Origin of the sequence: Pseudomonas sp. RIT-PI-a (assembly GCF_001187875.1) — a bacterium.
Taxonomy (GTDB): Bacteria; Pseudomonadota; Gammaproteobacteria; order Pseudomonadales; family Pseudomonadaceae; genus Aquipseudomonas; species Aquipseudomonas coleopterorum.
The window spans coordinates 1-47,495 of the sequence record NZ_LGIR01000035.1 but is presented as its reverse complement, the minus strand read 5'-3'; the positions used below and the strand labels follow the sequence as shown (position 1 = coordinate 47,495).

44 protein-coding genes and 1 tRNA gene are annotated in these 47,495 nt (G+C 62.9%); 24 read left to right on the top strand and 21 right to left on the bottom strand.

The genetic code is table 11. The features are described 5' to 3' along the window. Window positions 1-647 precede the first annotated feature (647 nt). Window positions 648-1,016, bottom strand: coding sequence for a c-type cytochrome (locus AC788_RS21085; protein WP_049862506.1), 369 nt, complete (start codon window positions 1,014-1,016; stop codon window positions 648-650). Window positions 1,017-1,141: 125 nt separating this feature from the next. On the opposite strand from AC788_RS21085, the gene ampC reads away from it, so the two are divergent. Beyond that, window positions 1,142-2,290, top strand: coding sequence for a class C beta-lactamase (gene ampC / locus AC788_RS21080; protein WP_049862505.1), 1,149 nt, complete (start codon window positions 1,142-1,144; stop codon window positions 2,288-2,290). A gap of 71 nt (window positions 2,291-2,361) precedes the next feature. Next, entirely contained in the window at window positions 2,362-2,922 is a 561-nt protein-coding gene (locus AC788_RS21075) for a hypothetical protein (RefSeq protein WP_049862504.1), read from the top strand. Window positions 2,923-3,165: 243 nt separating this feature from the next. Here AC788_RS21075 and AC788_RS21070 read toward each other — a convergent pair whose 3' ends face one another. The 8 genes from AC788_RS21070 to AC788_RS21035 all read right to left on the bottom strand — a co-directional run bounded on the left by AC788_RS21070 (window position 3,166) and on the right by AC788_RS21035 (window position 11,905). Continuing rightward, window positions 3,166-4,458 carry a sensor histidine kinase gene (locus tag AC788_RS21070; RefSeq protein WP_049862511.1) on the bottom strand — a complete coding sequence of 431 codons (1,293 nt, stop codon included), beginning with the start codon at window positions 4,456-4,458 and terminating at the stop codon, window positions 3,166-3,168. Between the two features lie 144 nt (window positions 4,459-4,602). Continuing rightward, window positions 4,603-4,679, bottom strand: a tRNA-Val gene (locus AC788_RS21065). A 104-nt stretch (window positions 4,680-4,783) separates the two neighbouring features. Continuing rightward, a complete protein-coding gene (locus AC788_RS21060; RefSeq protein WP_049862503.1) occupies window positions 4,784-5,452 on the bottom strand; it encodes a UPF0149 family protein in 669 nt (222 codons plus the stop codon). A gap of 79 nt (window positions 5,453-5,531) precedes the next feature. Then, on the bottom strand, window positions 5,532-6,518 hold the full coding sequence (locus tag AC788_RS21055) for an asparaginase (protein ID WP_049862502.1): 987 nt from the start codon (window positions 6,516-6,518) through the stop codon (window positions 5,532-5,534). Between the two features lie 13 nt (window positions 6,519-6,531). Continuing rightward, window positions 6,532-7,722 (bottom strand): hypothetical protein, encoded by a 1,191-nt coding sequence (locus tag AC788_RS21050; protein ID WP_049862501.1) that lies wholly within the window; start codon window positions 7,720-7,722, stop codon window positions 6,532-6,534. Window positions 7,723-7,734: 12 nt separating this feature from the next. Further along, the gene (locus tag AC788_RS21045) at window positions 7,735-8,628 is read right to left on the bottom strand and encodes a nitrilase family protein (RefSeq protein ID WP_049862500.1); all 894 of its coding nucleotides are present in this window, start codon (window positions 8,626-8,628) and stop codon (window positions 7,735-7,737) included. Window positions 8,629-8,774: 146 nt separating this feature from the next. Beyond that, on the bottom strand, window positions 8,775-10,715 hold the full coding sequence (locus AC788_RS21040; protein ID WP_049862499.1) for a flavin monoamine oxidase family protein: 1,941 nt from the start codon (window positions 10,713-10,715) through the stop codon (window positions 8,775-8,777). 206 nt (window positions 10,716-10,921) lie between these two features. Beyond that, entirely contained in the window at window positions 10,922-11,905 is a 984-nt protein-coding gene (locus AC788_RS21035; RefSeq protein ID WP_049862498.1) for a 2-hydroxyacid dehydrogenase, read from the bottom strand. Window positions 11,906-12,103: 198 nt separating this feature from the next. Between AC788_RS21035 and AC788_RS21030 the strand changes: the two genes are divergently transcribed. Both AC788_RS21030 and AC788_RS21025 read left to right on the top strand, forming a co-directional pair. Then, the gene (locus tag AC788_RS21030) at window positions 12,104-12,985 is read left to right on the top strand and encodes an alpha/beta hydrolase (protein ID WP_049862497.1); all 882 of its coding nucleotides are present in this window, start codon (window positions 12,104-12,106) and stop codon (window positions 12,983-12,985) included. A 104-nt stretch (window positions 12,986-13,089) separates the two neighbouring features. Continuing rightward, window positions 13,090-14,001 (top strand): formate/nitrite transporter family protein, encoded by a 912-nt coding sequence (locus tag AC788_RS21025; RefSeq protein ID WP_049862496.1) that lies wholly within the window; start codon window positions 13,090-13,092, stop codon window positions 13,999-14,001. A gap of 12 nt (window positions 14,002-14,013) precedes the next feature. Here the strand turns inward: AC788_RS21025 and AC788_RS21020 are convergent, their stop codons facing one another. Next, a complete protein-coding gene (locus AC788_RS21020) occupies window positions 14,014-15,093 on the bottom strand; it encodes an MBL fold metallo-hydrolase (protein WP_049862495.1) in 1,080 nt (359 codons plus the stop codon). Window positions 15,094-15,280: 187 nt separating this feature from the next. Between AC788_RS21020 and AC788_RS21015 the strand changes: the two genes are divergently transcribed. From AC788_RS21015 to AC788_RS21000, 4 genes are all read left to right on the top strand, one after another. Beyond that, window positions 15,281-17,410 (top strand): putative bifunctional diguanylate cyclase/phosphodiesterase, encoded by a 2,130-nt coding sequence (locus AC788_RS21015; RefSeq protein WP_049862494.1) that lies wholly within the window; start codon window positions 15,281-15,283, stop codon window positions 17,408-17,410. A gap of 112 nt (window positions 17,411-17,522) precedes the next feature. Continuing rightward, window positions 17,523-18,710, top strand: a complete 1,188-nt coding sequence (locus AC788_RS21010; protein WP_049862493.1) for a GAF domain-containing sensor histidine kinase — start codon at window positions 17,523-17,525, stop codon at window positions 18,708-18,710. Window positions 18,711-18,808: 98 nt separating this feature from the next. Further along, window positions 18,809-19,210: a YidH family protein gene (locus tag AC788_RS21005; RefSeq protein ID WP_049862492.1), complete on the top strand. Its 402-nt coding sequence runs from the start codon at window positions 18,809-18,811 to the stop codon at window positions 19,208-19,210. Further along, complete coding sequence (locus tag AC788_RS21000) at window positions 19,207-19,536, top strand: DUF202 domain-containing protein (protein WP_049862491.1); 330 nt, start codon at window positions 19,207-19,209, stop codon at window positions 19,534-19,536. The genes AC788_RS21005 and AC788_RS21000 overlap by 4 nt, the downstream gene beginning before the upstream one ends. A gap of 20 nt (window positions 19,537-19,556) precedes the next feature. Here the strand turns inward: AC788_RS21000 and AC788_RS20995 are convergent, their stop codons facing one another. Then, complete coding sequence (locus AC788_RS20995; protein WP_082223741.1) at window positions 19,557-20,192, bottom strand: DUF998 domain-containing protein; 636 nt, start codon at window positions 20,190-20,192, stop codon at window positions 19,557-19,559. A gap of 119 nt (window positions 20,193-20,311) precedes the next feature. Here AC788_RS20995 and AC788_RS20990 point away from each other — a divergent pair, with 119 nt between their 5' ends. Beyond that, entirely contained in the window at window positions 20,312-20,725 is a 414-nt protein-coding gene (locus tag AC788_RS20990) for a GNAT family N-acetyltransferase (RefSeq protein ID WP_152965782.1), read from the top strand. A gap of 10 nt (window positions 20,726-20,735) precedes the next feature. Here the strand turns inward: AC788_RS20990 and AC788_RS20985 are convergent, their stop codons facing one another. Further along, on the bottom strand, window positions 20,736-21,713 hold the full coding sequence (locus AC788_RS20985) for a YihY/virulence factor BrkB family protein (RefSeq protein WP_049862490.1): 978 nt from the start codon (window positions 21,711-21,713) through the stop codon (window positions 20,736-20,738). 237 nt (window positions 21,714-21,950) lie between these two features. Continuing rightward, window positions 21,951-22,142 carry a CsbD family protein gene (locus AC788_RS20980; protein ID WP_049862489.1) on the bottom strand — a complete coding sequence of 64 codons (192 nt, stop codon included), beginning with the start codon at window positions 22,140-22,142 and terminating at the stop codon, window positions 21,951-21,953. Window positions 22,143-22,357: 215 nt separating this feature from the next. On the opposite strand from AC788_RS20980, the gene AC788_RS20975 reads away from it, so the two are divergent. After that, complete coding sequence (locus AC788_RS20975) at window positions 22,358-22,738, top strand: hypothetical protein (protein ID WP_049862488.1); 381 nt, start codon at window positions 22,358-22,360, stop codon at window positions 22,736-22,738. A gap of 21 nt (window positions 22,739-22,759) precedes the next feature. On the opposite strand, the gene AC788_RS20970 is transcribed toward AC788_RS20975, so the two are convergent. Next, window positions 22,760-23,596 (bottom strand): CvfB family protein, encoded by an 837-nt coding sequence (locus AC788_RS20970; RefSeq protein ID WP_049862487.1) that lies wholly within the window; start codon window positions 23,594-23,596, stop codon window positions 22,760-22,762. Between the two features lie 220 nt (window positions 23,597-23,816). Here AC788_RS20970 and AC788_RS20965 point away from each other — a divergent pair, with 220 nt between their 5' ends. The 3 genes from AC788_RS20965 to AC788_RS20955 all read left to right on the top strand — a co-directional run bounded on the left by AC788_RS20965 (window position 23,817) and on the right by AC788_RS20955 (window position 25,839). Then, window positions 23,817-24,005 (top strand): hypothetical protein, encoded by a 189-nt coding sequence (locus AC788_RS20965; RefSeq protein WP_177327984.1) that lies wholly within the window; start codon window positions 23,817-23,819, stop codon window positions 24,003-24,005. A 160-nt stretch (window positions 24,006-24,165) separates the two neighbouring features. Then, window positions 24,166-24,885, top strand: a complete 720-nt coding sequence (locus AC788_RS20960; protein WP_049862486.1) for a TorF family putative porin — start codon at window positions 24,166-24,168, stop codon at window positions 24,883-24,885. 84 nt (window positions 24,886-24,969) lie between these two features. Further along, the gene (locus tag AC788_RS20955; protein WP_049862485.1) at window positions 24,970-25,839 is read left to right on the top strand and encodes a DUF6279 family lipoprotein; all 870 of its coding nucleotides are present in this window, start codon (window positions 24,970-24,972) and stop codon (window positions 25,837-25,839) included. Window positions 25,840-25,848: 9 nt separating this feature from the next. On the opposite strand, the gene glcC is transcribed toward AC788_RS20955, so the two are convergent. After that, window positions 25,849-26,601, bottom strand: coding sequence for a transcriptional regulator GlcC (glcC, locus tag AC788_RS20950; protein ID WP_049862484.1), 753 nt, complete (start codon window positions 26,599-26,601; stop codon window positions 25,849-25,851). 198 nt (window positions 26,602-26,799) lie between these two features. Here glcC and glcD point away from each other — a divergent pair, with 198 nt between their 5' ends. The 7 genes from glcD (at window position 26,800) to AC788_RS20915 (ending at window position 35,472) form a co-directional block, all read left to right on the top strand. Further along, window positions 26,800-28,299, top strand: a complete 1,500-nt coding sequence (gene glcD, locus AC788_RS20945; RefSeq protein WP_049862483.1) for a glycolate oxidase subunit GlcD — start codon at window positions 26,800-26,802, stop codon at window positions 28,297-28,299. Further along, the gene (gene glcE, locus AC788_RS20940) at window positions 28,299-29,360 is read left to right on the top strand and encodes a glycolate oxidase subunit GlcE (RefSeq protein ID WP_049862482.1); all 1,062 of its coding nucleotides are present in this window, start codon (window positions 28,299-28,301) and stop codon (window positions 29,358-29,360) included. Before glcD ends, glcE begins: the two co-directional genes overlap by 1 nt. Before the next feature lie 17 nt (window positions 29,361-29,377). After that, window positions 29,378-30,598, top strand: a complete 1,221-nt coding sequence (gene glcF, locus AC788_RS20935) for a glycolate oxidase subunit GlcF (RefSeq protein ID WP_049862481.1) — start codon at window positions 29,378-29,380, stop codon at window positions 30,596-30,598. A 57-nt stretch (window positions 30,599-30,655) separates the two neighbouring features. Continuing rightward, window positions 30,656-31,057: a heme-binding protein gene (locus AC788_RS20930; RefSeq protein WP_049862480.1), complete on the top strand. Its 402-nt coding sequence runs from the start codon at window positions 30,656-30,658 to the stop codon at window positions 31,055-31,057. Between the two features lie 29 nt (window positions 31,058-31,086). Then, entirely contained in the window at window positions 31,087-33,267 is a 2,181-nt protein-coding gene (locus AC788_RS20925) for a malate synthase G (protein WP_049862479.1), read from the top strand. A gap of 112 nt (window positions 33,268-33,379) precedes the next feature. Beyond that, window positions 33,380-34,114, top strand: a complete 735-nt coding sequence (locus AC788_RS20920) for a response regulator transcription factor (protein ID WP_049862478.1) — start codon at window positions 33,380-33,382, stop codon at window positions 34,112-34,114. A gap of 29 nt (window positions 34,115-34,143) precedes the next feature. Further along, window positions 34,144-35,472 (top strand): ATP-binding protein, encoded by a 1,329-nt coding sequence (locus AC788_RS20915; RefSeq protein WP_049862477.1) that lies wholly within the window; start codon window positions 34,144-34,146, stop codon window positions 35,470-35,472. 24 nt (window positions 35,473-35,496) lie between these two features. Here AC788_RS20915 and AC788_RS20910 read toward each other — a convergent pair whose 3' ends face one another. The 3 genes from AC788_RS20910 to cysK form a co-directional block, all read right to left on the bottom strand. Continuing rightward, window positions 35,497-37,449: a TonB-dependent receptor domain-containing protein gene (locus AC788_RS20910; RefSeq protein ID WP_049862476.1), complete on the bottom strand. Its 1,953-nt coding sequence runs from the start codon at window positions 37,447-37,449 to the stop codon at window positions 35,497-35,499. A 153-nt stretch (window positions 37,450-37,602) separates the two neighbouring features. After that, window positions 37,603-38,541 carry an aspartyl/asparaginyl beta-hydroxylase domain-containing protein gene (locus tag AC788_RS20905; protein ID WP_049862475.1) on the bottom strand — a complete coding sequence of 313 codons (939 nt, stop codon included), beginning with the start codon at window positions 38,539-38,541 and terminating at the stop codon, window positions 37,603-37,605. A gap of 209 nt (window positions 38,542-38,750) precedes the next feature. Beyond that, window positions 38,751-39,725, bottom strand: a complete 975-nt coding sequence (gene cysK / locus AC788_RS20900; protein ID WP_049862474.1) for a cysteine synthase A — start codon at window positions 39,723-39,725, stop codon at window positions 38,751-38,753. 123 nt (window positions 39,726-39,848) lie between these two features. Between cysK and AC788_RS20895 the strand changes: the two genes are divergently transcribed. From AC788_RS20895 to AC788_RS20885, 3 genes are all read left to right on the top strand, one after another. Continuing rightward, a complete protein-coding gene (locus AC788_RS20895; protein WP_049862473.1) occupies window positions 39,849-40,925 on the top strand; it encodes a DUF748 domain-containing protein in 1,077 nt (358 codons plus the stop codon). 262 nt (window positions 40,926-41,187) lie between these two features. Then, entirely contained in the window at window positions 41,188-42,033 is an 846-nt protein-coding gene (locus AC788_RS20890) for an AAA family ATPase (protein ID WP_049862472.1), read from the top strand. 31 nt (window positions 42,034-42,064) lie between these two features. After that, entirely contained in the window at window positions 42,065-43,243 is a 1,179-nt protein-coding gene (locus AC788_RS20885) for a vWA domain-containing protein (RefSeq protein ID WP_049862471.1), read from the top strand. Window positions 43,244-43,268: 25 nt separating this feature from the next. Here AC788_RS20885 and AC788_RS20880 read toward each other — a convergent pair whose 3' ends face one another. From AC788_RS20880 to AC788_RS20870, 3 genes are all read right to left on the bottom strand, one after another. Next, window positions 43,269-43,808 (bottom strand): DUF2937 family protein, encoded by a 540-nt coding sequence (locus AC788_RS20880; protein ID WP_049862508.1) that lies wholly within the window; start codon window positions 43,806-43,808, stop codon window positions 43,269-43,271. 70 nt (window positions 43,809-43,878) lie between these two features. Next, window positions 43,879-44,661: a class II glutamine amidotransferase gene (locus tag AC788_RS20875; protein ID WP_049862470.1), complete on the bottom strand. Its 783-nt coding sequence runs from the start codon at window positions 44,659-44,661 to the stop codon at window positions 43,879-43,881. A 29-nt stretch (window positions 44,662-44,690) separates the two neighbouring features. Continuing rightward, the gene (locus AC788_RS20870; protein WP_049862507.1) at window positions 44,691-45,182 is read right to left on the bottom strand and encodes a hypothetical protein; all 492 of its coding nucleotides are present in this window, start codon (window positions 45,180-45,182) and stop codon (window positions 44,691-44,693) included. Window positions 45,183-45,301: 119 nt separating this feature from the next. On the opposite strand from AC788_RS20870, the gene AC788_RS20865 reads away from it, so the two are divergent. Further along, window positions 45,302-47,356, top strand: coding sequence for a S9 family peptidase (locus AC788_RS20865; protein ID WP_049862469.1), 2,055 nt, complete (start codon window positions 45,302-45,304; stop codon window positions 47,354-47,356). Window positions 47,357-47,495 lie beyond the last annotated feature (139 nt).

Genomic DNA, 47,495 nt, shown 5'->3' with positions numbered 1-47,495 from the left:
GCTGATAATCTTGTTGACTAACAGTCTTAACTCACAAGCACCCACACGAATTGCTTGATTCAATTGTTAAAGAGCGGTGGGTTGATTCTTTCGTCTCAACCGAGGCGCGCATTCTACGCTGGCCTCATATTCTGTCAAGCGTTTATTTTGAAGTTTTTTGAGAATCTCGAACAACTTCAACCGCTTGCGCTTTCGATTGCTCGTCAGCGGGAGGCGCATATTACAAGATTTTGCAGAGGAGTCAACAACACGCGGGAAGTTTTTTACGGCTGTGGATCAATTGACCATTTGGCGCCTTACGGTCCTGGTGGAACCAGCTCGCACTCAGGTCGACTCGACTCCAACTGGCACAGGTGCTGCCGCCTTGGGTCGCCCATGGGCAGTTCACGGTACGCGGCCGGCCCCTTGCGCCAGGGATCCGGCGTATTCATTCCATTGTGCGGGTACTGCCCGCTCGGTGCACAGGCCACAAGACACAACGTTGCCACCCCGATCAATACTGTCACCTTCGCCATTCAGTCCTCCGTGATGGAAGCGCTCAATGATACGAAGACGGGCCAGACTGCCAAGGGTGGGGTTTCATACTCAACTGTAGGATGCCGCCTAAATGTCAGTCCCCTGCCCAATCCCACCGCGTGGTACCTGTCCTACGGATTACTCTTGAGGTACTCGAGCAGGTCAGCCATTTTTTGGTCGTTGCCGAACCACCACAGGCGCATCTTGGTGCCGGGCACTACATCGCTGGGTGCCTCGACGAAGGCTGCGATCTTCTCGGGAGTCCAGACAATGCCCGAGTTCTTCATTTCGGCTGAATAGCTGTAGTCGTTCGTGCTTCCCGCGGGACGGCCGATCACTCCGTTGAGTTGCGGGCCGAAGGCGGCCTGGGCTCCCCGGCCAACCTTGTGGCAGCCACCACAGTTCTTTTCGAATGTGGCCCGACCGGCCACAGCGTCGCCTGCGGCGTGGGCGTACAACGGAGCCAGCAGTGCCAGAAGCATGCAGGTTGTTGATTTCATGATTCCTCGCGGCGTTTTCACAGACGCCCCATCATAGCGGCTGGCACGGGAAAGCGAGATGCCGGGATAATAGAGCGTCTAGACAGAGACAATCAGTACCGATCAAAACGACAAAGGAGTCATTCATGGGTAGATCCCGCACACTCATGACCATTGGATGCCTGGTTGCATTCGCGACGGCGTGGACGGGGACAAGCGTCCAGGCTGCGCCATCCGCAGTCGAAACCCTGGTCAAGGCTCGGGCCGAGTCCCTGATGAGTCAGTACAACATCGCCGGCATGGCGATCGCGGTGACCGATGGGCGTCAACAGATGTTCTTCAACTATGGACTGGCTTCACGAGAGGCACGGACACCTGTCACTGCAGACACATTGTTCGAGCTGGGCTCGATCAGCAAGACCTTCACTGCCGCCTTGGCCGCCTATGCACAGGCCAATGGCAAGCTGTCATTGAGCGATCATCCTGGCCAATATCTGCCAGCGTTACGCGGCACACCGCTGGATCAGGTGACGCTGGCCGACCTGGGCACTCACAGTGCTGGCGGATTCCCTTTGCAACTGCCGGATGACATCCAGAACGATGCGCAACTGATGACGTACTTTCGCAACTGGCGACCCAGCTATGCGCCGGGTACCCAGCGCAGCTATGCGAACCCCAGCATCGGCCTGCTCGGACTGATCGCTGCCAAAAGCATGGATGTTTCCTTCGCCCAGGCTGTGCACGACACACTGCTTCCGGCCCTGGGCCTTGCCCATACCTATCTGGATGTACCCGCCGACCAGTTGCCGTTGTATGCGCAGGGTTACGACAAACAAGATCAGCCCGTACGGCTGAATCCTGCGGTACTGGCCGATGAGGCCTATGGTTTCAAGTCCAGTGCCCGAGACATGCTTCACTACCTGCAGGCACAGATGGGTACGGTGACGGTTCCGGCGAAACTTCGTGAAGCGCTGAAGGCCACGCAGCAGGGCTACTTCAGGGTAGGCGGCATGACGCAGGGACTGATCTGGGAACAATACGGCTATCCAGTCGCTCTCGACACCCTGGTGCAAGGCAACTCCAACGCAGTGGCCTTGACCACCCAGCCTACAAGTCCGCTGCAGCCGCTGGACGAGGTATGGATCAACAAGACGGGAGCCACCAACGGGTTTGGTGGGTATGTGGCGTTCGTACCGTCGAAGAAAATCGGCGTGGTTGTGCTGGCCAACAAGAATTACCCGAACGAAGCACGAGTCAGGTTCGCTCATGAGCTGGTGCAGGCGCTGGACAAGTAAGGTTCACACGCGTTCTCAAGCTAATGGGTCTGGAGTAGGATCCCACTCCTGACCCTATTGGAGTTTCGTCAATGCGCCGCACCTGCCTGTTTCTCGCTTTAACGCTGGGCCTGGCCAATGTGGCCTGGGCCGCCAAGCCAGCACCGAGCGCGCCGAAGACACAGACCGTCAAGACGCTTGATGGCAAATTCATGTTTACCCTGCCAGCTGGCTATACCGTCAACCCACTGCCTCCTGCGGATCCGAAAAGCGATGCGGCGGGCGCCAAGGGGATGATGTACATGAACGACAGTGAGAAACGTGTGGTGGTGACCACCGAACTACCCATTCCAAAGGGTGGGCATGCCGCCGACAACGACGATGAATTCCTGACCGGCGCCACCGCCGGCTTCATCGAACAGCAGGCAAGTGCACTGCCTGATTTCAAGAAAACGGCCGAGAAGCGCATCACCTTGCGCAAGCTGGGTGTGGAGCAGATAGACAGCACTGCGACCATGGGTGGCGGTGCAACCATGACCACCACCTTTGTGGCCGGATCAGGCCAGACCATGTCGGTCGTCCAGGTGATTTCCCGTGCCAGCGATGCGAGTGGTCACGCCGCCATGGTCAAGCGGATCGTGGCAGGCAAGTAACCTGATCTGCCATCGCGGCAGACAAGTCCTGCCGCGATGTGAGAGAAAAACTGCGCCCAACAAAAAACCCGCCGAAGCGGGTTTTTTGTCTAGCCATTCCAACATCCTGTCAGCAGCTTCCTTGCAATGGCCGGTCGTCCATGACCCTGAGTCGTATCCTTCGTCTCAGTTAGTGAGGCTAGAATACTGCTGTGGTGAAGATCGCAATAGAGGCGATTGTAGCCACCGCGTGTAAGCGATTGGCTATACCGTTTCCGTGCGACGCAGCCAGAGGGTGACTGTGGTGCCCTCGCCCGCTCGGCTTTCGATCCGTGCGATGCCATCGGCACTCAAGGCAAAGCCGTATACCTGCGACAAACCCAGCCCCGTGCCCTGCCCTGAGCCCTTGGTGGTATAGAAGGGTTCGAAAACCTGAGCCAGTACGTCTTCAGGGATGCCTGGTCCGTCGTCGGCAACGCTCAGGCAAAGGTAGTCACCATCGGTCAGCTGCGCGTCGCCGCGGACCGCTCGCAGACAGGTTGCAACTCGAATCTGTCCGGCACCGCGCAGGGCATCGCGGGCATTCACCAGCAGGTTGAGCAAGGCGGCGTCCAGTTGATGGGCGTCGCACATCACTGCCTGGGCGGGCGCCTGCAGATCCAGCAGCACCTGGATAGTGGCGCCCAGCGCGCGGCCGAACAGATCGCTGTTGTGCTCGATCCGCTCGTCGAGCTTCACCGCGTGCACGCTGGGCTCTTCGCGACGGGCAAAAGCGAGCAGGTGGTGGATCAGTTGGGCGCCCTGCCGCACGGCCTGCAAACCGATCTCGGTGAGGCGCTCGACTTCCACGGGCTTGCGTGCCTTGATACGGGTCATTTGCAGGCTGGCACTGACCGCTTGCAGCAGATTGTTGAAGTCGTGGGCGATGCCGGCGGTGAGCTGACCCAACGAGGATATGCGTTGGGCATGTCGCAAGGTCGACAAGGTTTGCTGCTGCTCACCCAGCACATTGTCCAACTGACGGGACAGGGCAAGGGTTTGTTTCTCGCGCTCTTCATTGAGCAGGCGCAGCTCCAGTTGTGCTGCGGTCTGCCTTGCCAAGGCCTGCAGGGCATTGCACTGCGACACCTCCAGCGTGCGCGGCACGGTGTCGATGACGCAGACGGTGCCCAGTGCCGAGCCCTGGCGCGTGATGATCGGCGCGCCAGCATAGAAACGAATGTAGGGCGGGCCCAAGACGAGCGGGCTCTCCTTGAAGCGCGGGTCGAGATGGGTGTCCGGCACTATCATCACGGCATCGGGCGCCAGAATGGCATGGGCGCAGAACGCCAGATCGCGGTGGGTCTGGGAAACGTCGAGCCCTACACAGGCCTTGAACCACTGACGTTCGCGGTCCACCAGCGACACCAGGCCAATGGGCGTTGCGCACAGCTGCGTTGCCAATTGGACGATATCGTCGAAACCAGGCTCCGGAGGACTGTCCAGCACACTCAGATGCTCGAGCGCAGCCAGACGTTCGGACTCGTCGATAGGCGATGGGGCCGGGCTGTGAGTCATGCAATGGGCCAAGTCGAGGAAATGATCGGAATAATGCGCGCCACAGGCCATTGGGGCAAGTGCGTGCAAGCCTATTGCGCGTAAACGAAAAAGGGCGACCCTTTCGGATCGCCCTTCTGCACCGCCCAGCAGAGCGGATTTGTTTGGTAGGCGCGATTGGACTCGAACCAACGACCCCCACCATGTCAAGGTGGTGCTCTAACCAACTGAGCTACGTGCCTGCTGTGGCGCGCAATTCTACGGATTGACGCGCCGCTGTCAACGGCAATTTGCCGCCAATGGTAAAAAAATCACCCACTTGCAATCGGTGCGCAGTGTTCGATCCTCAATGCAGGCAGCACTGCTTGAATTTCTTGCCACTGCCGCACGGGCAGGGATCGTTGCGCCCGGCTTTGGTTTCGGCGATGACCGGGGTGTTGCTCGGACGACGCTCGAACCAATACTGGTGCAGACGGATCGCGGCCATCTGGATCATTTCCATGGCTTCTTCGGCATCCAGCTCTTCGCCCGAACCGTCGCGTTTGAGCAGGTCGACGCCCTGTGTGTGCAAGGTGATCAGCGCGAGCAGGTCTTGTTCCTGGTCGGGCATATCAAGCCAGCTGCCGCCCACCACGACACCGCGCTCGTAGCCGTAGCACCAGTCCTCGACGCTGACGACTTCCTCATCGTCGAACAGATTGAAGATCGGCGCGAAGTTTTCGAAGTCTTCCTCCAGCAGCATGGCCAGTTGGTTCATGTGCTGGATGAGCAGATCGAAGAATTTCTGGAACTGCTTGTCGTCCTTGAAGACCGGCAGTTGGTCGGGACCACCCCACAGCGCTGCGTACCAGTCGTCGAAGGCGATCGCCTGTGGACCTGAAACGATGGCCGCAAAGAAACCGTCGAGCTCGGAAATGCTGCCGACCGATGTTTCGCTGGCGTATTGCCCCAGCACCTCTTCCACGTAATCCAGTTGTTCGTCGGTCAGCGCGTCGTTGCTGATGTTGTAGGCCATGGTCTGCTCGATCGGGTCATCAAAAGAATGCTCGCATTGTAGCCGCCAGCGTCGACGATGTCCCCGGATCTGCCGCGGCCTAGTCGCCCAAGTGAGCGAGGTAGGCTTGCAGGGCGCCCTGCTGGCCGCTGCCGAGCAGGGTCCAAAGCAGGATCCTGCACTTGCGTGGGCAGAGAAAGCTGCCCATGACTGCACCCTTGGCTTGCAGATCGATTTCGCCGCCGACAAAGCCGTAGCTGCCACTGGCGGTGGGACCCTGGCCGGTGCGGGTAGCGACTATCACCGGCAGGTGCTGGGCAATGGCCTGCAAGCAGGTGGCCCAGCGCTGCGAAACATGACCAGCGCCAAAGCCGGCAATGACCAGGCCTTGATACCCGACGTCGACGACCCTGTCGAGCAAGAGGGTGTCTGCATCCAACGCTGCTTCCAGAAGCAACACGCTGTGATCGGTTCGAGTGGGATACGGCACACAGTGGCGAGCCGGGGGTGGAGCGGCGTAATGCACCTGGTTTTCGACCATCAGTCCAACCGGGCCGAAGGGCGACGAGGCGAAGGCATCCATTGCCAAGGCGGCGACCTTGCGTACTCGCGATGCGGCGTGCACTTGATCGTTGATCACCACCAGCACGCCACGACCACGACTGCGTTCAGCCAGCGCCACTTGCCCTGCGGCGAGGAGGTTGGCCGGGCCGTCGGCACCGCAATGGGATGCCGCGCGCATGGCGCCGGTCAGGACCAGGGGCTCGTCCAGATCCCAGAGCAGGTCGAGAAAGAATGCGGCCTCCTCCAAGGTGTCGGTACCCTGGCTGATGACCACGCCCACCGAACCGGCGGCGATGCAGCCGCGTGCCCAATCCAGGGCATCGAGCAACGCCTGGAAGCTCAGGGAGGCGCTGGGCAACAGGTTCAGCGTGTGCACCTGAACCTCGGCCAGAGACGTGAGTTGCGGCAGCAGATCCACCATGCCCTGCCCGCTCAGGCTGGGCTGAACACCTGCACCAGTGGGCTGGGCCTGCATGCTGATGGTGCCGCCCAGGGCACCTACGGACAGTTTGGGTAGAGCCATGGGCGGTTCTCCGTCAAAGGTTGGGACTGCCGATGATCAGGCCGATCAGTGGCAGGATGAGCAAGGTGCTGATAGCCATGGACAGCACGTTACCGATGTAGCCATGCATATAGGACGGTAACCGCTGACTGATGGCGACGGCCAGTGGCGGCGCCAGCAATGCGCCCAGTGCGGCACTGAGGATGATCACCGGCAGGCTGCCACCATGGACCAGAATCGCGGCGGGGGCTACCGAGACCACGGGTATGTAGGTCGGGTACCAGCCGCGGGCTATCCATTGATGACGCCAGATGAGCACGCCCAGTGCCGAGGCAAGGGTTTGCGCCGCCAACAACTGCAACAGCCAGCCGGAACCGTAGAACGGGCTGGCCGGATTGAGCATCAGGGCCAGCAGCGCGCCCAGCACCAACCCCAGGCTGGCCCACTCGTTGCCGAAGAACGGCGCCTCGGAGAAGTCGGCAAGGATGCGCCGGAAGGTCCAGCGCACCCCGTAGTCCGGGGTCGCGGCCACCACCGGTGGCGCTGTCGAGGGCGTCGCATCGGGCTTCACCAGGGCCGGGAAGCGTTTGCACAGCAGGAAGCCGATGACGCTGCCCACTGCCATGCCCGTGACATTGCCGATCACCACCGGCAAGGCCAGCGGGGTGCACACGTACTTGACGATCAACAGGCAGGCTGGCGTGATCAGCACGGCGCCCATGACGGCTCCAGTGAGCGCCACACGCCAGCCACGGCCGAACAGCAGTACGGTGGCCGCCGGCATGGAAACGAAGGCGACGAAGGTTGGCTGCCAGGTATCGGCCGACAGCGTCCAGCCCCAGAGCAGGTTGCCCAGGCCCAGACCCAGCAGCGAACTGGTCACCACCCATGGCCACAGGCCGGTGCCGTAGCAGATTGCGAAACCCTGCCAGCGTTTGCCGGTGCGATTGGCCCACCAGCCCAGCCCGGCGCCGGCGAGCAGGCCGATGGAGGCGAACTCGTGTTTGTAGAACGCCACTTCGCTGATATCACCGACTATCCAGCGCCACCAGGCCGCCGGATGGTGGAGGTTAGCCATCATGTCGCCATAGCCGGGCCACAGCGCATCGACAGCCAGCAGCTTGCCGCTGATCACGGTCAGCGTGATCGCCAGAGACAGCACCAGCAAACCTGTCAGAGTCCCGCTGGATGCGCGCGTTGGTGTGTCGTGCAGAGAGGTATCCATGGACAGTCCTCCTCAGCGCGGCAATGCAGCATGGCGGTCATAGCCCAGCATCGAGCCGTACAGGTCGACCCGGCGGTCGCGTGGAAGATCATTGAGGCTGTTCCAGATCGGTGCGCTGCGTGCCGAGACCAGGTCGATGTCGGCAAAGAGGATAGTTTCCTCTTCGGCGCCGGCCACTTCGCTGAGCGGCCAACCGTTGGTGCCGGCTATCAACGAGCAGCCGAGGAAGCGATCGCCGCGGTCGGTGCCGATGCGGTTGGCGGCGGCGATGAAGGTGTTGTTGACGTGGGCGGCGGTGATGGTCAGGTAAGACGCCATGCATTTGCCGGTTTCATCGAACAGCGGCGGTGGCGTCCAGACCCAGTTGTTCAGGCTGCAGATGATGTCGGCTCCTTGCAGGCTGAGCAGACGTGGTACTTCCGGGAACCAGACGTCCCAGCAGATCATCAGGCCGATGCGCCCGATGGGCGTCTCGAACACTGGAAAGCCGAGGTCACCGGGACTGAACCAGAGCTTTTCCAGGTTCCACAGATGCGCCTTGCGGTACTTGCCGATGAAACCATCGGGGCCGACCAACACGGCGCAGTCGTAGAGCTTGTGACCGTCACGCTCTGCCAGGCCAGCGGCAAGGTAGACCGAGTGTTCGCGCGCAAACTCGATCCAGGCCTGAGCACTGGGTCCTTCAGGCACTGTCTCGGCCAACGCGAACGCTTCTTCGCGGTTGCGGAAGGCGTAGCCGGTGTTGGCCAATTCGGGCAGCACGATCAACTGGGCACCTTCGGCCACGGCGCGCTGGGCCAGATGCAGGCTATGGGAGAGGTTGAACGTGCGGTGGTCGACACCGCATTGCGGATCGAACTGAACGACAGCGACCCGCACGGGGCTGATAGCGGAAGCAGAGGACATGGAGGCACCTTTTTGTTGTTTTTGGATTGCCTCCGCATAGAAACGCATTCGTCTGGGTTAAAAAACAGGACGATTCCCAAGCTGGTGTAGGAGTAATCCTGCCAACCGTACAAAGTCGTTCAATACGCCTACGGACTCGATCGGATTCAGGACTCAGTGCCATACCGAGGGTAATGGGACAGATCGAATCCGCCGTTGAACGCTACACCTTGGTTGGCGCAGAGGTTGATCACCGCATCGACGGCCCCGCGCATGGCCGGCTCGGTCCAGCCGGCGTCGACCGAAAAGGACTCACCCGCCAGGTACAGCCCAGATCGAGCACTGTAGTCGCGGTTGTAGCTCATCAGGCCGACTGCATCCTGGTAGGCCCCGGCGCGGTAGAGCTTGGCGCAGCCCAGGGCATTGCGGTCCGTGACCCAGCGCTGCACGCACGCGTTGGCGGTGTCGATGAACGGAGAAATACGTGAACCGACATTACTGCAGCGCAGCAGGATGCGGTCCAGCTCGCGAATGCACTTGTCGACCAGCTCGGCATCGCTGAAAGCCGCCAGCTTGGTCGCATCGTCCTCCCAGGTGTAGCTGAGCAGGATGCAGTCGTAGGCATAGTTGTCGTTGTAGCGGTAAGCATAGACGTCGTGTACGAAACTGTCGGTGACGAGGATCTGCGGGATGTCACGATGGGCCGACAGAAAGGTTTTCTTCAGCGGGGCGTAGACTTTACAGCTGGTTTCCCAATGCGCGGTCTTGTAGGCATTGATGGTGGCCTGGGGGAGCATGGCCGAGGTGAAGCCTTCCACCTGGATTCGTGTTTCGAGGATCCAGGAGGGCACCGTGACGATGACCGAGTCGAACTGCTCCGTGATTTGCCGGCTGGCCAGTGCGTCGCTTTGATGCCAGCGGTAGCCCACTTCTATGCTGCCATCGGCCAGTCGGGTGAGGCGATTCACGGGGCTGTCGGTGATCAGGCCGGCAGGCTGCTGGCGCAATCGCTCGTAAGGCGAGCGAGCGCCCTCTTCCAGGGGCATGAACATCAGGCACTCATCCAGCGCGGCCAGACCCAGGTAGCGCGGTGTGGCGAACGCCACGCCCTTGGAGTCGGTCACGGCTTGCTCAGCTTGGAAAGGAGCTGGTAGCGGGTTGCCTTGGCCATCGACGCGGCCATGCACCAGTTGCAGGTGACTGCTGAAGCCGAAGATCGCAGTGCGCAGCGGGTACAGGCTGCAGACGTCGTAGAAGGCGCCCCAACTGCCGTCGCCTATGCCGATGGCGTAGAAAATCGAAGACTCGTCGGCCGACATGCCCAGCCCGCCGAAGTCTCCTGGGTTGCCGGGATCCCAGGCGGTGATGGCGGCAGAGCGAACCAGCTCGCGGAATGGCACATGCTGGTAGCGCGTGACGATGGCAGACCACAGGGCCGGCCATGCTTGGCTGCCAAACACGGCGGCGACCTGCGTTGCCATCCGCTCGGCGAACAGCTTCCATTTCTGGTAGACGGCCTGCAACACGGCGGTGGGCGGGGGGGTATTGCCGTCGAGGTTATTCCAGACCAGCAACCGAGGTTCGCCCTCCCCCATCAGTTGGCCTTCGTGCAGATAAATACCAGTGGAGCGCACGAAGGGCGTGCCGGGATTCGGGAAGTCCGAGGTTTTGAGGTCGTATAGCCCTGAGTAGTACGCCATCAATGAGCGGCCCTGCGCGGGTGCCTCGCCCGTGCGATTGAAAAAGGGCATGCGCATGGCGCCCATTTCGAAAGGCGTGGAGGGCGCTGTGGATTGCGGACCGTCCAGGTGCACGGTCAGATGACGTCCGCCGAGGCGGCGCGACTGCTCGATCAAGGTGATGCGTTCGAAGCCGCAGCGCAGCAGTTCGCGGGCTGCCACCAAGCCTGCGACACCCGCGCCGATGATGCAGATGCGGTGTTGTGCGTTACCGCCGCGAGCAATGCCGCCGGTTTGCTCGAGCAGACGACGGTAGTCGAAACACAGATCCGGAGGGTTGGGAAAACGAGCGGCCCAAGGCAGGCTGGCGGCGGTTTGCAAGGTGGCCGCGATGTCGGCGGGATGGTTGTGGGATGAGCCAATGGTCATAAACGACAGTCCTTGTCGGTCAGCTTGAGGAGGCGTCAGTGTGCGAAGCCGTGGTGCGTCCAGGCAGAGGGATTGGGGGGCTGCGGTGTAGGAAGGATTTGGGGCGTATGTGGGAAGCAGGTGCGGTGGTTCAGGGAGGTTGCGGTGTGGCCGGACGCGGCTCGCGCCGCTGCTACAGGGGGCCGGGTGTGTCGCCGCGTCGGGAGTTAGACGGGACGGGGGTTTGTAACGACGTTCTGGAGGGGCTGGCCTTGGTGCAGGCGGTTGATGTTGGCGGCGATGAAGGCGTAGCGGCGTTCGAAGAGGCCCTGGGTCCAGCCGGAGGCGTGGGGCGTGCAATAGGCATTGGGGAGGTCTTCGAAGCGGTGGTGAGCGGGTGCGACCGGGTCGGTATCGCCGCTGGGGTAGCGGTACCAGACATCCAGGTAGGCCTTGGCGATGAGGTGGTCGCGCAGGGCGTGGTACAACGCATCCTCATCGACCACGGCGGCGCGGGCGATGTTGATCAGTACGGCATCAGGGCGCATCGCAGCGAATTGGGCGACCGCGAAGGAACCGCGGGTACGCTCGTCCAACGGGCAGGTCAGGATGACGAAATCGGCACGGGGCAGCACCTGGTCAAGCTCAGCGGGTGTGTACGCTTCATCCATCGGGCCGTCCACTCGTCCACCTTTGGCGCGTGCGGAAATGGCGATGACGTGCAGGCCGAATGCTTGGGCTCGGCTGGCAACGGCGTGGCCGATGCGGCCAAAGCCGACGATGACCACGGTCTTGCCGAACAGCTCGCCGCGCGGTTGGCGTTTCAGGTAGGCGTGCGTCCATTGCTCGGTACTGAAGCGAGCTCGCAGGGCCGCCAGTTCGACCTGGTGTTCGAGCATGCAGGCCAAGGCGTATTCGGCCATGGGAATTTCATGCTCGAACACATTGCAGACGGTTGCGCCGGCGGGCAGCGCGGTGAAATCGATGCCATCCAGCCCGGCACCGGGCACGTGCAGCAAACGAAAGGCCGGAGCCGGGCTACGCCGCTGGAAACGCATCGAGACCACTACGTCGGCACCTTCGATCTGATCGTCCCAGGCGTCCGATTCGTGGGCCTCGCGGGGCAGCGCGACGAACTGCGTCGGGAAATCCAGGGCTGCGGAGAGCGCCTCGCGATGTGTTGCGGCCTCCCCCACCATCACGATTTTCATGTGTTGTCCTTTTTATTGAAACGCCGCCTGCGACGGCGGCGCGATCATCGGTAGTCGATGGACAGTAGAAGATCGTCCTGCCGATGGCAACCGGGTGGCTGCCTACGCCAGCGCTGACACCACTTGAAACCAATTCGCGAGGGAACAGCGTCGGGCCCGTTCAGGTCCAGTGCAGAGACCCGCTTGGAGTTTGCATGCATGGCAACACCTACCACCGCGCCCCGTCGCCGGCGCTGGCTTCCCTTTCTGCTGCTGGCGCTGGCGATCGGTGTCGGCCTGCCCTACGGTTGTTCGCAACTGGCCTACAAAGAGCGGCAGTTATTGTTCAACATCGAGCCAGGCACGGCCAGCTGGTACGCAGGCTTGCCTTCGGGCGTCACCGAATTGCAGATTCCAGTGGAGAAGGCCCTGAGCAGTACCCAGTACTTGCATGCCTGGTGGTGGCCGGCGCCGCGCGCCGATGCACCGGCGGTGCTATACCTGCACGGTACACGCTGGAACCTGACCGCACAGGTGCGCCGCATCAGCCAGCTGCGCGAGCTGGGTTTCTCGGTGCTGGCCATCGATTACCGCGGATTCGGCGAAAGCCCCGGCGATCTGCCATCCGAGCGCACCGTGTACCAGGACGCCCAGGCTGCCTGGCAGCGCCTGGTGCAGTTGCAGCCCAAAGCCGAGCGACGCTTCATCTATGGTCATTCGCTGGGCGGCGCGATCGCGGTGGATCTGGCAGAGCATCTGGCCGAGGGCAGTGAGCCGAAAGCAGCCGGACTGATCGTGGAGTCGACCTTCACCGACCTGGCTGCTGCAGCAGCGGCGGTGGCCAACACTTCGCTGCCGGTGCGCTGGATCATGTCGGAGAAATTCGATTCCATCGACAAGATCGGTGATATCAAGATTCCGGTGCTGATCGTTCATGGCCTGGACGACCGTTATGTGCCGCCGCGTTTCAGCCAGGAACTGTTCGATGCCGCGGCCGAACCCAAGCGGTTGCTGCTGGTGCCCGGCGGTACGCACAACAACAGCATGACCCTGGGCAGCCAGGCGTATGCCAAGGCGCTGCGCGAGGTATTCGGCCTGTAGCCGATGTCTGGCGGGCGGTGACGCAACTTATTCAGTGCCTTGAAGGTCTGTGCTGTGGCAGCCGTGCACCCGGCACGCGCGCCACCGCATTCGCAGGAATCTCCATGGAAAAGCACGAACCCCGCCTTGATGCCCCTGAAGAAGACGGCAAGACGCCTGGCCTGTCGGCCGACGAAAAAGAAGAGGTCCATGAGAACCAGCCGCCCCGCGCGGCGGTGTTGCATGAAACCATCCGCATACAGGGCGACCATGAACTGGAGCGTACCGTAGCCGCCCTGTTCTGGTCGGCCCTGGCCGCCGGCCTGACCATGGGCCTGTCGCTGATGGCCATGGGACTGTTCAACTCCCGTCTGCCCGCAGGCGAGGCCAGCAAGGTCATCTCCAGCCTGGGTTACTCGGCCGGCTTTCTTGCAGTGATTCTTGCACGCCAGCAACTGTTCACCGAGAACACCCTGACCGCCGTATTGCCGGTCATGAGCAAGCCGAGCCCAGGCAATTTCGGACGGCTGTTCAAACTCTGGGGCGTGGTACTGGGCGGTAACCTGATGGGGACCTTGCTGGTGTCCTACGTCATGCTGCATTTGCCGATCTTCGATACCAAGACCGACGAGGCCTTTCTCGAAATTGGGCGCAAGGTCATGGAAAACGACCTGTCGCAGATGTTTTCCAAGGGCATCATCTCCGGTTGGATGATCGCCACCATGGTCTGGATGATCCCGTCGCAGGAAAGCGCGAAGATGTGGATCATCATCCTCGTCACTTACCTGATGGCGCTGGGCGATTTCACCCACATCGTGGTGGGCTCGGCAGAGGTGTCCTACCTGGTGTGGGCTGGCGAGCTGGACTGGAAGGCCTTCTGGCTCGATTTCGCGGCACCGACCCTGGCAGGCAACATCATCGGCGGCAGCTTCATCTTCGCCCTGATCGCCCATGCGCAGATCAGAAGCGAAAGCGGTCTGCCACCCAAGGATGGCGGCAAGGGCAAGTCACGCAAGGAACCCAACGCCGACGTCTGATGCCTTGACCGGTCAAGGTGTGACTGCGGAAGCCGGGGAATCGACTTGCTCCCACCAGTGCTCGCCGAGTCGAGGCTGACGCAGATCGATGCGCTCTCCCATGCGCGGCGTGCTCAACGGCACGCCCTTGGCCTGGGCCAGCGCGCTGATGCGGTCGAAGGGTTCGTGCCAGTCATGGATCGAAAGGTCGAAGGTGCCGTTGTGCACCGGCAGCAGGGTCTTGCCGCGTACATCCAGGTGCGCCTGCAGCGTTTCTTCGGGCTGCATGTGCACGTTCGGCCAGGCGACATTGTAGGCGCCGGTTTCCATCAGGGTCAGGTCGAACGGGCCGAAACGCTCGCCGATCTGTTTGAAACCTGGGAAATAACCGGTATCGCCGCTGAAGAACAGACGAAAGCCCTGGTCGATGATCACCCACGACGCCCACAGCGTGCTGTTGCTGTCGAACAGGCTACGGCCCGAGAAATGCTGCGCGGGCGTCGCCACCAGACGCAAGCCGCCGACCTGGGTTTCTTGCCACCAGTCCAGTTGACGAACCTTGCTGGCCGGTACGCCCCACTCGAGCAATCGGTCACCTACGCCCAAGGTGGTCAGGAAATACTCGCTCTTGCCGGCCAGCGCCTTGATCGCGTGTTCGTCCAGATGGTCGTAGTGGTCGTGGGACAGGATGACCGCCTTGATCGGCGGCAGGTCGGCAATGCTGATCGGTGGTTGGTGAAAGCGTAGAGGACCGGCCCACTGTACCGGGGAGGCTCGTTCTGAAAACACCGGATCGGTCAGCAGAAACTCCCCACCCATCTTCAGCAGCACGGTGGAGTGCCCCAACCGCCAGAGGCTGTAGTCCGGCGCCGCCAGCAGTTGGTCGCGCGACAGTTGCTCCACCGGCAGCGGCGCCTGCGGGCGGGTGCCGGGTGGCTTGCTCAGCAGCAGGTACTTGATACCGATGCGCAGTTTCTTCATGAAGCCGTCCTTGGGCAGGACCACCTGATTGCGATACTGGCCGTCCTCGCGCAACGAGGCGGGCAATTCTTCGGCATTGGGCGAAAACGACGTCATAAGTGCAAGCACTCCGAAAAGCAGTGGAATTCTCATGCAGCCCTCGGGTTGAAAGGTGCGTGCTACAGCATACGCTTTCGGCCTGCCGTGCGAAGTGAGAGTTCCGGCCCGATCGGTGAGGCGGATTCCGGTGACCGGCGCCTGGTCGTTCGAGGGGAACCATGGCCCGAAGTCACACGTCCAGATGGGACCCGGAAATATCTGTTCGCAGGGACCGCTGCCCATGAATGCTGTTGATGCCGCCAATGCCTCACGCTACTCACGCCACACACGGGTTCTGGTGCTGGCGTTCGTTCTGCCCATCCTTGCCTGTGTGCTGATCATCGGCGGTGCCGTACTCGGTATTCCCACTGCGTCGGAGCCTGCCAATGGCTTATCGGCCCAGACAACTGCAACCCAGTCTGCCAGCGTGGAGCGAGACCTGGGCGAAAACAGTGGCCGGCCCGTGATCTCGCTCGACGATGCCGGCGCCGGCTTGCCCGTGCAGGCCTCGCCACCGGGTGGCGAACCCTGGTGGTCCATGTCGCTGCCGACGCTTGCTGCGCTGCTGCTGGCCGTGCTGATCTTTTCCGGTGCACTGTTGCGCAAGACCTTGCGCAGCTTGCGTGACATCGATCAGGACCATGCTCGGTTGCAGCACGAATACGAGGCCCTGCGGTGCAGCGATGAGCGACTGCGCGCGTTGGCCGACGCCTCTTCGGACTGGATATGGGAAACCGACGCGTTTTTGCGTGTCAGCTACCTTTCCGCAAGCTTCACCACCGCAACCGGTTTGGCGCGGGATGTGTGGCTGGGCCAGCCGGTCGAGCTGCTATTGCAGTGCGAAACCCTTCCGGCTGGCCAGTGGCTGCAGCAACTGGGTGACGGCTCGTCAGGTGTCGGGCATCTGCGCTGCAGCTATCGCGACAGCATCGGCCAGACCCGCCACTGCCGCATCGTCGCCTGCCCTATCGTGCATGATGGGCAGATTGCAGGCTACCGCGGCACGGTGCTCGACATCACCGATCAGGTCGGCGCCCAGGCTCAGCTCGCTCATCGCTCGACCCACGATGCGGTGACGGGGCTGGGAGACGAGCATGCCCTGACGCGGTTTCTCGATCAGACCCTGGCCGATCGTCTTCGTCCTGTGCCCTTGACCCTGTTGCTGCTGGACCTGACCGGTTTCGAGCAGCTGGGCGAAACCTTGGGGCAACCTGCGCTCGACTGCATCCTGCGTACGGTCGCCGGTCGTCTTCGCGACAGCACACGTAGCAATGATCTGGTGACCCGTCTGCGGGATGGGCAATTCATGATCGTGCTCGCCAGCATCGACGTGATGATCGAGATCGAGCGTTTCTGCCAGCGCCTGATCGATAATATACAAAGGCCCATCGTGCACGGCGTGAAGCAATTGCAGGTGGGGGTGAACATCGGCGTGGTCCATGATCATCCCAGCCGGGGAGACGCCCGCGAGTGGATCGGTTGCGCTCAGCTCGCCTTAGGCGAAGCACAGGCGCAAGGCCCCGGCTACTGGCAGCATTTCGCGCCTGCGCTGGACCGCCAGCAGCACCTTCGGCAGTTGGAAACCGATCTGCGCTCCGCCCTTCAGCATGACCAATTGCTGCTGCACTTCCAGCCACGGTACAGCGCCGACGGTGATCGGGTGATTGCCGTCGAGGCACTGCTGCGCTGGCAGCACCCGGTCGAAGGAATGCTCACCTGCGACGCGTTTCTGCCTCTGGCCGAGCGCAGCGACCTGATCGTGCCCATCGAGCGCTGGCTGCTACGCGAAGCGTGCGCGGCGGCGCGGCACTGGCCGCAGTCGATTGCGGTGTCGGTGAGCCTGGCGCCAGCGTATTTCAGCCGCAGCGACGTCGCCCGCGATGTGCGCGATGCGTTGACCGACAGCCGCCTGCCGGCCAATCGCTTGCAGTTGCAAGTTGCCGAGCAGGTCATGCTGGGTTGTGCCGACGGCGCGATGGGGGCCCTTACGGCCTTGAAGGAATCAGGGGTGGGTTTGATACTCGACGAATTCGGCAGCGGTTATTGTTCGTTGGGGTATTTGCGCATTTACCCATTCGATGCCGTGAAGATCGACCCACGCTTCGTCGCCGGTCTGGTGAGCAACCCACAGGATCGCGGACTGGTGCGAGGCATCATCGACCTAGGTCGAGCCATGGGCGCAAGGGTAATCGGTGCGGGCGTCGGCACTGACCAACAGCTGCGGGCCTTGCAGGACGACCGCTGTGCGGAAGTCCAAGGCCTTTACCTCGGTGAGGCCATGGAGCCGGCAGCATTGACACCGCTGCTTCAGCAACAGGCCCACTTGCGCAGGTCACGACAAGGGCATCAAGCAGGTTTGCACGCCCGCTGATCGACAGGCTGTCCAACATTTTTTTACAGGCCCCGAACGCCTCGTTAGAATCGGGGCATCCCCGGACACGACCGTCAATGGTCCCGGCCTGCGCAACCACAGTGGACACCTCATGGGCACGACTGCAGCAGCCGACATAGCCACCATCGCGCGCATCGACGCGGTCCCTTCCATATTGCAGGTCATCTGCGAAACCACAGGCTTGCGCTTCGCCGCCGTTGCCCGTGTGACCGAAAATGCCTGGACCACCTGCGCGGTGCTCGACAATATCGGGTTGGGCCTGGAAGTCGGCGACGGGCTGGACGTGACCACGACCTTGTGTCAAGAGATCCGCACCAGCCATCAGACCGTGATCATCGACAAGGTCAGCGAAGACGAGGTGTATTGCAACCACCCCACGCCGCGCCTCTATCGTTTCGAAAGCTACATTGCCACGCCCGTCTTCCGGGCCGACGGCAGCTTCTTCGGCACGATCTGTGCGCTCGATCCGCGGCCCACCCGCCTCAGGGGCACCAGTATCGAGCCGATGATGGCGTCGTTCGCGCGCTTGCTGTCGCTGCAGATGGAGAACGAGGAGCGGCACCAGCGCACGGCCACTGCGCTGCTGGAGGAGCGGGAAATGGCCGACCTGCGCGACCAGTTCATCGCGGTGCTGGGCCATGACCTGCGTAATCCTTTGTTCGCGATCAACGCTGGCGCCGAGCTGTTGCAGCGACGGGTCGCCGATGAGCGCAGCGTGGGCATCGTCAAGCATATCCAGACCAGTGCACGCCGTGCCTCGCAACTGATCGAGGACGTTCTGGACTTCGCTCGCGGGCGATTGGGCGCCGGTATCGTGGTCGACCTGCAACCCGATGCCGACCTGACGCGCAGCCTGGAACATGTGGTCTCGGAGCTGCAGCGCATCCACCCCGAGCGGGTCATCTCGATGGATGTCGACGATTTGCAGGGCGTGCTGTGCGACAAGGAGCGCATTGGCCAGTTGCTCTCGAACCTGGTGTCCAACGCCATCATTCACGGTGCGCCGGACAGCGATGTGCGCGTCAGCGGTCGTCTGTCCAATCAGGAGTTCACGCTGGCGGTGCATAACCAGGGGCCGGCGATCGCCGAAAACGTGCGAGCGCAACTGTTCAAGCCATTCGCTCGGCCCAGCGTGCGCAGTCCGCGCGGCGGCCTTGGGCTGGGCTTGTACATCGCCTACCAGATTGCATTGGCCCACGACGGCCGACTCGAAGTCAGCTCCAGCGATGAAGGCGGTACCGAATTCGTCTTCCACCTGCCCGTGGTCACCGCCGCCTGAGCCCGTTGCCGTTCGAGCGCCTGCGCGGATGAAAGTGCACGGCCCGACGGGCGACGGTGGTAGCATCGCCCTACTTCCACACCCTGCCTGGCAACCACATGGCGAGACCTGACCCCGGGATCCCCCCTCAGCACGGCGAGCGAAGCGCGCGACAGCTGCGCCTGCTCAAAGGCGGCAGCGAGCCCGACCCCCGCTTCACTCTGGCCAACGAACGCACCTTTCTGGCCTGGATCCGTACGGCATTGGCGCTGATGGCCGGTGGCATCGCCGTCGAGGCGTTCACCGCGGACGTCTTCGCGCCGGAGTTTCGCAAGACCCTGGCGGTCATCCTGTTGCTGCTGGGCATGCTGCTCAGTGCCAGCGCCAGCCTGCGCTGGCTGAACGTGGAGCGGGCCATGCGGCACAAGCAACCGCTGCCCATTCCGCTGCTGGTGCCGCTGCTGTCGATTGGCGGTGCCCTGGTCACGGCCGCCTTGATTGCCTTTGTGGTATTGCGATGAGCCTGCCTCAGGCAGGCCATCAGGATGAAGGCCTGCAGCCCGAACGCCCCTTGCTGGCCTGGGGACGGCCGCTGCTGGCGATGCGGGTGGCGAGCCTGTTCTTTCTGCGCGGGATGCCCCCCCACGGCCGTTTTGCCGGGGCCCTGATGGCCCTGCCGCTGATGGCGGCGCGGGCGATCTGGTTGAGCCGGCGCCGCCGTTACCGCTGCCGTGTCGAAGGGATCAGTCGTGCATGCTTTCCGGCCGACGTGACCGGGGTGCTCGGCCTGGGCAGCATGGTCACACTGATCGGCGCTGCGGCCATCTGGATCACCTTGATGACTTGAGCCATGATGACCTGAGCCGTTCAGAGCTGCCCGCTGCGGTCGTCCTTGAACAGCGCCCAGGCCAGCCCGGCGATCCACAACAGCGAGGCAAAGTAATTGACCCGCTGGAACAGCCCGAAACCACGACCCACGTCCATGGCAGCTGCCATCCACGGCAGGCAGCCCAAAGCGAACAGGCTGCACACCAGGGACAGCCAGACAAGCCCCTTGCGGCCTTCGCGGCGTGCCACGAAAATCCACAATGCACTGGCCAGCAACAAGCTCGCGGACATGATCACGCTGGCGATGGTGTGCAGGTTCTGCTGCATCGACGGGTATTCCAGCGAACAGCCGTTATCACAGGAAAAGTAGCCGGCAGCCAGGCTGGCAAGACCGTGCACAATGACCAGCGAAGCGCTCAGACGCGCCAGCCGCAGATGGGCATGACGCATGTACAGGCCAATGCCGAACGCGATCAACAACACACCCAGCGGGAAGTGAGCGAGCCAGGGCCAGAGCGCGTGGGTGGGCGCATCGATGGCGCCCAGCAAGCCCATGGCCTGATTGACATGGCTGTACCCCGGATACAGGCTGCCGGCCACGATAAGCGCGATGGCCAGCCAAAGGGGCGTGATCAGGCCGGCCAGATAGAGTGGATTGCGAATCGGCTGCTGCACAGCGCATCTCCGTCATAAAAAAGAGGCCCGGACCTTACTACAGCGTCGGTGCCGTCACGAAGCAATTTTTCCCGCGATCGGGTAAACCGGACGCTTTGGTAATAGCAGGACACATTTGCGTGGAATTCATCGAATTACTGCCCCAGGCAAGACCGCTGCTGGACAAGTTCTACAAGCTGCAACGAAGTCGCATGCGCAGTGTGGGGAATGCGCGCTGGTGGGTGGCACGCGACAGCGAGATCATCGCGGCGGCGAACTTCATGCCGATATCCGGCGGTCATTGGCTGACCGGGCTTCACGTGGCAATCGCGCATCGCAACAAGGGCTACGGCCGAGGTCTGCTCAATGGGGCTCAAGCCTCGCTGGGTGGACCGGTATGGTTGTTCTGCGCACCTGAGCTGCACGATTACTATCGACGAGCTGGCTTGGAGGAGGCTGTCACGCTGCCATCCGAGTTGGCCCAACGCCTGGAACGCTACAGGGCCAGCAAGGACTTGCTGGCCCTGGTGAGGGCCGAGGCGGCCACCGCCTGACAGCGTCGACTCAGGGTTGCGGGCGAGGAACCACTGTGGACGGTGTGGCAGGTTCCGGGCGCAAGTCCTTTTCACCACTGGGCTGGGTGGCCGTCTGGTCCACCGCCGGAGCCTGTTCATCCGGGTCCTTGGCGCCCTTGTCCTTGCCCTCGGCCGACATGTGTTCGATCACCGCATTCATCTCAGCGCCCAGCAACAGCACGGCCGAAGAGATATAGAAATACAGGAGCAACACGATGATCGCGCCGATGCTGCCGTACATGGCGTTGTAGTCAGCGAAGGTCTTCACGTAATAGGCAAAGCCCAGCGAGGCGACGATCCAGACCACCACCGCGAGCATCGAGCCTGGCGTGATGAAACGGAATTCCTGCTTCACGTCAGGCATCACGTAGTAGATCACTGCCACGGCGATCATCAGCAGGATAACGATCAGCGGCCAGCGCAGGATAGTCCACAGGGTGACGATGAAGTCTTCCATGCCGATCTGCCCGGCCAGCCACTGCATGACCTGCGGACCGGTGACCATCAGGGCCGCCACGCACAACAGCATGCCGGCCAAGCCGATGGTGTAGAAAATCGAGAGCGGAATGCGCTTCCAGGCCGGACGCTCCTCGACCACATCGTAGGCGGCGTTCATGGCGCTCATGGTCAGGCGCACACCTGCCGAGGCGGTCCACAGCGCAACCACGATACCGATGGAAAGCAAGCCGCCCTTGGACTGCTGCAACTGGTCGATGACCGGATTGACCTGTTCCAGCGCCTGGGGCGGCAGGACCAGATCGGCTTGCAGGCGCATCCAGGTGAAGAAATCGGGTAAATGCAGGAAACCGATCAGGGCGATCAGGAACAGCAGAAAGGGGAACAGGGAAAACAGCATCTGGTAAGCCAGCGCCGAAGCATAGGTCGGCATTTCGTCGTCGACGAATTCCTTGACTGTGCGAACCATGACCTTCATGAAAGGCAGGTTATGCATGTGGGGAAATAACATAGCGTCTCCTTGCGCCACTCAACCTTCGAATACGCCGCCTGGGTGGGTGCAGAACATGATTGGATCAGGCAACTGCAGCAAGGCGTGTTGCGGCCCGGCAGCTCAGAGCCGGCTTTCTACCGCAAAGCCGCAGGAAAAACGACAGTCAGAGTATGTACGTCCGTGTCTGCCCAATAGCACAACGGCCATCGATAGATGACCGTTGGTAAACCTCATTCAAGCAGAGAACACTCTACTTCAGGGTTTTTTCACAGTGTCTTTGACGGCGTTTTTCACGTCGCCTTCGACTTGCTGTGCTTCGCCTTTCTTCTCTTGAACTGCGCCTTTAACCTGCAGTTCTTCGTTACCGGTGACCTTGCCGACGCCTTGCTTGATGTTACCAACGGCTTCGTTGGCCACGCCTTTGATCTTGTCTGAAGTGCCGCTCATGATAAGTCTCCTGGTCATTTAGGAATGTCTTGTCTCGACACAAGAATTGACCGACGTCGGGTCGCCAGAGTTTCAAATTATTTTGCGCGGCAAAAGACGCCGCGGTCATCTGGCAGACACCGGCGGTTGGTCGGAGCTTTATGTTCCAGCGATTTGCCCGCAGAATGCCGGTCGGATTCGGTCAGTGCCGAAGCGTCATACCAGTAGGAATTTTCATGAAACTCGACAAACCCCAAGCCATCGCCCGTCGCAACAAGGAACTGGGTGGCGCGGTGCTCGGCGTCAACAACTGCCATTTCGCCTTGCTGGACCCAAAGCGCAACATCTGGTGGTTCGACATTCCGGTGGCCCGCCTGCAGATCGGCCAGTACGAATGGATTCACCTGCTGCTGCACACCCCTGCCAGCGATCAGCTGCTGCACGTGAAAGTGACGACCGCCTTCCTGCGCGAGCACATCGAAGGCCTGGTGGTGCGCAACGCCGGCAAGCGCAAGTCGACCGTCAGCCTGGAGCTGAGCGCCGACAAGGATTCGTTTCTCAAGGACGTACGCCCCGCTGGCAGCGGCGTCGGCTTCGCGCCGTTCCTGCAGCCCTGACAGCGGGCTGCGCAACGGGCATCAGACCAGTTCGATGCGGTCGGCGTGGATGACGATCTGGCCGTCCTTGTAGAGGGCGCCGATGGCTTTCTTGAAGTTGCCCTTGCTGACGCCGAACAGGTCGCTGATCAGTTGCGGATCGCTCTTGTCGCTGACCGGCAGCGTGCCCTGGTTGGCGCGCAGCTTGTCGAGGATCTGGGCGTTCAGGCTGCTGGCCAGCTGGGCACCGACCGGCTGCAGGCTCAGGGCGATCTTGCCGTCGCTGCGCAGTTCCTTGATGTAGCCCTTCTCCTGCTTGCCCGAGCGCAGGAACTTGAACACTTCGTTCTTGTGGATCAAGCCCCAGTGGGCGTTGTTGATGATGGCCTTGAAACCCATGTCGGTTTCTTCGACCACCAGCAGATCGACTTCCTGACCCACCTGATAGGCCGGCGGCACTTTGTCCAGATAGCGGTCCAGGCGCGCGGTGGCGGTGATGCGGCGGGTGCGCTTGTCCAGGTACACGTGCACGACGCAGTACTCGCCGGCTTTCATCTGGCGTTTTTCTTCGGAAAACGGCAGGAGCAGGTCCTTGGGCAGGCCCCAGTCGAGGAAGACCCCGATGCTGTTGATTTCAACGACCTTGAGACTGGCGAACTCGCCGACCTGCACCTTGGGCTTTTCGGTGGTGGCCAGCAGCTTGTCTTCGCTGTCCAGGTACACGAAGACGTTCAGCCAGTCTTCGTCTTCGCTGGGAATATCCTTGGGGATGTAGCGGTTGGGCAGCAGGATCTCGCCGTCCGCGCCGCCATCCAGGTACAGACCGAAGTCTGTGTGTTTAACCACTTGCAATGCGTTGTAGCGCCCGACTAAAGCCATTTCGAATATTCCTCGTCACCTGGCTGGGCATTCTACCCGAGAACCCTTCGGCTCGCTGCGCAAGGCGTCCGATGCGCCGTTGGCGCCGAGGTAGTTGGTGCGCCAGATCCTTGATTTCAAAGGGCTGCGGCGGCATCGATCGGCACCACTGGTCCGTGCGGTCAGCCGGGAATGGATAAATCATGTACAATGCCTGGCCATATTAATTTTTGACAGGTTAATGGCAGCCATGCGCGTTAAAGCATCCAACAGCAAAGTCAAGCCCGCCCCCGCCGTTGAAACCAGCGAATCGATCAACGAACAGATCGCCGCGTTTCTCAAGTCCGGTGGCGAGATCCAGCAGATTGCCAAGGGCGTGAGCGGCCAGACCTTCACCCCGTCCAAGCACATCAGCCTAGGCAAGAAGTAAGTTTGCAGCCCGGCCGCCGCGCCGGGCAAAACTTCCGCATCCTGTTTCTCCCCGCATCACCCTTGTCCCCTCGAATCGACGAATGGCAGCCTCGCATCGCCCCTGAGCGGTATGCTTGCAGCCTTCTAGATCGGGCCGTCCAGGCTTACTGGAGGTAGGCATGCTCAGACCCAGCTGGTTATTGATAGCCGGACTTGCGGTCCACCCTTCTCTCTACGCCCAGGTCATCCAGCGTGACATCGGCGATTTCAACCTCAAGCTCGGCACCACACCGTCGCGCAGCATGGCTGCGGGCCTGGTCCAGCCCAGTACCGGCAGTTCGTTCCACGGCGGACTGGATCTGACCCACGACAGTGGGGTGTATTTCGGCCAGTGGTCGCCCAACATGGGGTTGGCCTCTTCCAGCAATCTGGAAGTCGACTCCTACCTGGGCTACAAGCATCCGTTCGACAACTCCCTGGGTTATGAAGTCGGCGTGATCCAGTACAGTTATCCGGAAGTGGATGCGCCCTCCACCCATGCGCTCTATGCCGGTCTGCGGGTGCTGGACCGGCGCTTCGGTGCCGCCTTCAACAATACGCCCGACGGCCAGAACAGCACGCTGTTCGCCGACCTCGGTGGCCTGCCGCTGCTGGATGTGGGCTTTACCATGAAAGTCAGCAACCATCAGCTCTCGACTCCCTTCACCATCGGCGAAGGGCAGGAAGTGCGCGCGTTCAATGACTGGTCGCTGCAGATGTCACGGCCCATCGGCAGTTTCGATCTGGATTTCATCTACAGCGGTTCGGACCTGAGCGGGGCCAATTGCGCCGCTTACTCCGGTCAGAATGGCCAGTGCGACAGCATGTTCATGCTCAAGGCCCAGCACGCGTTTTTCTGACCTCGGGTTTTTCTACATCGTGCTGAACCGCACGCACCGGCATGGCTCTATAACCACAACAACGCCATCGCACGGACCGCCGCCATGAATCTTCTTTCTCGTCGCCTGTTGCACTGCTGGATGCTGCTGGGCCTGTGTCTGGTGTTCGGCGGCTGCACGCGGGTGGATCTGGCCTACCGCAATCTGGATGTGATCATTCCCTGGTCGATGAACGACTACCTGGACATGAATCGCGAGCAGAAGAGCTGGTTCGACGAGCGCCTCAAGGAGCACCTGCGCTGGCACTGCACCACGCAACTGGCCGACAACCTGCAGTGGCTGGACAAGGTCCAGCGCATGGTCGTCGAGCAACAGGTGACGGCGCCGGCGTTGCGCGAACGCACGGCCGAGGCGAAGCAGGCGATCTCGGCGATTGCCGTGCAGGTGACGCCGTCGGCGGTGGAACTGCTGCAGGGCCTGGATGACAATCAGGTCCGCGCGTTGCAGCAGTCGTTGAGCGACGACCTGGCCAAGCGCCGCAAGGAATACGTGGAGCCGCCGTTGCAGACGCAGATCGACGAGCGCGCCAAACGCATGAACAAGCGTCTCACCCCGTGGTTCGGCAACCTCACCGATGCGCAGCAGCAACGGGTGCAGGCCTGGTCGCAAAGCTTGGGCGCGCAGAACCGGGAATGGATCGACAACCGCGAGCATTGGCAGAACCAGTTGCTGGCCGCCCTGCAGCAACGTCAATCCGCCGAATTCCCGGCACGGATCGCGCAATTGCTGCAGCAGCGTGAAACGGTATGGACCCCGCAATATAAAGTTGCCTATGCACGCACCGAGCAGGCGGCCATCGACCTGATGGTGGGGCTGGCCGCCGACAGTACACCGGAACAGCGCACGCGCATCGAGCGCAAGCTGGGTGAGCTGCGCGAGGACTTTGCCAACCTCAAGTGCCTGAAGAACGCCTAGTTCGGCGCTTCAGGCCCACCCCTCCAGGCGCATCGTCGCCCTGACCAGACGCTGCTCCTCTCCTTCGATCTCGCGCAGATTCGCGCAAATACTTTCGATGTGCGCGACGGCTGCCTTGCGCGCCTGCTCGGGCTGACGGTTGATCACGGCGGTGTAGAGCCTGGCGTGCTGCTTGTCGATCTGTTGTTTCTGCGGCTGGCGGTGGTACAGGTTGTTCACGCAGGCGAACACCGAGTTGAGTAGCAGGTCGGTCAGCGAGCGCAGGGTCTGCACCAGCACCGGATTGTGCGAGGCATCGCAGATGGCCAAGTGAAAGGCATGGTCCAGGTGGGCGTGCCGTGTGGCGTCCAGCGGCTGGTCGTGGGCCGCCAACAGCGCCTGATAGCTGCGTTCGATCAGCACGAAATCGGCCTGGGTACCGCGCAGCGCAGCCAGCCGGGCCGACTCGCCTTCGAGCAGCGAGCGCACTTCGAACAGATCGTAAAGCGTTCGCGGCTGGGAGCTGAACAGGTGCATCAAGGGCGTGGCATCGTTGGCCGGCGACAAGGACGCTACGAACGAACCGCGGCCCTGCTCGGTGGCGATGATGCCGCGGGCGCGCAACAGCTTGAGGCCTTCGCGCAGTGCATTGCGCGACACCCCGAGCTTTTCCACCAGGCGCCGCTCCGATGGCAAAGACTGGCCAGTCTTGAGAACGCCGTCGACGATAAGCCGTTCGATGCGCTCGCACACGACATCGGCAATCTGAGGTTTGTTGTGCATGTCATGCCTGCTGGTAGGACCATTGCCCGGGATTCCCCGGGAACTGTCGGCGAGACCCTGAAAATAAGCCAGTAGAGGCACCGAGAGAAGCCCTACGGCGAAAAGAACTGGTCCTACCAGTGGTTCCGGACGTAGACAGGCATGTGGTTTGCGACCACTGTTGAGCGCATAAGAACGACAAGCCGGTGACCTACGCCCATGAACATCCTCTACGACGAACGCATCGACGGCGTCCTGCCCAAGGTGGACAAAACCGCTCTGGTGCAGGCATTGCACGCACAACTCCCCGACCTGACCGTGCTGCACCGTGCCGAAGACCTGCGCCCCTACGAGTGCGACGGCCTGAGCGCCTATCGCAGCGTACCGCTGCTGGTGGTATTGCCCGAGCGGCTCGAACAGGTGGAGGTGTTGCTCAAGCTGTGTCACGAGCGAAAGGTACCGGTGGTTGCACGCGGTGCAGGCACCGGGCTGTCCGGGGGGGCGTTGCCGCTTGAACAAGGTGTGCTGCTGGTCATGGCGCGCTTCAAGCAGATTCTCGACATCGATCCGGTCGCGCGTTCGGCACGGGTGCAGCCGGGTGTGCGCAACCTGGCGATCTCCCAGGCGGCGGCACCGTATGGTCTGTACTACGCCCCGGATCCTTCGTCACAGATCGCCTGTTCGATCGGCGGCAACGTCGCGGAAAACGCTGGCGGTGTGCACTGCCTCAAATACGGTTTGACCGTGCACAACCTGCTCAAGGTGCAGATGCTCACCATCGAGGGTGAGCGCCTGACCTTGGGCAGCGATGCGCTCGACTCGCCTGGCTTCGACCTGCTGGCCCTGTTCACCGGCTCGGAGGGCATGCTGGGCATCATCACCGAGGTTACCGTCAAGCTGTTGCCCAAGCCGCAGGTGGCCAAGGTGTTGCTGGCCAGTTTCGACTCGGTGGAAAAAGCCGGCGCGGCGGTCGCCGATATCATCGCGGCAGGGATCATTCCCGGTGGTCTGGAAATGATGGACAACCTGGCCATTCGCGCCGCCGAGGACTTCATTCATGCGGGCTACCCGGTGGACGCCGAGGCGATTCTGCTGTGCGAACTCGATGGCGTGGAAGCCGATGTGCACGACGATTGCCAGCGCGTCTACCAGGTGTTGACCGAGGCCGGTGCGACCGAGGTACGCCAGGCCCGGGACGAAGCTGAGCGCCTGCGCTTCTGGGCCGGCCGCAAGAACGCGTTCCCGGCGGTCGGTCGGCTCTCGCCCGATTACTACTGCATGGACGGCACCATACCGCGCCGCGCCCTGCCGGGCGTGCTCAAGGGCATCACCGAACTGTCCGAGCAGTACGATCTGCGCGTGGCCAACGTATTTCATGCCGGGGACGGCAACATGCATCCGCTGATCCTGTTCGATGCCAACCAGCCGGGCGAACTCGAACGCGCCGAGGCCCTGGGTGGGAAGATCCTGGAACTGTGCGTGGCGGTGGGTGGCAGTATCACCGGCGAACACGGCGTGGGCCGCGAGAAGATCAACCAGATGTGTGCGCAGTTCAACAGTGACGAGCTCACCCTGTTCCATGCCGTGAAAGCCGCGTTCGACCCCGATCGCCTGCTCAACCCCGGCAAGAACATTCCGACCCTGCAGCGCTGCGCCGAATTCGGCGCCATGCATATCCACCATGGGCAACTGCCATTCCCCGAGCTGGAGCGCTTCTGATGGCCGACCGCGATTTCGACGCCAGCGAGCAGCTGCTGGATCAGGTGCGACAGGCCCTGGCCGATGACCGTCCGCTGTGCATTCAGGGCAGTGACAGCAAGGCCTTCCTGGGCCGCATCGGTGCCGGTGAGCGGCTCGATACCCGAGTGCATTGCGGCATCGTCAGCTACGACCCCACGGAGCTGGTGATCACCGCGCGTGCCGGTACGCCTTTGCAGACCCTGCGGGCCGCCGTCGAGCAGGCGGGACAGATGCTGCCGTTCGAGCCACCGGCCTATGGCGAGCAGGCCACCCTGGGCGGCACGGTCGCCGCGGGACTGTCCGGGCCGCGACGGCCCTGGGCCGGTTCGGCCCGCGACTACGTGCTGGGCACGCGGGTGATCACCGGGCAGGGCAAGCACTTGCGTTTTGGCGGTGAGGTGATGAAGAACGTCGCCGGTTATGACCTGTCGCGACTGTTGACCGGCAGTTTCGGCACCCTGGGTGTGCTGACTGAAGTGTCGCTCAAAGTGCTGCCCAAGCCGCGCGCCTGTTTCAGCATCAAGTTGGACTGCAATGCGGAGCGCGCCTTGCTCAAGCTCGCCGAGTGGGGTCAGCAGCCGATGCCGATCAGTGCCGCGTGCCACAGCGATGAGGCGCTTTACCTGCGCCTGGAAGGCGGCGAGGGATCGGTGGCTGCTGCCCATGAACGCATCGGCGGCGAGCCCATCGACTCGGCGTTCTGGGATGACCTGAACGAGCATCGCCTGCCCTTCTTCGCCCAGCCCGAAGCGCTCTGGCGCCTGTCGTTGCCCAACAATACCGGCATCCTCGACCTGCCCGGCGAGCAATTGATCGACTGGGGCGGCGCTCAGCGCTGGCTGAAATCCAGCGCCAGCGCCGCGTCGATCCGGCAAGTGGTCGAGGCGGTCGGAGGGCATGTCACCTGCTATACCGCAGGGACCACCCCCGAACCGTTCCAGCCCCTGCCCGACTTGCTGCTGCGCTATCACCGCCAGCTCAAGACGCAGCTGGACCCGCAAGGCATCTTCAACCCCGGCCGCCTCTACGCGCAGCTGTGAAACAGGAGTCCTGAACCATGCAGACCCAACTGAGTGATCAGGCCCGTTTGCTGCCACGCGCCGAGGAAGCCGAACGCATTCTGCGCAGTTGCGTGCACTGTGGCTTCTGCAATGCAACCTGCCCCACCTATCAATTGCTGGGTGACGAGCTGGACGGGCCGCGCGGACGCATCTACCTGATCAAGCAAGTGCTCGAAGGCCACGAGGTGACGGCGCACACGCAGCAGCATCTGGATCGCTGCCTGAGCTGCCGCAACTGCGAATCCACCTGCCCCTCGGGTGTGGACTACCACAACCTGCTGGACATCGGTCGCGCAGTGGTGGACCAGGCGGTGCCGCGGCCTGTGGAACAACGCTGGCTGCGCGGCGGTCTGCGTGCACTGGCCCCCCACCCGAGCGCATTCAAGGCGTTGATCCAGCTGGGCCAGACCTTTCGCCCATTGCTACCGCAACGCCTCAAGGACAAGCTGCCGCGTCAGGTCCACGCGGCCGTGGCCCGCCCTGCCACGCAACACGCACGTCGCGTGCTGATGCTCGAAGGTTGCGTACAGCCGGGGCTGTCGCCCAATACCAATGCCGCCGCCGCGCGCGTGCTGGACCGGCTGGGCATCAGCGTCACGGCGGTTCGTCAGGCCGGCTGCTGCGGTGCGGTGGACTACCACCTGGATGATCAAGCGCGCGGCCTGCAGCGAGCGCGGCACAACATCGACGCCTGGTGGCCGGCCATCGAAGCAGGCGCCGAAGCCATCGTGCAGACTGCCAGCGGCTGCGGCGCTTTCATCAAGGATTACGGGCACCTGCTGGAACAGGATCCGGCCTACGCGACCAAGGCCCAGACAGTCAGCCGGCTGGCCAAGGACCTGGTCGAGGTGTTGCGCGACGAGCCGGTGGAGCAATTGGCCGTCCACACCGACCTGCGCATGGCCTTCCACTGCCCATGCACCTTGCAGCACGCGCAGAAGCTGGGTGGCGTGACCGAACAGCTATTGCGACGCTTGGGCTTTCATTTGACCGATGTGCCGGACGGCCACCTGTGCTGCGGTTCGGCCGGCACCTATTCGGTGACCCAGCCGGTGTTGTCGCGGCAACTACGCGACAACCGCCTGAACGCCTTGGAAAGCGGTGCGCCGCAAGTGATCGCCACCGCCAACATCGGTTGCCAGAACCATCTGGACGGTGCCGCACGCACCCCGGTGCGGCACTGGATCGAACTGGTGGAACAGGCCATGGCCGATTGACACCCACCTTTGACACATTGCTATTTGAACCCCTCGACAACAGCACTGGAGAAGCACATGCAAAGCAAAGCGATTCTTGGCCAGGAAGACGTCACCCGCATCCTCGCCGCTGCCCGCGCCGAAGCGCAGAAGAACAACTGGGCGGTGGGCATTGCCGTGGTCGACGACGGCGGTCACCTGCTGGCGTTCGAACGGCTGGACGGCGCCGCCGCCAGCACGGCCTACATCGCACCGGGCAAGGCACGCACTTCGGCGTTGGGGCGCAAGGAATCGGTGGTGTTCGAAGAGATGGTCAACAACGGGCGGACCGCGTTCCTGTCCGGTAATCTGATGACGTGTCTGGAAGGCGCCGTGCCGCTGATCCACGAAGGCCAGGTCATCGGCGCGGTCGGCGTTTCCGGGGTCAAGCCCGCTGAAGATGCCCAGATCGCCAAGGCCGGCGCTGCCGCCCTGGCCTGAATTCCTTCCCCGTATCCAAGGAGACCGCAATGAAGCACCGCATGAGAGCCCAGCGTCTGCAAGTCGACGCCACCCTGTACGATTTCATCGAGAACGAAGTGCTACCTGGCAGCGGGTTGGAATCCGAAGCGTTCTGGACCGGTTTCGACGCTCTGGTTCACGAGTTTGCACCGCAGAACCGCTTGTTGCTGGCCGAACGCGACCGCTTGCAGACCGAACTGGACAAGTGGCACCGTGCGCACCCCGGACCGATTCAGGATCCGGCCGCCTACCGCAGCTTCCTGCACACCATCGGCTACCTGGTGCCCCAGCCCGACCGCGTGGAAATCAGCACCCGCGATGTCGATGACGAAATCGCCCTGGTGGCCGGTCCGCAGTTGGTGGTGCCGTCGACCAATGCTCGCTACGCTCTGAACGCCGCCAATGCCCGCTGGGGCTCCTTGTACGACGCGCTGTATGGCACCGACGCCATTCCGGAAAGCGACGGCGCGGCCAAGGGCCAGGGCTACAATCAGGTTCGCGGCGACCGCGTGATCGCCTTCGCCCGCGACCTGCTCGACCAGAGCACTCCGCTGGCCAAGGGTTCGCACCGCGACGCCAACGGCTATCGCATCGAAGCAGGTCAGTTGCAGGTGAGCCTGGCCGATGGCAGCGTGACCGGGCTGGCCGATCCGAGCCAATTCGTCGGCTTCCAGGGCGACGCCCAGCAGCCGGTTGCCGTGTTGCTCAAACACCACGGCCTGCACATCGAGATTCAGATCGACCCCACCTCGCCCATTGGGCGTACCGATGCAGCGGGTGTGAAGGACCTGCTGCTCGAGGCGGCCCTGTCGACTATCATCGACTGCGAAGACTCGGTAGCGGCGGTGGATGCCAGTGACAAGGTGGCGATCTACCGCAACTGGCTGGGCCTGATGCGTGGCGATCTCACCGAGGAATTGGAGAAAGGCGGCCAGCGCATCACCCGCCGCCTCAATCCGGATCGCCAGTACCACACGCCAACAAGCGGCGAGTTGACCCTGCATGGCCGTTCGCTGCTGTTGATCCGCAACGTCGGCCACCTGATGACCAATCCGGCGATCCTCGACGATGAAGGCCGGGAGATCCCCGAGGGCATTCTCGACGGCGTAATCACCAGCCTGATCGGGCTGTATGACCTGGAACGTCGAAGCAACTCCCGCACGGGCAGCCTGTACATCGTCAAGCCGAAGATGCATGGCCCGGCCGAGGTGGCCTTCGCGGACAAGTTGTTCGCCGCCATCGAGGACCTGCTCAACCTTTCGCGCAATACCCTGAAGATCGGCATCATGGACGAGGAACGCCGCACTTCGGTGAACCTGGCGGCCTGTATCGGCGCTGCATCGACCCGCGTGGCGTTCATCAACACCGGCTTCCTCGACCGCACCGGCGATGAGATCCACAGCGCCATGCAGGCCGGCCCGATGATGCGCAAGGGCGACATGAAAGGCAGCGCCTGGATTGCGGCGTACGAACGCAACAACATGCTCACCGGCCTGGCCTGCGGCCTGCGCGGCAAGGCGCAGATCGGCAAGGGCATGTGGGCCATGCCCGACCTGATGGCCGACATGCTGGTGCAGAAGATCGGTCATCCCAAAGCCGGTGCCAATACTGCCTGGGTCCCCTCGCCCACCGCAGCCACTTTGCATGCGCTGCATTACCACCAGGTCAATGTCAGCGAAGTGCAGCAGACGTTGGAGCAGATCGACGCCAAGGCCGAGCACGATGCGCTGCTGGACAACCTGTTGACCATCCCGGTGGTGGCCAATGCACAGTGGAGCGCCGAGGAGATCCGTCAGGAACTGGACAACAATGCCCAGGGCTTGCTGGGCTACGTGGTGCGCTGGGTGGAACAGGGCATCGGTTGCTCCAAGGTACCGGACATTCACGACGTCGGGCTGATGGAAGACCGCGCGACCCTGCGCATCTCCAGCCAGCACATGGCCAACTGGCTGACCCACGGGGTGGTCAGCCGCGAGCAGATCGTCGAAACCCTGGAGCGCATGGCCCGCGTGGTGGATCAGCAGAATGCCGGGGATCCGTCGTACCGCCCGATGGCGGCCGACTTCCAGAACTCGGTGGCGTTCACGGCCGCCAGTGCGCTGGTCTTCCAGGGCTGTGAGCAACCCAGCGGCTACACCGAGCCGTTGCTGCACCGGTTCCGCTTGGCGTTCAAGAACGCTCAGGCGTGACACCGGCCGGACGGGGTCGGCGCCCGCCGCCCCCGTCCGGTGCTGCTGCACGGTTATCGAGCTTGCTGTAAGATCGCGTTCCGAATGAGAATCATCCGCGAACGCAGCCATCATGAATCCTTCCCCTCCTCGTCTGCTGGTGGTCGATGACCACCGCAAGATCCGTGAGCCGCTGGCCATCTACCTGCGCCGTTTCGGTTTCGACGTCCGCACCACCGAGGACGCGGCGGGCATGTGGGCGCTGCTCAAGCATGACGTGTTCGACGTGCTGATTCTCGACGTCATGCTGCCCGATGGCGATGGATTCGAGCTGTGTCGCGCGCTGGCGCACAAGTCGGCGGCCGCGGTGATTCTGCTGACCGCACGCGACGCCTGCGCCGACCGTGTCCAGGGGCTGGATGCCGGTGCCGACGACTACGTGATCAAGCCGTTCGAACCGCGCGAACTGGTGGCGCGCATCCACAGCGTACTGCGCAGGCGCGGCACGCCCGGCGAAGCCACGTCAGTGCTGCCCGCCCCCTTGCGTCGTTTCGAGTTCGCCGACCTGAGCTTTCGCAGCGGCTGCAACACGCTGACCCGTTCCGACCAGAGCCAGGTGCGTCTGAGCACCGTGGAAGGCCGCTTGCTGGAAGTGTTTCTCGAGCACCCCAATACCGTACTGGGTCGTGAGCGCTTGATCGAGCTGACCTCGCGGCCGGGCAGCGATCTGTTCGATCGCGCCATTGATCGGCAGATCAGCCGTCTGCGCCGCAAGCTGGCCGACAGCGCCTTGCAGCCGATGCTGTTGCAGACCGTGTGGGGTGGTGGCTACCGCCTGGCGGCGAACGTCGTTCAGTACCCGGCATGAAGGGGCTGCGCCGGGCCTGGCCACGGACCATGACCCGGCAATTGGGTGTGCTGTTGCTGCTGGCGCTGCTGGCGTCCAACCTCATCGCGATGCTGTTGCTGCAGCGCACCGGATCGCTGGTACACCCGCTGTCACGCACCTTGGTGGTCGAGCGTCTGGCCACGGCCTATCAAGCGGCGCGCGATCTGCCGGCGGCCGACGCCCGGCGCCTGCTCGACGCCATGGGCACTGCCGACGCGCGCTTCTGGGTCGCTTCCACGGCTGAGGTCAAGCCGTTTGCCATGCACACCGAAGAACGCAGGCTGGCTGCCGCTGTGCGCCAGCGACTGGGGTTGCCCGCTGACGTGGCGATCATCCTGCAACTGGAACGCAGCAGCGGCGGGCCGGCCCGCGAGCACCTGTTCAAACGCGCCGGTTGGCAGGCCCTGCGCCTGCGCAGCTCGATGAGCCTGCCCGACGGCACCCAGCTCAACGCCAAGCAGGCACCTGCCGGTGCCTATGAATGGGGCCGACTGCTGGCCTACAGCGTGCCGGTCAGTACCATCCCGGTGCTGCTGATCGTGATTTTTTTCATGCGCCGCGTCGTCGCGCCGGTCAAACGTCTGGCCCTGGCCACCGAGCGCGTCAGCCGGGGCGAATGGATCGCCCCGCTGCCGTTGTCGGGCCCGCGCGAGGCACAGGAACTGACCCTGGCGTTCAATGTGATGCAGGAGCGTATCGCCCGCCATGTCGAGGGCCGCACGCGCATGCTGGCCGCGCTGAGCCACGACCTCAATACGCCCATCACCGAGCTGCGTTTGCAGGTGGAGTTGCTCGAAGACCCCGAGCTGCGCCAGGACATGCTCGACAGCCTCGACGAGTTGCGCGCCATGGTCAGCGAAACCCTGGACTTCGTGCGCGGCGATGCGGTGCAGGAGGCCACCGTCGAGGTTTCGCTGAGTGACTTGCTGAGCGATCTCGCTCGACGCTACCAGACCCTGGGTACACCTATCGACTGGCAAGCCTCACCGCTGGTGGCCTGCCGTTGTCGACCGCTGGCCCTCAAGCGTGCGCTGACCAACCTGATCGACAATGCCTTGCGCCATGGCGGTGATGCGCAGGTACGCCTGTACCGGGAAGCGTCAGGCGGGCTGTGCATCGAGATTCGCGATCACGGACCGGGGATCGACGCCGCCTGGCTGCAACAGGTGTTCGAGCCCTTCGTGCAGCTGGGCAAGGGCGGCGCCGACCCCAGCCACGGTGGCGGCCTGGGCATGGGGCTGGCGATCGCCCGCGCCTGCGTGCAGGCCCATGGCGGCGAGCTGGTGCTGGAAAACCGGACACCGGGGCTGGCGGCCCTGGTGCGGCTGCCGGGCTGATCCTTCCGGTAGACCCTTGGCGTGTCAGAAGCGCAGCGTGGTGCCCATCCAGAACGTGCGACCGTAGTTGACCGTGCCGTAGGTGTCGTCATCCAGACGTTTGTCGGCCAGGTTGTACACCGCCGCCTTGAGGGTGATGTCGCGAGTCAGCTCGTACGAGCCACCGATGTCGGCCGTGGTGTAGGCCGGGGCCGGTTCGCCACTCAGGGTGGTGCCGTATTCCTGGCCATAGTAGTTGACCGAAGCCCACGCCTGGGCGCGGTCGGACAGGGTCCAGTCGGCACTGACGTTGGCCTTGTGCTCGGGTGTCAGCGACAGCGGTGCGCCTGCGTTGCTGCCGCTCTTCTGCTCCGAATCGGTGTAGGTGTAGTTGCCCTTCACGGCAAAGGCACGAGTGATGTCCCAGCGGCCGTTGACCTCGGCACCGGTGATCGTCGCTTCATCGACGTTGATGCGGTCCTGGACGATGTAGCCGTTCCAGCGGCGGGCCGTGTTTTCCGTGGACAGTTTGTCCTTGAACACGTTGTGGAACACGGTGGCGCCGGCCGACAGGTTATTGCGGTTGGACCACAGCGCCGACAGTTCGTAGTTGGTGCTGGTTTCCGGTTTCAGGTCCGGGTTGCCCAGGTTCACGTAGGTGTTGCGGCGGATGGTGGCGTAACCGGGCACCACGGCGCGAATCTCCGGGGCCTTGAAGCCACGTGCCACGCCGCCCTTGAAGGTCCAGTCCGGTGTGGCACGCCAGACGCCATAGAGACGCGGGCTGACGTGGGTGCCGTATTGCTCGTGCTCGTCGACGCGGGCGCCGGTGGTCAAGGCGAAATCGTCGGTCACCGACCATTCGTTTTCGGCGAACAGGGCTTTCTGGGTCACCGAGAACTCGTAGTTGCGCCGGTCCATCAGGCCCTGGTTCCAGTCGTTCAACTGCGCCCGGTTCCATTGCAGGCCGGTGGTGGTGATGTTGTACGCGGTGGGGATGACCAGCTTGGCATCGAACACGGTGTTCTCCACCACCGGTTTGCGCCCCAGGATTTCCGGCTGATTGGCTGCGGCCTTGCCCTCGCGGCTAGCTTTTTCATAGGCCAGGGACACGTCCGACGTCGCCCAGCCCCAGCGCCCCTGGTGAGAGAGCGAGTAGTGGTCGCGGTTGTTTTCCTGCTCGCGGGTGGCCCAGTTGACGCTGGTGCCGTCGCCGTTCTTCAAGCGCGTGGCGCCGCCTTCCAAAAGGATGTCGTGGTCTTCGTTGGGGGTGAAGGCCAGGCGCGCGGTGAGGTCCTTGTGGTCGGCCTTGGTGAAGCCGTTGGTGACCTCCACGTCATCGTCGGCCTGGCGGTCAAGGTAGCGGCCCCAGACCTGCACGCCCAGGTACTTCTCCACCAGCGGACCGTTGAGGTAGAACTGGGTCTGACGAGCATTGCCCTGATCGCTGTGCTGGCGCGCCGCGTAATCGTAGGACACCGAGCCGCCCCACTGGGGAGAGACCTTGCGAGTGATGATGTTGATCACGCCGCCGATGGCGTCCGAGCCGTACAGCGAAGACATCGGGCCGCGGACCACTTCGATGCGTTCGATGGCTTCGGCCGGTGGCACGAAGCTCTGCTCGTAGCCGCGGTTGCCGTTGACACGGGTTTCGCGGCTGCTCTGGCGTTTGCCGTCGACCAGAATCAGGGTGTAGTCCGGTGGCATGCCGCGGATGGAGATGTCGGTCTCGTTGGCGCTGCCGTTGACGATCACACCCTCGATGTTGCGTACGGCATCACCGAGGTCGTTGTAGGATTTTTTGCGCAATTCGTCGCCGGTGATGATGGTGACGGAGGCCGGTGCATCCTCCACGCTTTGCTCGAATCCCGACGCTGTGACCACGACCTCATCAAGGACGGTCGGGGCGGTCAACTCGATCGGCTCGGCTCGAGCCACCCCGGCAGTGGTCAGGGCGATCATCACGGCCAGGGGCCGCAAAGAAAGTGGAGGATGCATGGAACTTCCTTACGATTCGGTTGTAAAAGCGAATCGTATGCATCCTCAGGTGGGGAGGTTGGACAAGGTGTGACAGGGGGTGGAATGCGGGATGTCAGGGTGCCTTTCGCGGGCAGAGCCCGCTCCCACAGGGTAGTGTGGGAGCCCTTGGGATCAACCAAACAACCAGTACCCCAACGCGGTCAGCACAACCACCGCCAGCACCGGGCGCAGGACGCGGTAGGCTTTGGGGTTGGCGCGCTTGAACTGCTTGACCTTGCCGCTGAAGCGATCGCTGAAGGTCTTGCTCCAGGCGTAGGCCTGGTTGATGCCGCCGACGCGCTCGTCGTCCAGGTTCTGCGGCGCGGTGGCGCGACCCAGGAACGCGCTGACGCGCTTGTTGAGGCTCGCCATGAAGCGATTGCTCAGCGGCCGCTCGATGTCACAGAACAGGATGACCCGAGTGTGTTCGGTTTCGTTCTTGACCCAATGCACGTAGGTCTCGTCGAACATCACATCGTCGCCATCGCGCCAGGCGTATTCCTGGCCGTCGACGAAAATGCGGCAGGCATCGGAGTTGGGCGTCGACAGGCCCAGGTGATAGCGCAGCGAGCCGGCGAACGGGTCGCGGTGTGGGTTCAGATGGCTGCCGCCGGGCAGCAGCGCGAACATGGCGCCCTTGACGTTGGGAATGCTGTTGACCAACTCCACGGTGCGGGGGCACAGCGCGTTGGCCGATGGCAGGGATTTGTCGTACCACTTGAGGTAGAAACGCTTCCAGCCTTTCTTGAAGAACGAACCGAAGCCGGCGTCGTTGTTCTTCTCGGCGGCGCGGATGTAACCCTCGTCGAACAGGTGCATGGCTTCGTCACGGATGACCTGCCAGTTGTCCTTGAGCACATCCAGCTCGGGGAATTTGCTGCGGTCCAGATAGGGTTTGGACGGCACGCTGGAAAACAGGTACATCAAGGCGTTATAGGGCGCGAACAGAGCGGAATGGTTGACGAACTGGCGCAGCACCGGCAGACGCGCCTTGCCCCGCAGGTGCACGTAGAGCGTGCTGCCGATGAACAGCAACAGCACGGCAGCCTTGGCGGCGAAGGAAAGGGTCATGGAGCGGATCCTCGAATGGGCAGTGCGCCATGATAAACCCTGGGGGCTCGGCTGGAAATGAAAGGCGCGGGGCAGCGGTCGGCATACAGCCGGTGCAGGCCCGCAGGAGCGGTCATCGGCCGCGAAAAGATCCGCGCGGTGGGTCAGGTGCATCGCGGCGTGATCTTCGCGGCCGCGGACCGCTCCTACGGTGAGGCACGCCGCTGCCGTCAGGCTTGCAGTTCGGTCTCGGTGAACAGGTCGCTGAAGAGCATGCTCGACAGGTAGCGCTCACCCGAATCGGGCAGGATGACCACGATGGTCTTGCCTTGCATTTCCGGCTTCTCCGCCAGCTTGGCGGCGGCTGCCATGGCGGCGCCGCAGGAAATGCCGCAGAGAATGCCTTCCTCCTGCATCAAGCGCCGTGCCATGGCCTTGGCTTCGTCGTCGCTGACCAGCTCGACACGATCCACCAGTGACAGGTCGAGGTTCTTCGGAATGAACCCGGCGCCGATGCCCTGGATCTTGTGTGGCGCGGGAGTGATGTCCTGGCCGGCCATGGCCTGGGTGATGATTGGCGAGGTCAGCGGCTCGACCGCAACGCTGAGGATCGACTTGCCCTGAACCTGCTTGATGTAGCGCGAGATGCCGGTGATGGTCCCGCCGGTCCCCACGCCGGCTACCAGCACATCGACGGCGCCGTCGGTGTCGTTCCAGATTTCCGGGCCGGTGGTCTTCTCATGGATGGCCGGGTTGGCCGGGTTGTCGAACTGCTGCGGCATGAAATACAGCTCGGGGTTGCTGGCAACGATCTCGCCCGCCTTTTCGATGGCACCCTTCATGCCCTTGGCCGGCTCGGTCAGGACCAGTTCGGCACCCAGCGCCTTGAGCACCTTGCGCCGCTCCAGGCTCATGGACGCAGGCATCGTCAGCATCAGCTTGTAGCCGCGCGCGGCGGCCACGAAAGCCAGGCCGATGCCGGTATTGCCCGAGGTGGGCTCGACGATGGTCATGCCCGGCTTGAGCTTGCCCGAGCTTTCCGCGTCCCAGATCATGTTCGCGCCGATGCGGCACTTGACCGAGTAGCCGGGGTTGCGGCCCTCGATCTTGGCCAGCAGGGTCACCCCGCGCGGGCCGATGCGGTTGATCTGCACCAGCGGCGTGTTGCCGATGGAGTGGGCGTTGTCGGCGTAAATGCGGCTCATGGCGAAAAGGTCCTTGTGCTGCAGCAGGAAAAATCCAAGGTTAAGCCCGCGATGGGGGCGAGTCCAGCGAACGGATGAGACTGTGGACAGTCAATGGCTAACCATCGTTCGGGAGATTCTGCCATGAAACGTCGCTACAGCTGGCCGCTCTGGACCTTCACCGGCCTGGTTGTACTGGTGCTCGCCCTGCACATCGCCCTGCCCTACCTGGTGCGCGACTACCTCAACGACAAGCTCGCCGACATGGGCGAATACAAGGGCCGCGTCAGCGACGTCGACCTGGCCTGGTGGCGCGGCGCCTATCAGATCAATGGCCTGCAGATCATCAAGACCAGCGGCAAGGTGCCGGTACCGTTGCTCGATGCGCCGGTGATCGACATCGCCGTGAGCTGGCACGCCCTGTGGTACGACCACGCGGTGGTAGCACGGGTGGAATTCCTGCGCCCGGAGCTTAACTTCGTCGACGGTGGCGCCAACAAACAGGCCACCCAGACCGGTGCCGGCACCGACTGGCGCGACCAGATGAACAAGCTGCTGCCGATCACCTTGAACGAGGTGCGGGTCAACGATGGCAAGATCAGCTTCCGCAATTTCTCGTCCAAACCCCAGGTCAACATCAGCGCCAACCAGGTCAACGCCAGCCTCTACAACCTGACCAATGTGGAAGACCTGGAAGGCAAGCGCGATGCGCGTTTCGAAGGCCATGCCAAGCTGTTCGGCCAGGCCCCGGTGGAAAGCACTGCCACGTTCGATCCGTTCAGCAACTTCGAAGACTTCGAATTTCGGCTGCGCGCCACCGGGATCGAGCTGCGTCGGCTCAATGACTTCTCCGGTGCCTATGGCAAGTTCGATTTCAACGCCGGCACTGGCGATATCGTGATCGAGGCGGATGCCGACAATGCCCGCCTGAGTGGCTACATCAAGCCGTTGCTGCACAACGTCGATGTGTTCAACTGGCAGCAGGACGTGGAAAACAAGGACAAGGGTTTCTTCCGTTCGATCTGGGAGGCGGTGGTCGGTGGGACCGAGACGGTGCTCAAGAACCAGTCGCAGAACCAGTTCGCGACCCGGGTCGAACTCAGCGGTAACGTGCATCGCCAGGACATCAGCCCGCTGCAGGCGTTCTGGCAGATCCTGCGCAACGGCTTCGTGCAGGCTTTCAACGCACGCTATGAACAGGCGCCGCCCAAGCAGGAATGAGGTGGCAGGTCTACTCACACAAGGTCGGATGCAAATGCTGTGGCTGGACTGGCCTCTTCGCGGGCAGGCCTGCTCACACAAGGTCGGATGCAAATGCTGTGGTTGGACTGGCCTCTTCGCGGGCAGAGCCCGCTCCCACAGAGTTTGCACCGCCCCTTGTGGGAGCGGGTCTCTGCCCGCGAAGAGGCCCTATCTGACCCACCACAAACACCTCACCGCGCTATATAGTCGACCACCACATTTGACCACCGAGGACAGCCCCATGAAGTTCGAAGGCACCCCCGCCTACGTTGCCACCGACGACCTCAAGCTGGCGGTCAATGCCGCGATCACCCTGCAGCGGCCCCTGCTGGTCAAGGGCGAGCCAGGGACCGGCAAGACCATGCTGGCCGAGCAGTTGGCCGAGTCCTTCGGTGCGCGGCTGATCACCTGGCACATCAAGTCCACCACCAAGGCCCACCAGGGCCTGTACGAGTACGACGCGGTCAGCCGTCTGCGCGATTCGCAGCTGGGTGTGGACAAGGTCCACGACGTGCGCAACTACCTCAAGAAAGGCAAGCTGTGGGAGGCCTTCGAAGCCGATGAACGGGTCATCCTGCTGATCGATGAAATCGACAAGGCCGACATCGAGTTCCCCAACGACCTGCTGCAGGAACTCGACAAGATGGATTTCTACGTCTACGAGACCGACGAAACCATCAAGGCTCGCCATCGCCCGATCATCATCATTACCTCCAACAACGAAAAAGAGCTGCCCGACGCGTTCCTGCGTCGCTGCTTCTTCCACTACATCGCCTTTCCCGACCGCACGACCCTGCAACGCATCGTCGACGTGCACTACCCCGACATCAAGAAAACCCTGGTGGCCGAAGCCCTGGACGTCTTCTTCGATGTGCGCAAGGTGCCGGGCCTGAAAAAGAAGCCCTCCACCTCCGAGCTGGTCGACTGGCTCAAGCTGTTGATGGCCGACAACATTGGCGAAGCGGTGCTGCGCGAACGCGATCCGACCAAGGCCATTCCGCCGCTGGCTGGTGCCCTGGTCAAGAACGAACAGGATGTGCAGCTTCTCGAACGCTTGGCCTTCATGAGCCGGCGCGGCAACCGCTGATTGCCTCTTTCCGACTGCGAGGGCGTCCGCCATGCTGCTCAACCTGTTGAATGAAATGCGCGCGGCCAAGGTGCCAGTGTCGGTGCGCGAGTTGCTTGACCTGATCAACGCCCTGGAGCAACGGGTGACGTTCGCCGACATGGACGAGTTCTACTTCCTGGCGCGGGCGATCCTGGTCAAGGATGAACGCCACTTCGACAAATTCGACCGGGCGTTTTCGGCCTACTTCAATGGCCTGCAGAACCTCGATCAACACCTTGAAGCGCTGATTCCGGAAGAATGGCTGCGCAAGGAGTTCGAGCGCTCGCTGAGCGCCGAGGAGCGCGCGCAGATCCAGTCCCTGGGCGGGCTGGACAAGCTGATCGAAGCCTTCAAGCAGCGCCTGGAAGAGCAGAAAGGCCGGCACGCCGGCGGCAGCAAGTGGATCGGCACCGGTGGCACCAGCCCGTTCGGTTCGGGTGGCTACAACCCCGAGGGCATCCGCGTGGGCGATGCCGGCGAACGCCAGGGCAAAGCCGTGAAGGTGTGGGACCAGCGCGAATACCGCAACCTGGATGACAGCGTCGAGCTTGGCACGCGCAACATCAAGGTGGCACTGCGCCGACTTCGCCAGTTCGCCCGGCAGGGTGCGGCCGAAGAGCTGGACATCGACGGCACCATCGACCACACCGCACGCGATGGCGGCTTGCTCAACATCCAGCTGCGCCCCGAGCGGCGCAACAACGTCAAGCTGTTGCTGCTGTTCGACATCGGCGGTTCGATGGACGCCCATGTGAAGGTCTGCGAGGAGTTGTTCTCAGCCTGTCGCACCGAGTTCAAGCACCTGGAGTATTTCTACTTTCACAACTGCGTCTACGAAACGGTCTGGAAGGACAACCATCGACGCAACGCCGAGCGCATCAGCACCCACGACCTGCTGCACAAATACGGCGCCGACTTCAAGGTGGTGTTTATTGGCGATGCCGCCATGGCGCCCTATGAAATCACTCACCCGGGCGGCAGTGTCGAGCACTGGAACGAGGAACCGGGGTTGGTGTGGCTGCAGCGTTTCGTGCAGACCTACAGGAAACTCATCTGGATCAACCCCTATCCGCAGAACACCTGGGGTTACACGGCCTCCACACACCTGATTCGGGAGCTGGTGGAAGAGCGCATGTACCCGCTGACCCTGAGCGGGTTGGAAGACGGGATGCGCTATCTGGCCAAGTGACGGGTGATGCGCGCAGGGTCGCGGTCTAGCGTTCGCGACGTACCAGGGGTTCGGCCACGGGTTTGGCGCGGCGACGGCCGAACCACAGGGTCCAGCCGATGAACAGGATGATGCTTTCCACGACCCAGGCCAGCAGCAGCGCGCAGGCGATGCCCCAGGCAATCGCTTCCGGCGCCAGCAGCACCTGGTAGTTGTAGCCGTTGAGGGTTTCCTGGCGCAGTTGCGGATCGGCCTTGGCCAGTACATGCCAGGCTTTTTCATACCAGGGTCCCTGCAACGCCTGCCACTCACGCTCCAACAACTGGTTGCGGGTCAGCAACGCGCCAATGCTGGCGGCATCGCTACGGAACACCGGATCCTCGCTGGCGCGGTAATGCGCCACCAGCGCCTGCAGGTCACCATTGAAGAAACGCTGCGCGGTCTCACTGAAACCGCGCAGGCTTTGCTGCGCCTCGAGGCGATGGGCCTCGACCCGCTGGGCGTAGTCGTTGATCACGCCGGGCACTTGCACACCCACCAGCAAGCCGACGGCAAACAGCACAAGTCGCAGGTAGCTTCGCAGCATGAACATTCTCTCGGTCTAGGGTGGCATTGCCACGGTGCTTCTTGTCGGTCGTTCCAGGCAAACAGGCAGGCTAGGCAGGTTGCGCCTGCCCGGTGGCCACGCATTCACCCTGGCGCCACAGGCCCCAGTTGCCGGGCTCGTAACGGTTCCAGGTTTCGTTCTCGGTCAATGGCTCGGTGGCGATCACCGTCACCACATCGTCAGGCGTGGTTTCGGCCTGGAAATCCACGATCACGTCCACGTCTTTGAGCCGCGCCGGGCCGAAAGGTGCCCGCCGGGTAATGTGCACCAGCTTGGTCGAACAGAAGCAGAACAGCCAGTCGCCGTCGCTGAGCAGGCAGTTGAACACGCCTTGCCCACGGTACTGCTCGCACGCCTGTACGAGGATGGGCAGCAGCCGCTCGAACTCGACTGGCTCGGGAAAGGCGTCACGCACGCGGTTGAGCAGATCGCAGAAGGCCGCTTCGCTGTCGGTGTCGCCCACCGGGCGGTAGAAATCGGCACGCGGGTCGAAACCGGCCAGTTGGCCATTGTGGGCGAAGCACCAGTTGCGCCCCCACAGCTCACGCACGAACGGGTGGGTATTGGCCAGGCAGACCTTGCCGACGTTGGCCTGGCGGATGTGGCCGATGACCACTTCGCTCTTGATCGGATAGCGCTGCACCAACTGCGCCACTTCCGATTCACTGCTGGCGGTCGGGTCCTGGAACAGGCGCAGGCCGCGGCCTTCATAGAAGGCGATGCCCCAGCCGTCGCGGTGCGGCCCGGTACGGCCGCCGCGCTGCATCAGGCCGGTGAAGCTGAAAACGATATCGGTCGGTACGTTGGCACTCATGCCCAGAAGTTCACACATGCACGGTACTCGAGACGATGGGCGTGGATTCAGATGCGCGGTTCGACACGCAGGTTTTCCCGCGGTGGCGGGACGTGGCGCTGTTCGCGATCGTCGACGCGCTGCGCGAGCGCTTCGCCATCGTCATCGTCATCGCGTTGCGCGGCAGCGTCCGCCTGGGCCTGGGCTTGCGCCCGACGGCGCGCCTCGGCCTTGCGCAGGAACGGTAGGCGCACCAGGGCGAAGATCACGTACACGCCAAGGGCGATCACCGCCGCCATGGTCAGATCGGAGATCGCGCCCCAGGCGCTGCCGCCCATCTTGAACAGCAGTTCCAGCGTGCTGATGGCGACGGCCGGGGCCAGCAGGTCGCGGGCCGGGTCGACCACCGTGGGCGTCAGCAACAGCACCACGCCCAGCAGGCGAAGTGGCTCGCGCAGGTAGCGCCACATCCAGCGGGTGATGCGAAACCACACCAGAATGCAGCCCAAGGCGGCGAAGGCGTAGATACCCCAGGCGAGGAAATAGTCGTTCTCGGTCATGGTGTCCGTGGCATGGCAGGCAAATAGGCGCTTATGATAACGGCTTTTCGCCTGCCAGGCGCTCCTGTTGTCGTGCCCACCGGCACGTGCCGTCAACGCCTGCGCCAAGAGAGCCGCTCATGTCCCAGCCAACCGCCGCCCCTATCGCCCATGTCGCTCCCGGCGCCGATCCCTACGCTTGGCTGCAGGTACGCGACCGCGCCGATGTGCTCGACCACCTCAAGGCCGAGAATGCCTGGCAGGAAGCGCAACTCGCCGACCAGGCCGAGCTGCGCGAGCAGTTGTTCGAGGAGATAAAGGGGCGCATTCGCGAAACCGACCTGTCCCTGGCCTCCCCTTGGGGCCCTTGGTTGTACTACACCCGCACCACGGCGGGTGACGAGTACCCGCGCCATTATCGCTGCGCGCGTCCGGCCGATGGCTCGAGCCAGGTCGACGAGCACTCCGAGCAATTGTTGCTGGACCCCAACGTGCTGGCAGACGGCGGCTTCCTGTCCATGGGCGCGTTCAACGTCAGCCCCGACCACCAGCGTCTGGCCTACAGCCTGGACACCAGCGGCGACGAGGTCTACCGGCTGTTCGTCAAGGAGCTGTCCACCGGCGCCGTGGTCGAGTTGCCTTTCGATGACTGCGACGGCAGCATGACCTGGGCCAACGACAGCCAGACGCTGTTCTTCGGCGAACTGGACGAGACCCACCGCCCCTATCGGCTGCACCGCCACACCTTGGGCAGCGAGGGTGCCGAGCAGGTCTTCGAGGAGCTCGACGGGCGTTTCTTCCTGCATTGCTACCGCGCCAGTTCCGAGCGCCAGTTGATCCTGCTGCTCAACAGCAAGACCACCAGCGAGGCCTGGGTGCTGGATGCCGAGCAGCCCAACAGTGACTTCGCCTGCCTGGCGCCACGGGTCGAGCACCACGAGTACTACCCCGATCACGGCCAGCTCGACGGTACCTGGACCTGGTTCATCCGCAGCAACCAGGAAGGCATCAATTTCGCCCTGTACCAGGCAGCCGACCACGGCGTGGCACCGACCCGCGAGCAGTGGCAAACGCTGATCGCGCACCGCGATGAGGTGATGCTCGAAGGCGTGACCCTCAATGCCGCAGCCTTCACCTTGAGCCTGCGGGCGCGCGGCCTGCCGATCATCGAAGTGCATGCCCAGGGACAGGCGCCGTATCCGGTGCAATTGCCCGATGCCGCATACAGTCTGTACGTTTCCGACAGCCTGGAGTTCGCCAGCGAGCAGATCCGCTTGCGCTACGAGGCGCTCAATCGGCCTGGGCAGGTGCGCCAATTGAGCCTGCGCGACGGCGCTCAGGTAGTGCTCAAGCAGACCCCGGTGCTGGGCGCGTTCGATCCCGACGACTATGTCAGCCAACGGCTCTGGGCCACCGCCGCGGACGGCACCCAGGTGCCGATCAGCCTAGTGGTTAAGAAGGCCTTCGCCGGGCAGCCCACGCCGCTGTACCTGTACGGTTATGGTGCCTACGGCGAGAGCCTGGACCCGTGGTTTTCCCACGCACGGTTGAGCCTGCTGGACCGTGGCATCGCGTTCGCCATCGCCCATGTGCGCGGCGGTGGCGAGCTGGGTGAGGCGTGGTATCGCGCTGGCAAGCAGGAACACAAGGGCAACACCTTCAGCGATTTCATCGCCTGTGCCGAACACGTGATCGAGCAGGGTTTGACCCGCGCCGAGCAATTGGTGATCAGCGGTGGCAGCGCGGGTGGGCTGTTGATCGGCGCCGTGTTGAACCAGCGGCCGGAGCTGTTCCAGGCGGCGGTGGCCGAGGTGCCGTTCGTCGATGTGCTCAACACCATGCTCGACCCCGACCTGCCGTTGACGGTGACCGAGTACGACGAGTGGGGCAACCCGCAGGAGCCCGAGGTGCATGCGCGGATCAAGGCGTATGCGCCCTATGAGAACGTCACCGCGCAGGCGTATCCGCACCTGCTGGTGATCGCCGGGTACAACGACAGCCGCGTGCAGTACTGGGAAGCCGCAAAGTGGGTGGCACGCCTGCGGGCATGCAAGACCGACAAGAACCTGCTGCTGCTCAAGACCGAACTGGGCGCCGGGCATGGCGGCATGAGCGGTCGTTATCAGGGGCTGCGCGATGTGGCGTTGGAATATGCCTTCGTCCTCAAGGCCCTGGGGACACCGAAGCAATCTTGAAGCGGTGTGCCTGAGGAAACGCGGTGTGCCCGGACGCGGCTCGCGCCGCTGCTACAGGGACCGTGGTATGCCGGACGCGGCGGGCCTTCGGGAACGCGGTGGCTCATGCGGCGTGCGCAAACCCCTGTAGCAGCGGCGC

Bases quoted from the DNA above. Each gene is read 5' to 3' on its own strand.
- AC788_RS21000 (WP_049862491.1), top strand. From the start codon at position 19,207: ATGAGCCTGCCTCAGGCAGGCCATCAGGATGAAGGCCTGCAGCCCGAA.
- AC788_RS21015 (WP_049862494.1), top strand. From the start codon at position 15,281: ATGAATGCTGTTGATGCCGCCAATGCCTCACGCTACTCACGCCACACA.
- AC788_RS21060 (WP_049862503.1), bottom strand. From the start codon at position 5,452: ATGGCCTACAACATCAGCAACGACGCGCTGACCGACGAACAACTGGAT.
- AC788_RS21010 (WP_049862493.1), top strand. From the start codon at position 17,523: ATGGGCACGACTGCAGCAGCCGACATAGCCACCATCGCGCGCATCGAC.
- AC788_RS20970 (WP_049862487.1), bottom strand. From the start codon at position 23,596: ATGGCTTTAGTCGGGCGCTACAACGCATTGCAAGTGGTTAAACACACA.
- AC788_RS21055 (WP_049862502.1), bottom strand. From the start codon at position 6,518: ATGGCTCTACCCAAACTGTCCGTAGGTGCCCTGGGCGGCACCATCAGC.
- AC788_RS21045 (WP_049862500.1), bottom strand. From the start codon at position 8,628: ATGTCCTCTGCTTCCGCTATCAGCCCCGTGCGGGTCGCTGTCGTTCAG.
- AC788_RS20980 (WP_049862489.1), bottom strand. From the start codon at position 22,142: ATGAGCGGCACTTCAGACAAGATCAAAGGCGTGGCCAACGAAGCCGTT.
- AC788_RS20975 (WP_049862488.1), top strand. From the start codon at position 22,358: ATGAAACTCGACAAACCCCAAGCCATCGCCCGTCGCAACAAGGAACTG.
- AC788_RS20890 (WP_049862472.1), top strand. From the start codon at position 41,188: ATGAAGTTCGAAGGCACCCCCGCCTACGTTGCCACCGACGACCTCAAG.
- AC788_RS20920 (WP_049862478.1), top strand. From the start codon at position 33,380: ATGAATCCTTCCCCTCCTCGTCTGCTGGTGGTCGATGACCACCGCAAG.
- AC788_RS21075 (WP_049862504.1), top strand. From the start codon at position 2,362: ATGCGCCGCACCTGCCTGTTTCTCGCTTTAACGCTGGGCCTGGCCAAT.
- AC788_RS20905 (WP_049862475.1), bottom strand. From the start codon at position 38,541: ATGACCCTTTCCTTCGCCGCCAAGGCTGCCGTGCTGTTGCTGTTCATC.
- AC788_RS21050 (WP_049862501.1), bottom strand. From the start codon at position 7,722: ATGGATACCTCTCTGCACGACACACCAACGCGCGCATCCAGCGGGACT.
- glcC (WP_049862484.1), bottom strand. From the start codon at position 26,601: ATGCACAACAAACCTCAGATTGCCGATGTCGTGTGCGAGCGCATCGAA.
- AC788_RS20880 (WP_049862508.1), bottom strand. From the start codon at position 43,808: ATGCTGCGAAGCTACCTGCGACTTGTGCTGTTTGCCGTCGGCTTGCTG.
- AC788_RS20930 (WP_049862480.1), top strand. From the start codon at position 30,656: ATGCAAAGCAAAGCGATTCTTGGCCAGGAAGACGTCACCCGCATCCTC.
- AC788_RS20965 (WP_177327984.1), top strand. From the start codon at position 23,817: ATGGCAGCCATGCGCGTTAAAGCATCCAACAGCAAAGTCAAGCCCGCC.
- AC788_RS20925 (WP_049862479.1), top strand. From the start codon at position 31,087: ATGAAGCACCGCATGAGAGCCCAGCGTCTGCAAGTCGACGCCACCCTG.
- AC788_RS21070 (WP_049862511.1), bottom strand. From the start codon at position 4,458: ATGACTCACAGCCCGGCCCCATCGCCTATCGACGAGTCCGAACGTCTG.
- AC788_RS21005 (WP_049862492.1), top strand. From the start codon at position 18,809: ATGGCGAGACCTGACCCCGGGATCCCCCCTCAGCACGGCGAGCGAAGC.
- AC788_RS20870 (WP_049862507.1), bottom strand. From the start codon at position 45,182: ATGACCGAGAACGACTATTTCCTCGCCTGGGGTATCTACGCCTTCGCC.
- AC788_RS20910 (WP_049862476.1), bottom strand. From the start codon at position 37,449: ATGCATCCTCCACTTTCTTTGCGGCCCCTGGCCGTGATGATCGCCCTG.
- AC788_RS20895 (WP_049862473.1), top strand. From the start codon at position 39,849: ATGAAACGTCGCTACAGCTGGCCGCTCTGGACCTTCACCGGCCTGGTT.
- AC788_RS21035 (WP_049862498.1), bottom strand. From the start codon at position 11,905: ATGAAAATCGTGATGGTGGGGGAGGCCGCAACACATCGCGAGGCGCTC.
- AC788_RS20960 (WP_049862486.1), top strand. From the start codon at position 24,166: ATGCTCAGACCCAGCTGGTTATTGATAGCCGGACTTGCGGTCCACCCT.
- AC788_RS21030 (WP_049862497.1), top strand. From the start codon at position 12,104: ATGGCAACACCTACCACCGCGCCCCGTCGCCGGCGCTGGCTTCCCTTT.
- AC788_RS20875 (WP_049862470.1), bottom strand. From the start codon at position 44,661: ATGTGTGAACTTCTGGGCATGAGTGCCAACGTACCGACCGATATCGTT.
- AC788_RS20985 (WP_049862490.1), bottom strand. From the start codon at position 21,713: ATGTTATTTCCCCACATGCATAACCTGCCTTTCATGAAGGTCATGGTT.
- AC788_RS21025 (WP_049862496.1), top strand. From the start codon at position 13,090: ATGGAAAAGCACGAACCCCGCCTTGATGCCCCTGAAGAAGACGGCAAG.
- glcD (WP_049862483.1), top strand. From the start codon at position 26,800: ATGAACATCCTCTACGACGAACGCATCGACGGCGTCCTGCCCAAGGTG.
- AC788_RS21020 (WP_049862495.1), bottom strand. From the start codon at position 15,093: ATGAGAATTCCACTGCTTTTCGGAGTGCTTGCACTTATGACGTCGTTT.
- AC788_RS20955 (WP_049862485.1), top strand. From the start codon at position 24,970: ATGAATCTTCTTTCTCGTCGCCTGTTGCACTGCTGGATGCTGCTGGGC.
- AC788_RS20885 (WP_049862471.1), top strand. From the start codon at position 42,065: ATGCTGCTCAACCTGTTGAATGAAATGCGCGCGGCCAAGGTGCCAGTG.
- ampC (WP_049862505.1), top strand. From the start codon at position 1,142: ATGGGTAGATCCCGCACACTCATGACCATTGGATGCCTGGTTGCATTC.
- AC788_RS21040 (WP_049862499.1), bottom strand. From the start codon at position 10,715: ATGACCATTGGCTCATCCCACAACCATCCCGCCGACATCGCGGCCACC.
- cysK (WP_049862474.1), bottom strand. From the start codon at position 39,725: ATGAGCCGCATTTACGCCGACAACGCCCACTCCATCGGCAACACGCCG.
- AC788_RS20865 (WP_049862469.1), top strand. From the start codon at position 45,302: ATGTCCCAGCCAACCGCCGCCCCTATCGCCCATGTCGCTCCCGGCGCC.
- glcF (WP_049862481.1), top strand. From the start codon at position 29,378: ATGCAGACCCAACTGAGTGATCAGGCCCGTTTGCTGCCACGCGCCGAG.
- AC788_RS20915 (WP_049862477.1), top strand. From the start codon at position 34,144: ATGACCCGGCAATTGGGTGTGCTGTTGCTGCTGGCGCTGCTGGCGTCC.
- AC788_RS21085 (WP_049862506.1), bottom strand. From the start codon at position 1,016: ATGAAATCAACAACCTGCATGCTTCTGGCACTGCTGGCTCCGTTGTAC.
- glcE (WP_049862482.1), top strand. From the start codon at position 28,299: ATGGCCGACCGCGATTTCGACGCCAGCGAGCAGCTGCTGGATCAGGTG.